The sequence below is a fragment of the Actinopolymorpha pittospori genome (assembly GCF_014873875.1).
Lineage (GTDB): Bacteria > Actinomycetota > Actinomycetes > Propionibacteriales > Actinopolymorphaceae > Actinopolymorpha > Actinopolymorpha pittospori.
In genome coordinates, this window is the sequence record NZ_JADBEM010000001.1 from 8,291,843 (window position 1) to 8,349,513 (window position 57,671).

The 57,671-nt window shown below is 70.7% G+C and carries 48 protein-coding genes and 2 pseudogenes (2 of these 50 running past the window's edge); 13 read left to right on the forward strand and 37 right to left on the reverse strand.

Annotated elements, in window-relative coordinates; all coding sequences use genetic code 11:
• A protein-coding gene (locus HEB94_RS38505; RefSeq protein WP_192754399.1) for an amino acid ABC transporter permease crosses the window boundary here: on the forward strand, positions 1-574 show its 3' portion. It extends 278 nt beyond the left edge of the window; the window shows 574 of its 852 coding nt (coding positions 279-852); the start codon falls outside the window, past its left edge; it ends in the stop codon at positions 572-574.
• Between the two features lie 141 nt (positions 575-715).
• On the opposite strand, the gene rny is transcribed toward HEB94_RS38505, so the two are convergent.
• The 19 genes and pseudogenes from rny to HEB94_RS38600 form a co-directional block, all read right to left on the reverse strand.
• On the reverse strand, positions 716-2,326 hold the full coding sequence (rny, locus tag HEB94_RS38515) for a ribonuclease Y (protein WP_192754400.1): 1,611 nt from the start codon (positions 2,324-2,326) through the stop codon (positions 716-718).
• Between the two features lie 410 nt (positions 2,327-2,736).
• Entirely contained in the window at positions 2,737-3,441 is a 705-nt protein-coding gene (locus tag HEB94_RS38520) for a methyltransferase domain-containing protein (protein WP_202896775.1), read from the reverse strand.
• Positions 3,442-3,490: 49 nt separating this feature from the next.
• The gene (locus tag HEB94_RS38525) at positions 3,491-4,690 is read right to left on the reverse strand and encodes a GNAT family N-acetyltransferase (RefSeq protein WP_192754401.1); all 1,200 of its coding nucleotides are present in this window, start codon (positions 4,688-4,690) and stop codon (positions 3,491-3,493) included.
• Positions 4,691-4,768: 78 nt separating this feature from the next.
• Positions 4,769-5,419, reverse strand: a complete 651-nt coding sequence (locus HEB94_RS38530) for a RecX family transcriptional regulator (RefSeq protein ID WP_192754402.1) — start codon at positions 5,417-5,419, stop codon at positions 4,769-4,771.
• Positions 5,420-5,439: 20 nt separating this feature from the next.
• Complete coding sequence (gene recA / locus HEB94_RS38535; RefSeq protein WP_202896776.1) at positions 5,440-6,489, reverse strand: recombinase RecA; 1,050 nt, start codon at positions 6,487-6,489, stop codon at positions 5,440-5,442.
• Between the two features lie 290 nt (positions 6,490-6,779).
• Complete coding sequence (locus tag HEB94_RS38540) at positions 6,780-6,974, reverse strand: DUF3046 domain-containing protein (protein WP_192754403.1); 195 nt, start codon at positions 6,972-6,974, stop codon at positions 6,780-6,782.
• Between the two features lie 121 nt (positions 6,975-7,095).
• Entirely contained in the window at positions 7,096-7,641 is a 546-nt protein-coding gene (locus HEB94_RS38545; protein WP_192754404.1) for a GNAT family N-acetyltransferase, read from the reverse strand.
• Between the two features lie 64 nt (positions 7,642-7,705).
• A complete protein-coding gene (locus tag HEB94_RS38550; protein WP_192754405.1) occupies positions 7,706-8,443 on the reverse strand; it encodes an ABC transporter permease in 738 nt (245 codons plus the stop codon).
• A gap of 83 nt (positions 8,444-8,526) precedes the next feature.
• Positions 8,527-9,153, reverse strand: a complete 627-nt coding sequence (locus HEB94_RS52985) for an ABC transporter ATP-binding protein (protein ID WP_337918581.1) — start codon at positions 9,151-9,153, stop codon at positions 8,527-8,529.
• Positions 9,034-9,467, reverse strand: a pseudogene (locus HEB94_RS54950) (ATP-binding cassette domain-containing protein); the annotation flags it as partial. The pseudogene HEB94_RS54950 and the gene HEB94_RS52985, both read right to left, overlap by 120 nt.
• Positions 9,464-9,793 (reverse strand): transcriptional regulator, encoded by a 330-nt coding sequence (locus tag HEB94_RS38560; RefSeq protein WP_337918218.1) that lies wholly within the window; start codon positions 9,791-9,793, stop codon positions 9,464-9,466. The gene HEB94_RS38560 and the pseudogene HEB94_RS54950, both read right to left, overlap by 4 nt.
• A 59-nt stretch (positions 9,794-9,852) precedes the next feature.
• Positions 9,853-10,533 (reverse strand): transporter, encoded by a 681-nt coding sequence (locus tag HEB94_RS38565; RefSeq protein ID WP_192754407.1) that lies wholly within the window; start codon positions 10,531-10,533, stop codon positions 9,853-9,855.
• Between the two features lie 101 nt (positions 10,534-10,634).
• A complete protein-coding gene (locus HEB94_RS38570; protein ID WP_337918220.1) occupies positions 10,635-11,432 on the reverse strand; it encodes an ABC transporter permease in 798 nt (265 codons plus the stop codon).
• A 22-nt stretch (positions 11,433-11,454) separates the two neighbouring features.
• Positions 11,455-12,237, reverse strand: a complete 783-nt coding sequence (locus tag HEB94_RS38575; RefSeq protein WP_337918221.1) for an ABC transporter permease — start codon at positions 12,235-12,237, stop codon at positions 11,455-11,457.
• Positions 12,234-13,154 (reverse strand): ATP-binding cassette domain-containing protein, encoded by a 921-nt coding sequence (locus HEB94_RS38580; RefSeq protein ID WP_192754408.1) that lies wholly within the window; start codon positions 13,152-13,154, stop codon positions 12,234-12,236. The genes HEB94_RS38575 and HEB94_RS38580 overlap by 4 nt, the downstream gene beginning before the upstream one ends.
• A gap of 18 nt (positions 13,155-13,172) precedes the next feature.
• The gene (locus tag HEB94_RS38585) at positions 13,173-15,197 is read right to left on the reverse strand and encodes a glycosyltransferase family A protein (RefSeq protein ID WP_192754409.1); all 2,025 of its coding nucleotides are present in this window, start codon (positions 15,195-15,197) and stop codon (positions 13,173-13,175) included.
• Positions 15,198-15,389: 192 nt separating this feature from the next.
• Positions 15,390-17,441 (reverse strand): glycerophosphotransferase, encoded by a 2,052-nt coding sequence (locus tag HEB94_RS38590; RefSeq protein ID WP_192754410.1) that lies wholly within the window; start codon positions 17,439-17,441, stop codon positions 15,390-15,392.
• 70 nt (positions 17,442-17,511) lie between these two features.
• Entirely contained in the window at positions 17,512-19,431 is a 1,920-nt protein-coding gene (locus HEB94_RS38595) for a CDP-glycerol glycerophosphotransferase family protein (RefSeq protein WP_192754411.1), read from the reverse strand.
• Between the two features lie 4 nt (positions 19,432-19,435).
• Positions 19,436-21,034: a bifunctional cytidylyltransferase/SDR family oxidoreductase gene (locus tag HEB94_RS38600; protein WP_337918222.1), complete on the reverse strand. Its 1,599-nt coding sequence runs from the start codon at positions 21,032-21,034 to the stop codon at positions 19,436-19,438.
• A gap of 246 nt (positions 21,035-21,280) precedes the next feature.
• Here HEB94_RS38600 and HEB94_RS38605 point away from each other — a divergent pair, with 246 nt between their 5' ends.
• Together HEB94_RS38605 and HEB94_RS38610 are read left to right on the forward strand one after the other, a co-directional pair.
• A complete protein-coding gene (locus HEB94_RS38605) occupies positions 21,281-23,350 on the forward strand; it encodes a glycosyltransferase family 2 protein (protein ID WP_192754412.1) in 2,070 nt (689 codons plus the stop codon).
• A gap of 107 nt (positions 23,351-23,457) precedes the next feature.
• Positions 23,458-24,060, forward strand: coding sequence for a dTDP-4-dehydrorhamnose 3,5-epimerase family protein (locus tag HEB94_RS38610; RefSeq protein WP_192754413.1), 603 nt, complete (start codon positions 23,458-23,460; stop codon positions 24,058-24,060).
• Between the two features lie 92 nt (positions 24,061-24,152).
• On the opposite strand, the gene HEB94_RS38615 is transcribed toward HEB94_RS38610, so the two are convergent.
• The 4 genes from HEB94_RS38615 to HEB94_RS38630 all read right to left on the reverse strand — a co-directional run bounded on the left by HEB94_RS38615 (position 24,153) and on the right by HEB94_RS38630 (position 28,253).
• Complete coding sequence (locus HEB94_RS38615) at positions 24,153-25,151, reverse strand: class I SAM-dependent methyltransferase (RefSeq protein ID WP_192754414.1); 999 nt, start codon at positions 25,149-25,151, stop codon at positions 24,153-24,155.
• A gap of 144 nt (positions 25,152-25,295) precedes the next feature.
• Positions 25,296-26,147 carry a dTDP-4-dehydrorhamnose reductase gene (gene rfbD / locus HEB94_RS38620; RefSeq protein WP_192754415.1) on the reverse strand — a complete coding sequence of 284 codons (852 nt, stop codon included), beginning with the start codon at positions 26,145-26,147 and terminating at the stop codon, positions 25,296-25,298.
• The gene (gene rfbB / locus HEB94_RS38625; protein WP_337918223.1) at positions 26,144-27,151 is read right to left on the reverse strand and encodes a dTDP-glucose 4,6-dehydratase; all 1,008 of its coding nucleotides are present in this window, start codon (positions 27,149-27,151) and stop codon (positions 26,144-26,146) included. The genes rfbD and rfbB overlap by 4 nt, the downstream gene beginning before the upstream one ends.
• 34 nt (positions 27,152-27,185) lie before the next feature.
• Entirely contained in the window at positions 27,186-28,253 is a 1,068-nt protein-coding gene (locus HEB94_RS38630; protein WP_192754417.1) for a glucose-1-phosphate thymidylyltransferase, read from the reverse strand.
• A 241-nt stretch (positions 28,254-28,494) separates the two neighbouring features.
• On the opposite strand from HEB94_RS38630, the gene HEB94_RS52990 reads away from it, so the two are divergent.
• Together HEB94_RS52990 and HEB94_RS38640 are read left to right on the forward strand one after the other, a co-directional pair.
• Positions 28,495-29,043, forward strand: coding sequence for a SigE family RNA polymerase sigma factor (locus tag HEB94_RS52990; RefSeq protein ID WP_192754418.1), 549 nt, complete (start codon positions 28,495-28,497; stop codon positions 29,041-29,043).
• Positions 29,031-30,422: a beta propeller repeat protein gene (locus HEB94_RS38640; protein ID WP_192754419.1), complete on the forward strand. Its 1,392-nt coding sequence runs from the start codon at positions 29,031-29,033 to the stop codon at positions 30,420-30,422. The genes HEB94_RS52990 and HEB94_RS38640 overlap by 13 nt, the downstream gene beginning before the upstream one ends.
• Before the next feature lie 71 nt (positions 30,423-30,493).
• On the opposite strand, the gene HEB94_RS38645 is transcribed toward HEB94_RS38640, so the two are convergent.
• A complete protein-coding gene (locus tag HEB94_RS38645; RefSeq protein WP_192754420.1) occupies positions 30,494-30,994 on the reverse strand; it encodes a hypothetical protein in 501 nt (166 codons plus the stop codon).
• Between the two features lie 464 nt (positions 30,995-31,458).
• The gene (locus HEB94_RS38650; protein WP_192754421.1) at positions 31,459-32,442 is read right to left on the reverse strand and encodes a helix-turn-helix domain-containing protein; all 984 of its coding nucleotides are present in this window, start codon (positions 32,440-32,442) and stop codon (positions 31,459-31,461) included.
• Between the two features lie 199 nt (positions 32,443-32,641).
• On the opposite strand from HEB94_RS38650, the gene HEB94_RS38655 reads away from it, so the two are divergent.
• Complete coding sequence (locus HEB94_RS38655) at positions 32,642-37,435, forward strand: ATP-dependent helicase (RefSeq protein WP_192754422.1); 4,794 nt, start codon at positions 32,642-32,644, stop codon at positions 37,433-37,435.
• 14 nt (positions 37,436-37,449) lie between these two features.
• Here the strand turns inward: HEB94_RS38655 and HEB94_RS38660 are convergent, their stop codons facing one another.
• The 3 genes from HEB94_RS38660 to HEB94_RS38670 form a co-directional block, all read right to left on the reverse strand.
• On the reverse strand, positions 37,450-38,805 hold the full coding sequence (locus HEB94_RS38660; RefSeq protein ID WP_202896781.1) for a glycosyltransferase: 1,356 nt from the start codon (positions 38,803-38,805) through the stop codon (positions 37,450-37,452).
• Between the two features lie 24 nt (positions 38,806-38,829).
• On the reverse strand, positions 38,830-39,288 hold the full coding sequence (locus HEB94_RS38665) for a GbsR/MarR family transcriptional regulator (RefSeq protein WP_192754423.1): 459 nt from the start codon (positions 39,286-39,288) through the stop codon (positions 38,830-38,832).
• Between the two features lie 169 nt (positions 39,289-39,457).
• On the reverse strand, positions 39,458-41,176 hold the full coding sequence (locus HEB94_RS38670; protein ID WP_192754424.1) for an FAD-dependent oxidoreductase: 1,719 nt from the start codon (positions 41,174-41,176) through the stop codon (positions 39,458-39,460).
• A 467-nt stretch (positions 41,177-41,643) separates the two neighbouring features.
• Between HEB94_RS38670 and glpK the strand changes: the two genes are divergently transcribed.
• Positions 41,644-43,158: a glycerol kinase GlpK gene (gene glpK, locus HEB94_RS38675; protein ID WP_192754425.1), complete on the forward strand. Its 1,515-nt coding sequence runs from the start codon at positions 41,644-41,646 to the stop codon at positions 43,156-43,158.
• Between the two features lie 77 nt (positions 43,159-43,235).
• Here the strand turns inward: glpK and HEB94_RS38680 are convergent, their stop codons facing one another.
• Positions 43,236-43,832: a nitroreductase family protein gene (locus tag HEB94_RS38680; RefSeq protein WP_192754426.1), complete on the reverse strand. Its 597-nt coding sequence runs from the start codon at positions 43,830-43,832 to the stop codon at positions 43,236-43,238.
• A 95-nt stretch (positions 43,833-43,927) separates the two neighbouring features.
• Here HEB94_RS38680 and HEB94_RS38685 point away from each other — a divergent pair, with 95 nt between their 5' ends.
• Positions 43,928-44,548: a DUF459 domain-containing protein gene (locus HEB94_RS38685; RefSeq protein ID WP_192754427.1), complete on the forward strand. Its 621-nt coding sequence runs from the start codon at positions 43,928-43,930 to the stop codon at positions 44,546-44,548.
• On the forward strand, positions 44,541-45,326 hold the full coding sequence (locus tag HEB94_RS38690) for an Fpg/Nei family DNA glycosylase (RefSeq protein ID WP_192754428.1): 786 nt from the start codon (positions 44,541-44,543) through the stop codon (positions 45,324-45,326). Before HEB94_RS38685 ends, HEB94_RS38690 begins: the two co-directional genes overlap by 8 nt.
• Positions 45,327-45,633: 307 nt before the next feature.
• Here HEB94_RS38690 and HEB94_RS55130 read toward each other — a convergent pair.
• The 4 genes and pseudogenes from HEB94_RS55130 to rimO form a co-directional block, all read right to left on the reverse strand.
• Positions 45,634-45,867, reverse strand: a pseudogene (locus HEB94_RS55130) (helix-turn-helix domain-containing protein); the annotation flags it as partial.
• A 146-nt stretch (positions 45,868-46,013) separates the two neighbouring features.
• Positions 46,014-46,514 carry a CinA family protein gene (locus HEB94_RS38700; RefSeq protein WP_337918224.1) on the reverse strand — a complete coding sequence of 167 codons (501 nt, stop codon included), beginning with the start codon at positions 46,512-46,514 and terminating at the stop codon, positions 46,014-46,016.
• 5 nt (positions 46,515-46,519) lie between these two features.
• A complete protein-coding gene (gene pgsA / locus HEB94_RS38705; protein WP_337918225.1) occupies positions 46,520-47,092 on the reverse strand; it encodes a CDP-diacylglycerol--glycerol-3-phosphate 3-phosphatidyltransferase in 573 nt (190 codons plus the stop codon).
• 29 nt (positions 47,093-47,121) lie between these two features.
• Positions 47,122-48,633 (reverse strand): 30S ribosomal protein S12 methylthiotransferase RimO, encoded by a 1,512-nt coding sequence (gene rimO / locus HEB94_RS38710; RefSeq protein ID WP_192754432.1) that lies wholly within the window; start codon positions 48,631-48,633, stop codon positions 47,122-47,124.
• Between the two features lie 139 nt (positions 48,634-48,772).
• Here rimO and HEB94_RS38715 point away from each other — a divergent pair, with 139 nt between their 5' ends.
• Together HEB94_RS38715 and HEB94_RS38720 are read left to right on the forward strand one after the other, a co-directional pair.
• Positions 48,773-49,462 (forward strand): DUF2975 domain-containing protein, encoded by a 690-nt coding sequence (locus HEB94_RS38715; RefSeq protein ID WP_192754433.1) that lies wholly within the window; start codon positions 48,773-48,775, stop codon positions 49,460-49,462.
• 55 nt (positions 49,463-49,517) lie between these two features.
• Positions 49,518-49,766, forward strand: coding sequence for a helix-turn-helix domain-containing protein (locus HEB94_RS38720; protein ID WP_192754434.1), 249 nt, complete (start codon positions 49,518-49,520; stop codon positions 49,764-49,766).
• Positions 49,767-49,789: 23 nt separating this feature from the next.
• Here HEB94_RS38720 and HEB94_RS38725 read toward each other — a convergent pair whose 3' ends face one another.
• The 3 genes from HEB94_RS38725 to HEB94_RS38735 all read right to left on the reverse strand — a co-directional run bounded on the left by HEB94_RS38725 (position 49,790) and on the right by HEB94_RS38735 (position 52,661).
• Positions 49,790-50,785, reverse strand: coding sequence for a mannonate dehydratase (locus HEB94_RS38725; RefSeq protein ID WP_192754435.1), 996 nt, complete (start codon positions 50,783-50,785; stop codon positions 49,790-49,792).
• Positions 50,786-50,866: 81 nt separating this feature from the next.
• On the reverse strand, positions 50,867-51,715 hold the full coding sequence (locus HEB94_RS38730) for an NAD-dependent epimerase/dehydratase family protein (RefSeq protein ID WP_192754436.1): 849 nt from the start codon (positions 51,713-51,715) through the stop codon (positions 50,867-50,869).
• 142 nt (positions 51,716-51,857) lie between these two features.
• Complete coding sequence (locus tag HEB94_RS38735; protein WP_192754437.1) at positions 51,858-52,661, reverse strand: helix-turn-helix transcriptional regulator; 804 nt, start codon at positions 52,659-52,661, stop codon at positions 51,858-51,860.
• 83 nt (positions 52,662-52,744) lie between these two features.
• On the opposite strand from HEB94_RS38735, the gene HEB94_RS38740 reads away from it, so the two are divergent.
• Entirely contained in the window at positions 52,745-53,452 is a 708-nt protein-coding gene (locus tag HEB94_RS38740; protein WP_192754438.1) for an SDR family oxidoreductase, read from the forward strand.
• 104 nt (positions 53,453-53,556) lie between these two features.
• Here the strand turns inward: HEB94_RS38740 and HEB94_RS38745 are convergent, their stop codons facing one another.
• Complete coding sequence (locus tag HEB94_RS38745; RefSeq protein WP_192754439.1) at positions 53,557-56,175, reverse strand: FtsK/SpoIIIE family DNA translocase; 2,619 nt, start codon at positions 56,173-56,175, stop codon at positions 53,557-53,559.
• A gap of 322 nt (positions 56,176-56,497) precedes the next feature.
• Here HEB94_RS38745 and HEB94_RS38750 point away from each other — a divergent pair, with 322 nt between their 5' ends.
• Positions 56,498-57,671, forward strand: the 5' portion of a protein-coding gene (locus HEB94_RS38750; protein WP_192754440.1) for a cytochrome P450 family protein. The gene runs 56 nt beyond the window's last position; only the first 1,174 of its 1,230 coding nucleotides appear in the window; it begins with the start codon at positions 56,498-56,500; its stop codon lies off the right edge, out of view.

The following is a 57,671-nucleotide window of genomic DNA, read 5'->3' on the forward strand; positions in this document are numbered from 1 at the left end:
CGACCACGCGATCCTGCGGTGGCCCTCCATCGCGGTCATCGAGTTCTTCCGCGCGATCCCGCTGGTGCTGCTGATCCTCGCGGTCTTCCTCGGCTTCGGCGACATCACCGGGCGCTTCTGGTCGCTGGTGCTCGCGTTGATGCTCTACAACGGCTCCGTCCTCGCCGAGGTCTTCCGGGCCGGCATCAGGTCGGTCCCTCGCGGGCAGTCCGAGGCCGCCTACGCGCTCGGCCTGCGCAAGACCAACGTGATGCTGCTGATCCTCGTCCCCCAGGCCATCACCACGATGCTGCCCGCGATCATCAGCCAGTGTGTGGTCGCGCTGAAGGACACCGCGCTCGGCTACATCATCAGCTCCCAGGAGTTGGCGTCGTTCACCAAGCAGGTCATCTCCGGCTACAACAACCCGCTCGCGGCCGGTGCGGTCGCGGCAGCCGTCTACATCGCTATCAACTACACGCTGTCCCGTATCGCGCAGTGGCTGGAGGCACGCCAGCGCCGTCGTGGTCGCGCGGTCGTCCCGTTGGCCAACACCCCCGCCGGCGACAGCACCCCGGGTGGCGGACCGGCCTGACCGGGTGGCCCGGCCCTGGTCGAGGCTGGCCTGGTCGAGGCTGGCCTGGTTGAGCCTGGCCTGGTTGAGCCTGGCCTGGTTGAGCCTGGCCTGGTCGAGGCTGGCCTAGTCTGGCCGGACACCCATGGTCGGGCCCGATGCTCAGATGGCGACCTCGGTGGCCCGCGACTCCCGGATCACGGTGATGCGGATCTGGCCCGGGTAGCTCAGCTCCTCCTCGACCTGCTTCGCGATATCCCGGGCGAGCACCTGCGCCTGGATGTCGTCGACGACGTTCGGCAGCACCATGATCCGGACCTCCCGGCCGGCGCGCATGGCGAACACCTTCTCGACACCCTCGTGCTGACGCGCGATCTCCTCGAGGCGTTCGAGCCGCTTGACGTACGCCGCCACCGACTCCCGGCGGGCACCCGGGCGCCCGCCAGAGATCGCGTCGGCGGCCTGGGTCAGCACCGCCTCGACCGTCCTCGGCTCCACCTCGCCGTGGTGGGCCTCGATCGCGTGCACCACGTCGGCGGTCTCGCCGTGGGCCCGCGCGACCTCCGCACCCACCCGGGCGTGGCTCCCCTCCGCCTGGTGGCTGAGTGCCTTCCCGACGTCGTGGAGCAGCGCGCACCTCTTCACGAGCTGGGGGTCGAGGCCGATCTCCGCGGCCAGCAGGGCGGCGATGGATGCCGACTCGACCAGGTGGCCCAAGACGTTCTGGCCGTAGGACGTCCGGTACCGCAGCGAACCGAGCAGCCGCACCAGCTCCGGGTGCAGGTCGGTCACCCCGGTCTCGACCAGGGCGTCCTCGCCGGCCCGCAGGCACGAGCTCTGGACCTCACGGCGGCTGCGGTCGTAGAGCTCCTCGATCCGGTGCGGGTGGATGCGACCGTCCAGGACGAGTTGCTCCAGGGTGATCCGGGCGACCTCACGGCGTACCGGGTCGAAGCAGGACAGCAGCACCGACTCCGGTGTCTCGTCCACGATGAGGTTGACCCCCGTGACCTGCTCGAACGCCCGGATGTTGCGGCCCTCCCGGCCGATGATCCGACCCTTCATGTCATCGCTTGGAAGATGCAGCGAGGTGACGACGGACTCCGTGGTCTGTTCGGTCGCGAGCCGCTGCACGGCCGAGGTGATGATCACGCGGGCCCGCTGCTCGCTCTCCTCCCGCGCGCGGCGTTCGACGTCACGCACCAGGATCGCCGCGCGCCGCTTGGCGTCCCGCTCGATCATCCCGACCAGCTCCACCCTGGCCTGCGCCGCGGTCAGGTTCGCGGCGTGCTCGAGGACGGAACGGCGTTCGGTCTCGACCTTGGCCAGCTCGGCTCGGCGACCGGCGAGCGCGGCGTCCTCGGCGGTCAGCTGCCTGGAGCGGGCCTCGAGCTCGCGTTCCGCCCCGTCGAGCCTGGCTTCGCGCTCGACCAACCGGCGTTCCCGACGGTCGAGGTCGAGCGCTCGCTCGCGGGCCTCGTCTCGCTGCGCCTGGATCGCGAGTTCGGCCTCCTCACGGCTCGCCTGTACCTGCGCCGTGGTGCGTGCGGCCGTCTCCTCCGCGTGGTGGGTGATCCGGGCGGCCTCGAGCTTGGCCTGGGCGAGGATCGTGTCGCCATGCCGGTTGGCCTCGTCCCGAGCGGCCTGAGCGGCGACGGTGGACTGCTGACGAATGGTGTCGTGCCAGCGGCGTACGGGACGGGCGAGCGCGCCCAGAAATCCCAGGATCGCTATGCCGATGACCAGAAGTACGACCTCGATGACCCACGACATCAGGGCACTCCCTTCCCGGACCGCCAGGCGGACCGCAGGTCCCACGGGGAGACCGCATGGTCCTGAAGGGATCGCTCCGGCCCGGAGTGTCCGGGTCAGGGCACTCGAAACGCGGTCCGGGTTGCCCTGTTGTCAGTGCTGCTCGGTGTCGCTACGTGCCGGGTCCTCGGGCTCGATGCGGGGATCCTGTCGGGTCGTCCGGGTGCGGACGCGTCGTTCGCGGTGGGAAGAGATGCGCGTGCGGGCGAGGGTCGGTCGTGCGCATGAACGAGGGGTAGACGCGGAGTGATCCCTTGTTTTCCTGGAGGCTAGGCCGCGGGTGAGAGTGGGTCAAGAAATCGTTGCGGTGAGAGTCTGCCGAGGACGACCGATCGACGTCGGCGGTCCCGCGGCGTGGTGGGAGCGAGGCGTCACGGCCCCTCGGCCGCGACGATGAGGAAGTTCGGCAGCTTCACGTACGCCTCGATGCCCTCCGGGCCGGTCGCCGCGACCTCGGGAGCAAGGCCGGGTTCGGCGACCTCCCGGAGCCGGCATCCCAGCCCGGCGAGTTCGTTGAGGTAGGCCGAGACGGGGCGGTGGAAGTCTGCGCCGGAGGGGCCGGTGATGGCGTAGTCGGCGAGGTACTCCCCCACCTGGTAGGTCCCGTGTGCGCGCCAGGTGGGCCAGAGTCGCTCGAAACACGGGTGGTTGAGTGTGAAGACGAAGAGCCCTCCGGGCGCGAGGGCGTCCACGCACGCGCGCATCGCCGGCTTCCAGTCGGGAATCGCGGGCAGCACCATGCTCGCGACCACCACCTCGAACGGTCCGCCGAGATCGGCCAGCGCGGGCAGGTCGCACAGGTCCGCACGGACGTAGCGGATTCCCTGTCGAAGCTCGGCCTCCCGCTCGACGGAGTAGTCGTACAGGGAGCGCCCGGGCTCCACGCCGACCACGCGCGCACCACGATCGGCGAGCATCCGACTGAGGTAGCCGTTTCCACAGCCGGCGTCGAGGACGCGCCGGCCGCGAAGGTCACCCAGCATCGACAACAGGACCGGGTTGACGAGGTGCCGCTTGGCGAAGTCACCGTCGACGTCCATCGCCGCCAACTGGTCGTGGGGGGCATCTCGCCCCACTGCTGGATGGCCGCCGCGTTGGTCCATTCCTGCGCGGACGACTCCGCCATCAGAAGAAGTCCCGGGACCACGGGGTGCGGCTGGAGAACGTACGGTCCAACCCGAGCAGGTCCTGCTCACCGGCGCCCGGAAGCAGACCGAGCCGCGCGAGCCGACGCGGCGCCGCCCATCCGGTGTAGAGCGAGGCCAACCGGCCGATTCCCAGGCGTACGTCACCGCGGCCGCCGGGCTCGAGGAGACCCTGGCCGTCCTTCACTCGCAGCACGTGGGGTCCGGCGTTCCACGGCGCCACCGAGTCTTCGATGTCGAGGTGGACCTCGACGTCGACCTCCGCGGCGTAACTGCGGGCGGCGACCGCGCCGGCGGCGTCCACGAGCCGCGTCATCCAGCTCCAGCCCTGACCGGCGGGACGGAGATCGCGCTCACCGAGCAGCGTCGTCAGGGCCGCATGGGGTGGTACGACGAGCGTCACCTCGCGGGCCACCGGGTAATGCGCGGCGACCAGTCGGAGGAGGGCGAGCTCGGAGTCGAGGTCGGCGGCCACCAACTGGTTGATCGAGAGGGTGTAGAAACCCTGGTCACCCTTCGGCGCGTCCGAGCGGGTGAGGATGAGCAGACCGGTGACGGCGCCGTCGGTCTCGGCGACGTATCCCTCCTGGATGCCCGCGTAGCCGAGCAGTCGTCGGGCGGCGAACACCGAGCCGTGGAAGACGTTGCCCGGCTCGTCCCTGGACACGTCCTCGTGCAGCCGGCTGACCGCGAGCAGGTCACCTTCGGCGGTGGGGCGGATATCGATCTGTCGGCTCGGCTTCGGGAGCGCGGTCAGCGCGCGAAGGTCGAGGCTCTGCTCGGGGTAGCTCCCGGCCGTCTCCCAGCCGTGGCGTCGGTAGAGCGTGTGGTTCATCGGATAGAGCGTGGACAGCACCTCGCCGCGCTCCCGCATGGCGGCCACCACCTGGTGCAGGAGAGCGGTGGCGACGCCCTTTCCGCGGAAGTCGGGAGCGACCGCGACACCGCCGATGCCGCCCATCGGGACCTGGCGGCCACCGAACCACTGTCCGAGCTCCCAGACCGCCAGCCGGCCGACGATCCGTTCGCCTTCCACGGCGACCAGACGCCGGTCGAGCGGGGTCGCGCTGCGGTCGCTCTTCTCGTCGTAGTCGGCCGGTCGGGCCGCGAAGCCCTGCTGGCCGACGTGGTGCATAGCTTCGCGGTCTTCGTCGCGTGCGGTCCTTACTTCGAGAGCCATGGATCGCACGCTAGCGCCGCCTCCTGTCGCCACGCGAACCGGTTTCGCCTCCGCGCCTCGGCGGCCGCGGATCGGGCATCAGCGGTCCTCCGGCTCCACGCCCGTCTCCATCGACTCGAGCGCCCCCGCGAACTCCTCGACCGCCGCGCGCTGATCTTCGTCGCTCTCCTCGTCGAGCGCCTCTCGGACCGCCCGGACCGACAGGCCCGGCGGGTAACCCTTGCGAGCCAGCATCGCCGCGAGCCGCCGCACGCGGGTGCGTCCATCGAGGTTGCGCGTCGCCGCGAGCTTGCGGGCAACGAGCGCGCGAGCCGTCGCGAGCTCCGTCTCGGGCGAGAGCTGATCGACGGCGTCTCCGACCTCCTGGTCTCCGACACCACGGCGGCGAAGCTCGTGCGCGAGCGCCCGTCGGGCGAGACCGCGGCCGGCGTGACGCGACTCGACCCACGACCGAGCGAAGGCGGCGTCGTCAATCAGCCCGACGTCGGTGAACCGTCCGAGAACGCCCTCGATCACATCCTCGGGTACGTCGCGCCGTCGCAGCGCCTGCTCAAGTTCGGAACGGGATCGTGGTTGGCCGGTGAGCTGCCGCAGGACGATGGTGCGGGCGAGCTGCTCGGGGTCGCCCCCCGAGGTGTCGCCCGCATCCCCCGCGGACTTCGATCGTGCTTCGCTGGAGAGCGTTCCCTTTGACGGCGCTCCCCGCGACCGCGTCGGTTTCGAACTCACGTCTTCGTCCGCTCCTCGGCCTAGAAGTCTTCTTCGACCTCCTCTTCGGCCCCCTCTTCGGCGGGGGCATCCACCCGCGGGCCGATCCCGACCTTCTCCTTGATCTTCTTCTCCAGCTCCTCGGCGAGGTCGGGGTTGTCCTTGAGGAACTTGCGGGCGTTTTCCTTGCCCTGACCGAGTTGGTCGCCCTCGTAGGTGTACCAAGCGCCCGCCTTACGGACCAGGCCGTGCTCGACGCCGAGGTCGATCAGGCTGCCCTCGCGGCTCACGCCCTCGCCGAAGAGCATGTCGAACTCCGCCTGCCGGAACGGCGGTGCCAGCTTGTTCTTCACGACCTTGACCCGGACCCGGCTGCCCACCGCGTCCTGGCCGTCCTTCAACGTCTCGATCCGGCGCACGTCGAGGCGGACGGAGGCGTAGAACTTCAGCGCCTTGCCGCCGGTCGTCGTCTCCGGCGAGCCGAACATCACTCCGACCTTCTCGCGAAGCTGGTTGATGAAGATGGCGGTGGTCTTCGAGGAGCTGATCACACCGGTCAGCTTGCGGAGCGCCTGGCTCATCAGCCGGGCCTGGAGACCGACGTGGCTGTCGCCCATCTCGCCTTCGATCTCGGCCCGCGGCACCAGCGCGGCCACCGAGTCGATCACGACGACGTCGAGCGCGCCGGAGCGGATCAGCATGTCGGCGATCTCCAACGCCTGCTCGCCGTTGTCGGGCTGCGACACGAGCAGTGCGTCGGTGTCGACCCCGAGGTTCTTGGCGTATTCGGGATCGAGCGCGTGCTCGGCGTCGATGAAGCCCGCGACGCCACCCGCCTTCTGCGCGTTGGCGACCGCGTGCAGCGCGAGGGTGGACTTGCCGGAACTCTCCGGGCCGTAGATCTCCACCACTCGCCCACGCGGCATCCCGCCGATGCCAAGGGCCACGTCGAGTGCGATCGCTCCGGTCGGGATCACCTCGATCGGTGCCCGACCCTCCTGGCCAAGGCGCATCACGGCGCCCTTGCCGAACTGGCGCTCGATCTGCGCAATCGCGGTGTCGAGCGACTTTTCGCGGTCTTGAGGTGCCATGCCCGCCATCCCGGTCAGATCGGGGGCCCGCCGCGAGCCCCGAGACTTCTTCTGTGTGGTCTTCTCAGTAATCACACCCGTGACGTTAGAGGTGACTACCGACACTCATGGATGGGGGCCGGCGAACCTGTGGACGTCACAGCCGATGGACGCAATGTGGACAAAAGCCCGCCGCCGCCTGCACGGCGTTCTCCCTACACACTCTACGACCCTAGGGCGAACACGTGTTCGAAGGGCCGCGACACGCCGAACTCGCGGCGTCGGCCCGATGGCTGTGAGGGGGGCCCGGCTCAACGCTCGGACGGGGGCAGCTCCAACGCCTGCCAGACCGCACGCCAGACGGCCTTCGCCTCGACGCCGGCGTCGAGCGCCTGCTGCGGAGTGCGGTTCCCGAGCTCGGCCAGGACCTGGTCCCGAGCCCACGATCGCGCATAGGTGGAGCCCAGATGGTGTTCCATCCGATGCCAGAATTCCGTCAGCCGCACCCGCCCAGTATCGTCCATGACGCCGCGACGGCCACCTCGGTGTGCCGACTCGTGTGTGCGCGGGGCTCCCGATGACGCCCCGCGAGCGGTGGCGGACGGCGGACGGCGAGTTGCCCTGGCCTCAGACCTCGACGACCGTTCCGGTCCCGCCCGGTGGCCGCGGATCGGTGGCCAGCCGGGCGTGCAACTCGACGTCGTAGCGCACATCGCCGTAGCGGAGCTTGGACCGTTCGAGTCCTTCGAACCGGAACCCGGCCGCGGCGGCGACCCGGCAGGAGACCTGGTTGTCACCGCGGTGGCCGAGCTCGAGCCGGAACAGGCCGAGCCGGCCGAAGGCCCACTCCGCCATCGTCGCCGCCGCCATCGTGGCGACGCCCTGCCCGCGGGCGCGGGCGGTCGTCCAGTAGGAGACCCAGCCGGTGTCGTGCCGGCGTTCGATGGCCGCGACCGCGACGTTGCCGACGACCTCGCCCCCGCGTTCGACGGCGAAGGCGAATCCGCTGCCCTCCTCCGCGGCACGATCCCACCCGGTCATCCACTGCCGCGCGTCGTCCTCGGTGTGGACGGGCCGTCCGGCCTGGCTCGCCATGCCCACGCCGGCGAACGCCGTGACCAGTGCGGCCGCGTCCTCGTCGAGCCAGGGCCGGAGCGTCAAGGTCTCACCCATCGCGGGGGACCTTACTCTCATGATCAACTTCTCCCGAGCAGCGGGCGACGCGCCATCGAAGCGGTCAGCGGAACCTGCGTCCCTCGTCCCTGCGGTAGGCCCAGGCGGCGAAGGCCCCGAACACCACCACCCAGACGACCAGCATCACCATCGAGGTGGTCTGTGGCCGGAACCCACCGATCGCCGCCCACACCAGCTCGACAGCTCCACGGGTGGGAAGGAAGGGCGCGATCACCTCGACGAAGCCCGGCAGGACGTTGGGGCCGGTCAGCAGCCCGCCGCCGAAGGCCAGCGGGAAGAAGATGATGTTGGTCACGGCCAGCGCGGCCTTCATCGGCATGGCGTAGCCGATGCCGAGACCCAGCAGGGTGAACGGCACCGCCCCCACGAGCAGCGCGCCGAGGCCGAGCAGGATCTGGCCGGGCGTCGCGGTCGCCTCGGTGAGGAAGGTCGCGACGAGCAGGACGGGGATGACGGCCGCGACGATGAACCCGAAACTCGTCGCGACCCGGCCGAAGAAGCGCGGCAGGGCGCCCGCGGGAAGCGTCCGAATGTAGGGGTCCCAGGGCTGTCCGCGGTCTTCCGCCACTCCCGCGCCGTACTGGAAGAGACAGGTGATCATCACCGCGAACGCCATCATCGAGCCGGTGGCATAGGTCGCCGCGACCGGATCCTCACCCGTGAAGGGGACGACGAAGAAGAGCATCGAGGCGGTGGGAAAGAACACGGTGCCGACCACGGCGATGGGTACGCGGATGGTCTCGAGGAACTGGTACTTCGCGTGCACCAGCAGCAGGTTCATCTGGTCCTCCGGGAAAGCGGCGTACCGACCGAGGGTCGGTACGCCGGACGACGCAGCGGGCTAGCCCGCGAGAGGGTGGGTGGTTACGCGGGGGTCGGTTGGGCGAGTTCGTCGGGCCGCTGACCCTTCGCGTGGTCGCCGGTCGTCAGCGTGAGGAAGGCGTCCTCGAGCGAGGTCGGGCGAACCTCCAACTGCGTGAACGGCGTGTCGCTGCGTACGAGGTCGCGCACCAACTGGTCGGCGTCGACGGTGAGCAGGTGCACCCGGTCGCCTTCCCGCTCGACGCTCCGCACGCCCGGCAGGTCGGGAAGCACCGGTGTCGTCAGCGACACGCGCCGCAGCCCGACCACGCCCCGGATCTCGTCGACGCCGCCGTCAGCGATGATCCGGCCGCGCCCGACCACGACGACCCGGGTGGCGAGCGCCTCCACCTCCTCGAGGTAGCGGCTCGTGAGGAGGACCGTGCCCCCGGTTTCGTGGAAGGCGCGGATGCCGTCCCACAGGGACCTTCGCGCGTCGACGTCGAGCCCGGTCGTGGGCTCGTCGAGGAAGACCAGGCGGGGTCGGCCCACGAATGCCAGCGCGACCGCGAGCCGGCGCTTCTGGCCGCCGGAGAGCCCCCCGTCTGCCGGCGCTCCAGCCCCGACAGCCCGAACCGCTCCAGCAACTCCCCCACACCGACCGGGTTCGGGTAGTGCGCGCCGACGAATCCGACGACCTCCCGCACCCGCAACGTGGGTGGCAGCCCCGTCTCCTGCGGTGTCATGCCGATGCTGCGTCGGGTGGCGGGTTCGCGCGGGTCGGCGCCGAACACCTCGACTCGTCCGGAGTTGGCTCGCCGGACGCCGACGAAGAGGTTGATCAGAGTGCTCTTGCCGGCGCCGTTCGGGCCGAGCAGCCCGAGCAGTTGTCCGGCCCGGATGTCGAGGCTCACCTGGTCGAGGGCGACCACGGGGCCGTAGCGGCGGGTGACGTCGAACGCCTGTGCCACCGGCTCCGGTCCAGCACCGGGCGTTGCGGTCATCGTTGCTCCTCGGTTGTCTCGGCGCTGTCCAGCAGCAGCCGGATCGCGGCGGTGTAGTCGTCGAAGGCCACCCGACCCCGGCGGGTCAGAGCGACGTAGGTGGCCGGCGTACGGCCGCGGTGGGTCTTGCTGATGCGGACGTAGCCGGCGTCCTCGAGTTTGCGCAGATGGACCGAGAGGTTCCCGGCGGTCATGCGCAGGACGTGTTGCAGGGACGGGAAGGTGATCTGGTCGCCCTCGCGTACGGCCGACAGGGCGGCGACCACGCGGAGTCGGGCCTGGGCGTGGATGACGGGATCGAGTTCGGGTAGGGCGTCGGGGTCCACGGCGGAGGCCCCGGACCGCCGTGGCCCTGACGAGGCCGAGGGCGATGACGGCGGGTCGGTCATGCGCACCGCCCCCGTGTCCGGGCGCTCAGGACGACGCTGGTGACGAGGAGCCCTCCGCCACCGGCGAGAGACAGCAGGAGCGCGTGCCACCCCGGTCCGGCGACGATCCCGGCGACGTTGACCGCACTGACCCACAGACCGAGGGCGAACAACGCCCGGTCCCGCCAGACCGCACCGCCGGCCGCGTAGAGGATGCCGACGAAGCCGGTCGAGGTGGCCGACCACAGCAGGAACTGCTCGCGCTCGGGGAGGTAGTGCGAGAGCCTGCTCCCGATCACGCCGAGCATGAGGAACGCCAGCATCCAGGCGAAGCCGTACATCATGCCGGCCTGGCTGGACTCCCCGACGGTGTGGCCGTACATCCGGATGCTCGCGACGATCGTGGTCACGATCCCGGCCACGAGGAGAACGCCCAGGACCAGCGGGGCGACCAGGACGGGCATCGACACGATTGGGTCGCCGTTCGGCCCCTGCGAGAGGAAGTTGACACCGAAACCGACCAGCCAGACGAGTCCCCAGGTGACGAAGAAGACCCGGGGGTCGCCGCCGATGAGCCGGCCCGTCTTGGCCTGCTCCCGCGCGATCAGGGCGGAGACCTCGGAGAAGTGTGGTGGGGCCTCGTCGGCCAGTGCCTGCCCCGGTGGATCCTGCTCGCCGGAACGCCGTTCGGTTGGCATGCCAAGTAGTTTAAGCCGCAAACCAGTTGGCGACGCAAGGGAGCGGCGACCGAAGATCGGCTGGTCGCCGCGGGCACGCGGTGGGCGACGGACCAGCGAAGTCAGCGCAGGAGTACGCGGTCGATCCGACGGGCGGCGATCCACAGCCCGAGTCCGCCCATGGCCGCGAGGTAGGCGACGCTGATCAGCAGCGGCCAGGACACCGTCCCGAGCGTCAGGCCGCGCACCAGCGCCACGCCGTGGTACAGCGGGGTCAGCCGGACCAGCACCTGCGCGAAGTCCGGGTACGCCGTGATCGGGAAGAACGTCGCGGACAGCAGGAACATCGGCAGCACCACCAGACTGACGAACTCGAAGTCCTGCCAGCTACGCATGTAGGTCGTCCCCGCCATGCCGGCGGCGGCGAACGCGAAGGCCACCAGTACGGCCGCCGGGAGTGCGAGCAGCGCCCACCAGGAGGCGACCAGGCCCAGCGTCGTCATGGCCACCACGAAGGCCGCGGCGTACATCGTGCCGCGCACCAACGCCCAGGCGACCTCGCCGACCGCGACGTCGAAGGGCCGCATCGGCGTCGCGAGCACCGCGTCGTACAGCTTGGCGTACTTCAGCTTGAAGAACAGGTTGTACGTCGTGTCGATGATCGCGCCGTTCATCGCGCTCGCCGCGAGCATGGCGGGGGCGATGAACGCCGCGTAGTCCACCAGTCGTCCACCCACCTCGAAGGGCCGGACCAGGTGGGCGATGCCGACGCCGATCGAGAACAGGTAGAACAGCGGCTCGAAGAACCCGGACACGAGCACCAGCCAGTCGTGGCGGTAGACCATCAGGTTGCGCTCGACCAGCAGCCGGGCGCCTCCGTGCATCGGGAGCGGCACGACCCGGGCCAGCAGTGTCGCCACGCGCCTCTCCCCTCGATGCCGCTCAGGTGAGCAGTCGGCGGCGGAACGCCCCGCCCGCCCACCACACCCCGAACGCGATCCACAGGACGAGGTACCCCACGTGTGCCGCGACCCACCCCCACGAGGGCACGCCCTGGGCGAACGTCCGGGCGAGCTCGACGCCGTGCCACAGCGGAGTGGCGTAGGCCACCGGCCGCGCCGCCTCGGGCAGTTCGGTGACGGGGAAGAACGCGCCCGAGAAGAGGAACATCGGCAGGATGGCGAACCGGAAGTACAGCGCGAAGACGGTGTCCCGGTCCGAGCTCACCGCGAGCGCGAACGTCGGTGCCGCGACGGCCAGCCCGGTGAGCAGGCCGGCCACCACCGCGAGGACACCCCATGGCGACACGACCGCGCCGAACACCGTGAGCACGACCAGGTAGACGAGGCAGGTCGTGGTGACCCGGAACGCCACGAACAGCAGGTGACCGGCGAGGACGTCACGTACGCCGAGCGGTGTCGCCAGCATCGCGAAGTAGACCTTGAACCACTTCCAGCCACCCATGACCGGGTAGGACGACTCGAACGCCGCCGTCTGGAGCGCGGTCGCCGCCAGCAGGCCCGGACCGATGTACTCGAGGTAGGTCAGGCCGCCGAGGGCACGCGTCCCGCCGCCCGCGTCGACGAAGGCACCGAGACCGATGCCCAGCGCTGCGAGGTAGAGGAACGGCACGAGGAAGCTCGACACGACGCTCCCCCGCCAGGTCCGACGGTAGGACGCCATCCAGTAGGCGAAGGCGCGTCGCGCGGTCTCCACGGAAATCACTCGACGAGCGTGTGACCGGTGAGCTGGAGGAAGACGTCCTCGAGCGTGCTCCGCCGGACGAGGACCACCGCCGGGGCGAGCCCGCGTCGATGGACCTCCTTCGCGGCGGCGTCACCGTCGTCGGTGTAGAGGAGTACCCGCTCGGGCCGCACCTCCACGCGGGTACCGAGGTCCGCGAACGCCTCGACCGGCGGTGCCGCGTCCGCCGCGAACCGCAACTCGACCACCTCCCGGGTGGAGTGGCCGCGGACCAGCTCCCGAGGAGACCCGGCGGCGACGATCCGACCGCCGTCCATGACCACCAGCCGGTCACACAGCTGCTCGGCCTCGTCCATGTAGTGGGTGGTGAGCACGAGGGTCACGCCCTGCTGCTTGAGCCGGAACAGCCGGTCCCACACGAGGTGCCTCGCCTGCGGGTCGAGTCCGGTGGTGGGTTCGTCCAGCAGCAGGATGTCCGGTTCGTTGACCAGCGCACGGGCGAGGGTGAGTCGGCGCTTCATGCCGCCGGAGAGGTCCGCGACCTTCGCCCTGGCCTTCTCGGTGAGCTGGGTGAACTCCAACAGCTCACCGGCGCGTTCGACGCAGCGGCGTCGCGGCAGGCCGAAGTACCGCCCGTAGATGACGAGGTTCTCCCGGGTGGTCAGCTCCTCGTCGAGCCAGTTCTCCTGCGGACAGACGCCGAGCCGGGCGCGGATGCGTGGGCCGTCGGTCGCCGGATCGAGCCCGAGCACCCGAAGGCGGCCAGAGCTGACCGGCGACACGCACCCGATCATCCGCATCGTCGAACTCTTGCCCGCGCCGTTCGGGCCCAGGAAGCCGAACGCCTCACCGCGCACGACGTCGACGTCGATGCCCGCGACCGCGACGAAGGTTCCGAACCGCTTGGTCAGCCCGCGCGCCTCGATCAGCGCGTTCACCGGGTCGCCGCGCCCGGGTCAGCCCCGGGTCCAGCGGGCCAGCCGTCGGGCCAGCTTGCGCGCCCTCCTCGCCTTGGCGTCGGGCAGGGCCTCGATCACCTTGAACGCCTGCTTGTGCAGCCAGGGGTCGGCGGTGATGCGGGCCAGCACCCGCCGCGGGATCGCGCGGTAGCTGATGCTCTGGATCGCGACGATGCGGCCGTCGCGGACCACTGCGGTTCCGATCGGGATGGCCGGCTGCCGCCCGGAGGGGTCCGTGCGCAGGGCGAGCGGGTGCCGGCCGGAGGGTAGCGAGGTGGCGTCGTCGAACGCCAGCACCGCCGACCGGGCCGGCTCGATCCGAGCGGACATCGTGCGTGCCGATCCGGCCCGGCCGACCACCACCTCGACGTCACGGGCCGCGGCACCCGGCTCGGCCTGCACCGGGATGGTGAGCTGCAGCCGCGGACCGCCCGCGTGCAGCGGGCCGACACCCCGTGCGGCGAGCGCACCGGCCAGGGCCTGGTGCCGCTCGTCCACCTCCAACATGAGCTGGCCGATGGGCATGGTCCGGTGGGGTACGACGATGCGGGCCGGGTTGCCGACCACGGCCGGGACCACCACGTCGTCCCACGCCGGGGAGCCGTCGAGGGTGACGCGAACCGGCCGGCCGAGCCCGAGGGTCTGCACCGACAGCCACACCTCGTAGCGTCCGGCCGCGACGGGCGAACCGCCGGCCAGGTCGTTCGGGTCGAGGGAGGCCGTGCCGGAGACGACCACCTGGTAGCGCGGCGCCGGCGCGGGGTCGAGGGCGACCAACGAGCCCTTCAGCTCGCCCGGCGCGAACCACCAGGTGTTGGTGTCGAGGTGGTGGACCCGGATCTCCGCCTGGGTGTGGTCACAGGGGTCTCCGACGTCCCACCCGCTGCTCAGGGTCGGTAGCCCGGCCGCGAGACGGTCGTCGAGCCAGTACCTCCCCTCCCGCTTGCTGACGACGACCGGGGATCCGTCGGGGTGTACCAAACCGGCGCGGACGCCGAGCCGGAGGACCCCCTCCTCCCAGCGGAGGGACTCGACCTCCGCGAATCCGCGCACCTTCTCGCACCGGCGGGCGAGCTCCATCAGCCCGTCCAGTCGGTCGCGTTCGAGAAGGGTGGCGCGGAGCCGCATCAACGGCGAGAGCCCGGCGATCACCTCACCGGACCAGAACCGTTCCAGGGCGAGTTCGCGGACCACCTTGTAGCCCTCGTTGCGGTAGCCGTCGGAGTAGCGCAGCAGCCGGGGCTCGCGCAGCCGGGTCATCATCTCCACCCGGAAGAAGCGCCGGAGCAGGGTGTTGCGCAGCTCGCCTGGCTCGGTGCCCTCCTCGACGGCGTCGAGCACCTCCCGCAGGTTGTCGTAGTAACCCCGCATCGACGCTGCCTTGCCGCTGTTGTTGCCACCGTCGTCTCGGCGCTGCCAGTAGTAGCAGACGTAGTCGCCGAGGATGGAGACCGTCTTCGCTCGGACGTAGGCACGGGCCATGAAGAGCTGGTCCTCGAGGCGGCGCTTCCCCTCGGGGAACCTGATGTCGTGGTCCAGCAGGAAGGCGCGGCGGAACATCTTGTGCGGGCTCACGCTCTCGATCAGCGGAGCGTCGGCCACCGTGCAGCGTTCCACCGTGCGGGCGAAGACGCTGCTCGGACCGGCCATCGAGCCACCGACCTTGCCGAGCACGATGTCGGATCCGTTGCGGACCGCCATCGCGTGGAGGCGTTCCAGTGCTTCGGGTGCGAGTTCGTCGTCCTGGTCGACGAACTGCACGTACTCGCCGCGGGCGAGGTCGACACCGACGTTGCGTGGTTTACCGGGCCAGCCGGAGTTCTCCTGGTGATGGACGCGTACGTGCGGGTGGCGTTGTGCGAGCTCGTCCAGCATCCGCGGCGCGTCGTCGGTGGAGCCGTCGTCGACGAAGACGAGTTCGCACTCTCCCGGCGGCATGCTCTGTCGGAGCAGGGAGTCGACGCAGGGCTGCAGGTAACGGCCAGGGTTGTACACGGGTACGACAACGCTGACCTTGACCATGGGAACCCCCGCAGCTGTCTGCCCAACAAAACGGCGCACGTGACGAAGGAGGTTCCCCTCATCCACTTCACCAAACCGTCGGGCGGCGCGGCGGGTTGCACGGGAGCAGAACAGACGGTGAACACTCCGCTGCGAAGGGCGGCGGCGTTGGCCCGCCTGACGACCCCCGCCTGACGACCCCTGCCTGACGACCTAGGACACCGCCTTGTCCTCGGAGGTGGGCAGCCGGCCGTCTCCGATCGCCTGGGGCACGGTGCTCGGCTCGACGAAGGCGGTGGCCTGTTCGAGCTCCGGCCCGGCGCCGTGCTGGCCGTCCCACTCCAGGTCGGCGGTCGCCATCAGCGCCTCGGTCGCGGTGTTCCAGCGCTGCTGGGCGGGCGGATGGTCGGGCCCGAGGAGGTAGGCGCGGGCGCGGATCCGGGCCTCGGCGAGTGGATCGCCGCCGAGGACCGTCGTGAGGACCTCCTCGATGTCGGCACCGGGATGGAGGAGGTACGAGGAGGACGTGCTCGGGAACGTCGCGCGGAACTCCTCCTCCGCGAGCCCCTTCGGATTGGCGACGACGCACGGCTTGCCGGTGGCGAGGAAGTCCGACACCACGCTGGACACGTCGGCGATCAGCAGGTCGGCCACGTTGTAGGCGTCGAAGAGTTGCGGGAGCCGGCCGGTCATGACCACGTGCCGGGCACCCTGGGCGGGCCAGAAGACGTCCCGCCACCGCGTCGCCAGCCGCTCGGCCTCCTCGACGTCCAGGTTGGGCTGGTCGAGCGCGGCCTCGATCTCCCTCAGCTCGGCCGCCCGCGTGGCGGGCACCGAGCCGGTCCGGCGGGCCGCGGCCCGGACCATCGCCCGGATCTGCCGGTCGGCGTCGGCGGCACGCGGGTCGCGGGTGCCCGTGAGCGGGTGCGGCTTGTAGATCAGCCGGATGGGCACGGGCGAGGCGAGCAGGCGGGTGACCAGGTCGAGGCCCATCACGGTGAGCGAGGTCTGGAAGTCGTCGTCGGTCCAGCCCTCCCAGGTGGGGAGGTACAGCACAGTGAGTGGCCGGTCCGGGGTGAACCGCGGCAGCGGTCCGTGCCAGCGTTCGATCACGTCCAGCTGCGGCCTGCCCACCTCCACGATCTCCTCGTCACGGACACCGACCTGGGCCCGGGCGTAGCGTTCCCGGCCGGCCGGACCCGCCACCCAGATCTGGTCGTAGACCTTGCTGAACGGGTTGAAGCTCGCCACCTTGTCGCTGTCACCGTGGCCGATGAAGACGTGTTTGACCCGTGGCTCCCGGAGCAGGTGGATGTTGTTGCCGACGTTGGCGACGTACATCGCGACCCGCGCGTCGGCGAGCGTGAAGTTCATCAGGTCGACCTGGTTCGGGATGCACACGATCGGCAGCCGGGTGCGGCCGAGGTTGCGGAGCGCATGTCGCTGGCGGACGAAGACGACGCTTCGATGCGGCATCTTCTCCAGGGTCCGCAGCCACATCTCGGCCTGGTAGAGGGAGTTGGGCGAGCCGCTGAAGTACAGCACCACCTCGGGATGGTGCTGCTCGCGCAGCGCGGCGCTCACGCCGTCGACGAGGTCCTGGCGGTTGGGCCGGTTGCCGAGCGCCATCAACTGGCGCAGCAACAGCAGGCAGCCGGCGCCGACGACCACGGTGTAGGCGACCATCACGATCCCGAACGGCCAGAAGTATCCGAGCCACACGCAGATCGCCCCCGCGAGGACCGGCAGCAGGCCGAGCGCGTGCATCCGCGGGTTGAGGCTCTGGACCAGGAAGCGTGGCGGGTCGACGGGCTGGAGCTCCTCGGGCAGGTCGACGTTGCGTACCTCGACCGACGGCAGCAGTCGCCTGCGGACCAGGGTGAGCATTCCGAGGTAGCCGATCCGAAAGACCGGCACGCCGAGCGCGACGATGCTGATGACCAGCAGCTCCGGGCGGCTCATCTCGCGGTTGGCGTCGGTGATGGCGACGAGGAGCAGCAGCAGGAAGATCTGCACGAACGCCCGGTGGGAGATGCCGAACTGGGCCCGACGGAGCAGAGCCACCACCGGCCGGAAGCGCCGCTCGACGAGGAGGTCCAGCGCCGAGGCGACCAGCAGGAACGCCGCGAAGGCGAGCGGGCTGGCGAGGATCGCGGTGATGACCAGGGCGGCGTAGCTCGCGGTGAGCGCGGTGAGTACGCCGATCAGGGATCCGCGGCGGGCGAGCATGTGCAGCACGTGCAGTTTCTCCCAGGGGTTCGGCATCGAGGCAGCGTAGGTACGCCACCGTCGGGCGCGGCGGGGTGGGGACGCGTTCGGTCGCACCTCCACGGTGTCAGGGCAGGTAGCTCACCGAGCCGGCCACCGCCTTCCGCATGCGTTCGAGGGCAGGGGGCTCCGGTGGGCCGAGCAGCTGTGCGCGGAGCACGGCGCGTTCGGCGGCCGCGGGATCAGCTTGCCCACGACCGGCGGCCAACAGTCGCACGAGACCGTCACTGTCTGGATCGACCAGGTAACCGCCGCGACTCGAGGGGTACCGAGCGGCGAAGTCGGCATCGGTCAGGCCGGCGGGGTTGGTGACGCCGTACGGGCGGCCGCTCGCCAGGAAATCGGTGATGACGCTCGACACGTCGGCGAGCAGGATGTCGGCCGCGGCGAAGCAGGCGTACAGGCTGAAGTGGGGGCCGGGCACGACCAGGTGCCCCGCCTGCCCGGGCGGGATCGCGAGCTGCTCTCCGGCCCACGCAGCCTGGGCGGTGACCTCCTCGATCCGGGAGGTCCGGACCGGTGCGCTCACGACGTCCAGCTCGTCGCGGTTCGGCCCGCTCATCCGGGCCGGCGACACCGGCCGGGGCACCTGCGCACCGCCCAGGGCGGCGACGATCTCGCGGTGGGCCCGGGCGACCGCCGGGTCGCGGCTGCCGAGCAGCGGATGCGGACGGTAGAGCACGCGGACGTCGGGTTCGGCGAGGAGCCGCTCGAGGAGCTCCCGGGCGCCGGCACCGACCGAGGTCTGGTGCGGCTCGTCGCCGTACCCCTCCCAGGTCGGCGCGAACAGCACGGTCAACCGGCCCTCCCCGCCCGTGCGCGAGGCGCGCACCACGTCGTCCCGACCGGCCACCTGGTCCAGTTGGGGTCGACCGATCTCCACCACCCGTGCGGGGTCGACGCCGATGCCCGCTTCCTCGAACCGCTCCCGGGCGGCCGGACCGGCGACCCAGACCTCGTCGTAGGCCTTGAGGAACGGGTTGGTGGTGACGCCCTTGTCGCTGTCCCCGTGACCGACGAAGACATGGCGGACGCCGCGGCGGCGGAGCAGGTGCAGGTTGTTCACCGCGTGCGAGACGTACAAGGCGACCCGCAGGTGCGGCAGCGGCTGCTCCATCAGGACGGTGCCGGGCTCGACGAACAGCACCGGCACGGTCGTCGGTCCGAGCAGGCGCAGCGTCTCCCGGTCACGCAGGATCAGCAGGGTCGGTACGTCCAGACGTTCGAGCGTCTCGACCCACGCCTCGAGCTGGTAGAGCGTGTCCGGCCCGGAGCCGAAGTGCACCGCCATCTCGGGTGCGAGGTCGGCCAGTGCGCGGTCGATCGCCGCCCGGAGCCGCGGGCGGCTCACCCGCCGCATCGCGACGACGGCGCAGGCCAGCGTCGCCACCCCGGCCAGGACGAGCACGACCGCGGCGGCGGCGCCCACGGTCAGTGAGTCGGGCGAGCCGACCGCGACGGCGAGGGCCGCCCCGCCCACGAACAGCAGGTCGGGCCAGCCGAGCGTCTCCTCGGCGTCCCGGCCGAGGATCACGGGCAGGGCGCGCGGGATCCGCGGCGAGCCGAGCGGGAGGCCGCGGCTCAGCACCGGCATCTTGCGGCGCTGCCGCAGGAGTTCGGCGAGCCCGCCGCCGGCGGCGCGCAGGGCGACCAGGGTGATCAGGCCCGCGAAGGCCGGGACGTACCACTCGCGCGGCACGTCGGAGCGCAGCAACAGCGCGAGCACCGCGACGCCGCGCACCAGCCCACGCCACGGGGCGCCGAGGCCGACCCGACCGGACGCCCAGACGACGAACGGCGCCCGGCGCGGGAGCACGACCTCCAGCGCGGTGAGCACCACCGCCGCCGCGAGGAATCCCCAGGCGGTGGGGACCAGGGCGGTCACGAGGAGCGCGAGGTGGGCGAGCGCCAGCATGCCGGCCAGGCCGAGTGGGACCCGGCCGGTGTCGGGCGCTGGCGCCCGCTCGGTGATCTGGATCAGGCGCACGAGCTCAGCCGCGGCGTCTCGAGTCGACCTCGCCCTCGTCCAGCCCGGGGTCGAGGCCGCGGCCGGTGCCGTTCCCGGCGGCCTCCTCCTCGACGTGCTCGAGCGCGGCCGAGATGTCGAGGGCCGGGTCTTCGTCCTCCGGGGGCGCCGTGACGGGCGAGGGCGCGGGTTCGAGGCGTACGTCGACGACGTTGCCCGTCTGGTCCGACAGCAGCACGTCGAGGGACGCCAGGCCGACGTCGCGCGCCGGCAGCAGCGTCTCCGGCGGCTCCTCCCCGAACGCGCGGCTGCGCATCGGGGTCTGGGTGCGCTCGGGGTTGATGCAGTTGACCTGGATCCCGTCGGCGGCCCACTCATCGGACAGCGCCTGGGTGAGGTTGACCACAGCCGCCTTGGCCGAGGAGTACAGGCTGTAGCCGGCCCGGCCCCTCGTGTAGGAGCTGGAGGTGAACAGCAGGAGGTGACCGCCGGACTCCGCGAGGTAGCGGTGCGCGGCGCGGGCGACGTAGACCGGGCCGAGCAGGTTGACCTGGAGGCTCTCGGTGATGAGCTCGTCGGGGCAGTCGGCCAGCGGCGCCGTGTGGAGCACGCCGGCGGTCACCGCGACGTAGTCGATCCGGCCGGACTTCTCATAGGCCTGTTCCAGCGCGGCCCTGACCTGCTCGGGATCCTCGACGTGGGTGCCGGTGGCCGAGCGGCTGAAGCAGAAGACGGTCGCTCCGAACCGCCGCGCGGCTTCGCCAATCTCGGCGCCGATGCCGTAGCTCCCGCCGAACACCACCAACGTCTTGCCGGCCAGCACCTCACTCGCCCGGTCGGTCGAGACGGGGCTCGGCGGGGTGTGCGAGCCGAGCCGGAACAGCTGGTCGGCGAGGAACACGTCGATCGGGTAGGTCACCTTCATGTTGCGCTCGGACCCCTCGACCACCGTGATGGGAACGTCGGGCAGGTAGCGCAGCACCACCGAGCAGTCGTCGGTGGCGGTGAAGTGCGGGTCCTTCGCGGCGAGCTCGTAGGCCCTGCGGATGGTCGACAGCCGGAAGGCCTGGGGCGTCTGCCCACGCCGCAGCCGGTCGCGGCTCGGGATGTCGGTGATGATCCCCTCGTCCACGACGATGATCGTGTCGGCCGAGGTGATGGCGACGTCGACGGCGGCGAAGGTGTCGAGCGCACGGACACAGTCGGTGATGATCCGCTGGTCGAGGAGTGGGCGTACGGCGTCGTGGAAGAGCACCTTCGCCTCCTCCGGGCCGACCGCCTCGAGCGCACGGTGCGTGGTGTCGTTACGCGTCGTGCCGCCTTCGAGCACCCGGGTGACCTTGCGGAATCCGGCGTTGCGGATGATCTTCTCCGCGTCACCGGTCCAGCCCGGCGCCATCATGACGATGACCTCATCGATGTCCGGAGCGTTCTCGAACACCTCCAGGGTGTGTTCGAGGAGGGGCTTGCCCGCGACTTTGAGTAGCTGTTTGGGCACACGAAGACCCACCCGGCTACCGGTTCCGCCGGCCAGGACGACCGCCACCGCCCGGAGTGGCTCACTCGGCCCGGTCCCCTGCTCCGATGGTGTGCCGGGCGTCGGTTCGGGCGTCGGGTCGGCCACGGTCGCGTCACATCCCCTCTTGTGGGTCTTGTTGGTCAACCAGGGTTTACCAGACTCTGGCCGGGTGTTCCCGGTCCTCACCTGGCTCCCTTCGGTCCAAGGATGCTAGTTGCCCCGCCTTGGTGTCGTCTCGTCGCCCGGTGTCACGAAGGGTTCACGCGCCGCCGGGCCGGGTCGGTCGCACGCCACACCCGGCCGGCTCGGATAGCCTCACGCAAGCAAGCAGAAGCCACGAGGGCGGGACACATGGCGAAGGCACTCAAGGTGAGCGTGGTCGTTCCGGTCTACAACCCCGGGCCCTACATCGAGGACTGCGTAGCGTCCCTGATGCGACAGAGCCTGCCCGACGACGAGTACGAAGCGATCTTCGTCGACGACGGGTCGACCGACGAGACGCCGGCCCGGCTGGACGCGCTCGCCGCCGAGCACCCGCACCTGCACGTGATCCACCAGGAGAACTCCGGCTGGTCGGGCAAGCCACGCAACGTCGGCATCGCCGCGGCCCGTGGCGAGTACGTCTTCTTCGTCGACAACGACGACTGGATCGGCGACGAGGCGCTGGAGCGGATGTACGCCTTCGCCAAGGCGAACGACTCCGACATCGTCATCGGCAAGATGGCGGGCAAGGGTCGTGGCGTACCCCGCGAGCTCTTCCGGCGCAGCTACCCCCGCGCGACGCTGGCCAACGCGCCGCTGATCGACAGCCTCACGCCGCACAAGATGTTCCGGAAGGCCTTCCTCGACGACCACCAGCTGCGCTTTCCGGAGGGCCGGCGCCGGCTCGAGGACCACGTCTTCGTGACCGCGGCGTTCTTCGCCGCCGAGACGATCTCGGTGCTGAGCGACTACGTCTGCTACTACCACGTACGCCGGGAGGACGCCTCCAACGCCGGCTTCCAGCGGCTGGAGCCCAAGGGCTACTTCGCCAACCTCACCGAGGCACTCGACATCGTCGAGAAGAACACCGACCCGGGCCCGCTGCGTGACCGGCTCTACCGCCGCTGGTTCCGGGTCGAGATGATCGAGCGGTTGCGTGGGCGGCGGCTGCTGCAGGTCCCGGCCGAGGACCAGCGCGCGCTGTTCGAGGAGATCCGGCGGATCTCGGGTGAGCGTTTCGGCCCGGGCGTGGCCGAGGGTCTGCCGCCGAGCCAGCGGATCGTGGCGGCGCTGATCCACGCCGACCGGTTGGACGACCTGGTCCGCCTGGCGGAGTGGGAGACCTCGATCGTCAACCACGCCGAACTCGACGACCTCGGCTGGTACGAAGGCGCGCTGCAGCTCGCGCTCACCTGTGAGCTTCGCGCCGGACGGGCACCGGTCGGCTACGTCCATGCCGACGGCCAGGACGTCCTCGTGCCTCCGCTCGCCGACGACGCGGCCGGTGCGTTGCCCGACGCCGACCTGGACGCCACCGCCCGCCTCAACCAGAGCCGGGTCGACGTCCTGCTCCGCTCCCGGGAGACGGCCGCGGAGTACTTCCTGCCGGTGACCTTCACCTCCTCCCGGCGTGCCCTCGGTGGAAGCGACGGGGACGCTGAGAGCTTCCGGTTCCTCCTGCACGGCGAGGCGAGGCTCGACCCGACGACCGCGGGCGGCGGTGTCCCGCTCGAACGCGGAATCTGGGACGTCGTCGCCAGGATCACCAGCTGTGGCTGGACCAAGGACGCCCGCCTCGGATCGGTCCGCTCGGTGCGCGCCTCGCGGCACTGCGTGCCCGCCGTTCTCGGCGATCCGGCCGTGGCGGTGACTCCGTACTGGACCGACAAGGGCAACCTCTCCGTCGACGTCGGCGAGAAGACCTCCCGGCTACGCCAGGAACTGCTGTTCCCCACCGCGCCCTCGCTGGCGACGGCCGGAAGCGACCTCGTGCTCACCCTGCCGCTCCGCGCCGTCACCGCCGCGGAGGTGGCGGGCGCCGTCCGGCTCGTCCACGAGGACTCCGGGGCCATGGTGGACGCGGCCGCGGTCCTCGCCCCCGCCGTGCACGCCGGAGTGGGTCGTTCCGACCTGTCGGCGCGGCTGTCGCGGTCCGACCTGGGGGTCGGCCGGTGGTCCGTCCAGGTCCGGCTGGTCACCCCCGACCACGGTGGTTTCACGCCGCTACCGGTGAGCGTGACCGTTCCCTCCGGACCGGGCGCTCCGGTCGTCGAGGCGCTGGATCGGTCCACCACCCGCGAGGCGCGCACCGACGAAGGACCCGAGGAACGCACCGAAGGCTTCCGATCCGAGCTCGGCGCCTGGCTCCGGACCGGTCGCCGCCTCGCCCGCCGGGCCGGCGGGAGGCTCACCCGCCAGGTCCGACGATCCCGCGGCTGACGTCCCTCTCACACAGACCCGATCTCACACGACCCCGACACCGGACCGCGCGCCCCATCCCGAACGCCCACCCGAAACCACCGCCGCCACGGACAAGGAGTGAACACGTGCAGCCCCTGAGTATCGACGGTGCCTGGGTCGCCGAACCCCCCGTCTATCCAGACGATCGCGGCCTCTTCACGCCCTGGTTCTCCGGCGAGGAGTTCCGCAAGGCGACCGGACACGACCTCGACCTGCGCCAGGCGAACTGCTCGGTCTCCCGCCGCGGCGTGCTTCGCGGCATCCACTTCGCCGACGTACCACCGAGCCAGGCGAAGTACGTCACCTGCGTACTCGGTGCGCTCCTCGACGTCGTGGTCGACATCCGCGTCGGCTCACCCACCTACCGCCAGTTCGAGGCCGTCCGGCTCGACGACGAGACCCGCCGCGCGGTCTACCTGAGTGAGGGACTCGGCCATGCCGTGATTGCCCTCACCGACGACGCGACCCTGCTCTACCTGTGTTCGGAGGGTTTCGCCCCCACCCGCGAGCACGGCGTCCATCCGCTCGACCCCGACCTCGGCATCGACTGGCCGGCCGACCTCGAGCCGGTGCTGTCGGAGAAGGACGCCGCCGCCCCGTCGCTGGCGGAGGCCGAGGCGCAGGGTCTGCTGCCGACCTACGAGGCCTGCCAGGCCTACCTCAGCCAACTCCGGTCGCGGGCGCAGTAGCCACCCGCCACTGCCCCCACATCACTCCGCCTCCGCGCCCGCACGGCGCGGAGGCGGAGGCGGAGGCGGAAGGCGTGTGGGAAGCGGTCGTCCTAGGCCTTGTGCAGGGTGCGGTAGACGCGCTTGCGGATGGCCCGGCTCCAGTGGTGGGGAAGCCGGTTGAGCACGTTCTTGCCGGCGCTTCGCAGACCGGGCTGACGCACCGCGGAGCGGACCAGCCGCTGCGGGAGGGAGCGCGGGCCAGGATCGGGCCGCGGCGCCACCGGCCGGACCTTCGCCCGCGCCGCTGGGGCGCGCCTGGGTGCCGCCGCCCTGGGCTCGGGCTGCCATCCGGCGAGCGTGAGCGGGTCGGTGGTGGTCTCCCGGAAGGTGACGTCGATGTCCGCGCAGAGCTGGCGCAGGTCGTCCCAGGAGTCGCTGTCGCGGGCGGCGACGAACGCGGGCCAGAACGCCGCCTCCAGCACCTGGTCGGGCGTCATCGCGCAGCCGCGCTGGATCAGGACGTCCGGCACCTGCTGCGGGTCGGGCTGGATGTAGGTCTTGATGATCTCGTCGTACTTGTCGGAGAGCACGGTGTTGTCGGGGTCCAGGTTGAGCACGACGAGGACGCCGGTCGGGCTGGTGTCCATCAGCGCGAGCACGAGGTCGGGCCGATAACGCTGGAGCACCGGCACGATCTTGTAGACGTCACCGGTCCAACCGCCTGTGTGCCGGTCACGCGCCGCCTCGTCGACGTTGCGCGGGAGCATGTCGTCGAAGACGACGACCGTGCCGGGGTTCGCGTGACGCTCGGCGTTGATGAAGTCGCGGAGCGCGAACTCGAACAGGTGCATCCCGTCGATGAAGGCGAGGTCGAGCTTCGCGCCCTTCAGGTGTTCGAAGGGGTCCTTGCGCGCGAAGAAGTCGTCGCTGGTCGCCCGGACCATGTGCAGGTCACAGCGGAGCTCCTTCACCACCTTGAAGGCGGGGTCGACCGCGACGGTGGGCACGCGTGACAACGCCAGACTTCGCCCGTCGTTGATGCCCACCTCGAAGTAGGTGCGCGGCTGGGCGACCTCGTGCAACGTACGGAGGAACTCGTGGCGAAGCACAGAACACACTCCTTGCGGCGGCGGTTGTTCAGCGGCGCGGAGCGGCGGCCGAACCATCGACCCTGGCCAGGCGCAGTCGGTCGCACACTTGTGAACGACCGGCGGCTTCCTGGCTACGCTCCGGTGTCGCGCTCATTGTGGCCCTCACCTTAGCGACGGAAACGCGTCTCGCAAGGCATCACGCCAGTCACGCGCAGTCGTCATCCCGAAGTCCGCCCATCGGTCGTGCCCGAGCACGCTGTAGGCCGGTCGTGGGGCGGGGCGGGGGAACTTCTCGGTCGTCGTCGGACGGACCCGGCCGGGGTCGGCGCCCAGCAGCTGGAAGACCTCTCGGGCGAGGTCACACCAGGTCGCCTCCCCCGCACTGGTGGCGTGGAAGACCCCGGCGGCGTCGGGTCGGTCGCCGAGCTCGACCAGCCTGGCGGCGACGTCGGCGGTCCAGGTAGGCTGGCCGCGTTGGTCCGCCACCACGTCGAGGGTGTCGCGCTCCTTCTCCAGCCGCATCATCGTCCGGACGAAGTTGGAGCCGTGCGCGCCGTACAGCCAGGCGGTCCGGACCACCACGCCGGTGGTGGGCAGCGTGTCGAGGACGGCCTCCTCGCCGACGAGCTTGGTGCGGCCGTACGCCGTGCGCGGCGCGGGCTTGGCGTCCTCGGCGTAGGGCTCGGTGCCGTCGCCGGCGAACACGTAGTCGGTGGAGACGTGCAGCAGCCTGCTCCCCCGCGCGGCCGCGGCCCGTGCCAGCAGGCTCGGCCCGTCGCCGTTGATCGCGAGGGCGTCCTCCTCGTGAGCCTCCGCGTCGTCGACCGCGGTGTAGGCCGCGCAGTTGACCACGACGTCGGGCCGGTGCTCGGCGAACGCCGACTCGACCGCGGCCGCGTCGGTGACGTCCAGTTCGGTGTGCGTGAGGCCGACGACCTCGGCGCGGTCGGCCTGGAGCCGGGCCAGGACGTCGTGACCCAGCATGCCGCCGGCACCCGTGACGAGCCACCTCATGCGAGGGCCGCCCGACGCTTCAGCGGCTCCCACCAGGCGCGGTTGTCGCGGTACCACGCCACCGTGTCGGCCAGCCCGGCCTCGAAGTCGTGCCGGGGCCGGTAGCCTAGCTCGGCGTTGATCTTGCGCCAGTCGACCGAGTAGCGACGGTCGTGGCCCTTGCGGTCCTCGACGTACTCCACGCTGTCCCAGGTCGCACCGCACGCGGTGAGCAGCCGGTCGGTCAGCTCCTTGTTGGTGATCTCGGTGCCACCGCCGATGTTGTAGACCTCGCCGGTGCGGCCCTTCTCCAGCACGAGGGCGATGCCCTGGCAGTGGTCGTCGACGTGCAGCCAGTCGCGGATGTTGAGCCCGTCGCCGTAGAGCGGCACCGACCGGTGGTCGAGCAGGTTGGTGATGAACAGCGGGATGACCTTCTCGGGGAACTGGTGGGGCCCGTAGTTGTTGGAGCAGCGGGTCACCCGCACGTCGAGCCCGTGGGTGCGGTGGTAGGCCAGCGCGATCAGGTCGCTCGAGGCCTTCGACGCGGAGTACGGGGAGTTGGGGGCCAGCGGGTCGGTCTCGGGCCAGGAGCCCTCGGGGATCGAGCCGTAGACCTCGTCGGTGGAGACGTGCACGAACGGGCCCACTCCGTGGCGGAGCGCGGCGTCGAGCAGGGTCTGGGTGCCGACGACGTTGGTGACCACGAAGTCGGCGGCGCCGGTGATGGAACGGTCGACGTGGGACTCGGCGGCGAAGTGGACGACGGCGTCGTGGTCGGCGAGCAACCGGTCGACGAGGCCCGCGTCGGTGATGTCACCCTGGACGAACGCGAAACCCGGCTGGTCGCGCACCGGGTCGAGGTTGGCCGGGTTGCCCGCGTACGTCAGCTTGTCGAGCACGGTGACCCGCGAGCCGGCCAGGCCGGGGTAACCGCCGCTGAGCAGCGTACGGACGAAGTGGGAGCCGATGAAGCCGGCTCCACCGGTGACGAGGATGCGCGTCGTCGCGTCGGGCTGTGGCACGGAGGGTTCCCCCTGGGCTCGTACGGACATGAACTCAGGAACTGATCTGGATCCGGCTGTGGTCGCCGAGGACCAACCGGTGCGCCTTGGGGACGCGCGGGGCGGGCGTGACCTCCACGTGGTGCCCGACGAGGGACGCCTCGATCCGGCGCACGCCGGCGATCGAGGAGTGGTGGAGCACGATGGAGAACTCGATCTCGGAGTCGGTCAGGTGGCAGTCGTGCTGGACCGAGGTGAACGGGCCGACGTAGGAGTCGACGACCTTGGAGTCGGCCCCGATGATGGCCGGTCCGACGATGCGGGATCCGACGATCTCGGCGCCGGCCTCGATCACGACCCGCCCGATGATCTCCGAGCTGTCGTCGACACTGCCCTCGATCCTCGGTTCGAGGGTCTCCAGGACGGAGCGGTTGACCTCGAGCATGTCGTCGACGTTGCCGGTGTCCTTCCAGTAGCCCGAGATCACCGTCGAGCGGACGTCGTGACCGTGGTCGATCAGCCACTGGATGGCATGGGTGATCTCGAGTTCGCCGCGCCAGGACGGCTCGATCGCATCGACCGCCTGGTGGATCGCCGGCGTGAAGAGGTAGACGCCGACGAGCGCGAGATCGCTCTTCGGCTGCCGGGGCTTCTCCTCCAGGCCGACCACCGAGCCGCCGGAGTCGAGTTCGGCGACCCCGAACGCCGTTGGGTTGGGCACCCGGGTGAGCAGGATCTGGGCCTCGGGTCGCTCGACCCGGAACGATTCGACCAGTGACGTGATGCCACCGACGATGAAGTTGTCGCCGAGGTACATGACGAAGTCGTCGTCGCCGAGGAAGTCGCGGGCGATCAGGACGGCGTGCGCCAGCCCGAGCGGCGCGTCCTGCGGGATGTAGGTGACCTGGAGCCCGAACTGCGCTCCGTCACCCACCGCTTCCTTGATCTCGGGCGCGGTGTCGCCGACGACGATCCCGACCTCGGTGATGCCGGCGTCGGCGATCGCCTCGAGGCCATAGAAGAGGACAGGTTTGTTGGCGACCGGGACCAACTGCTTGGCCGAGGTGTGCGTGATCGGTCGCAGGCGCGTTCCGGCTCCCCCTGAGAGCACCAGTGCTCGCATGTTTCGACACCCTAGCCGCAGAGTGTGCCTCCTGCGCTCTTCACCTGTTCGGGGCGTTGCGCCAAAAGTGCGAAGATTCTGCCCAACCGGGAACGGCGTGCCAGCAGAAGGCTCGGCCGCCGATCCGCCCGGCCGACACCCCGTCGGACCGGCCAGATCCCGGCCACCCGGACAGGTCGGGCAACCTACGGGTAGCGGTCGTGCGTCCGAAAGCACGACCGCCCGAGGCGAGGGGAGCCGCGTGCGGAGCGAAGAGGAGGAGGCCTTCGATGCGTTCGTTCGGGGACGAATGCCCGAGTTGTTGCGGTTCGGTCACATGTTGACGGGCAACGCCGACGCCGCCGCCGACCTGGTCCAGGACGCGCTCGAGCGCACTCTCGCCGCCTGGCCGCGGGTGCGTAACCGCGAGGATCCCGAGGGTTACGTCCGGCGGACGATGGTCAACCGCAACGTCAGCATCTGGCGACGCCGGCGTCGGGAGTACCTCATGGACGACCTCCCGGACGAGACCCAGCACGTCGACCCTCCGCTGCCCGACCAGGAACTCCACAAGGCCCTGAACTCGCTGCCCCGCCGACAGCGCGCGGTCCTCGTGCTGCGCTTCTCCGAGGACCTGTCCGAACGCCAGACCGCCGAACTGCTGGGCTGCTCCGTCGGAACGGTGAAGAGCCAGACCTTCAAGGCGCTGGCGAAACTGCGCGCCCAGTTGCCCGAAGAGGCGCGCAGGAGCGTCTCGCCGCGACCGGGTGAGCGCCGTGGAGATGGGGAGGACGCGTCATGGACCCGCTAGAGGACCGCCTCCGCGACGCGCTGCGGGACGACGCCTGGCGTCTCTCGCCGGACCCCGACGCGCTGGAGCGGATCCGTGCCGGCGCGTCGGCGCGACGTCGACGCCACCGGACAGCCGCCACCTCCGTCGTCGCCGCCCTGGTGGTGCTCGTCGGCCTCGGCGGCGTGAGCTACGTCATGCGCGACCTGGCCCCCTCCTCCCAAACGACCGCGGCCGGCGGGGCCTCCGAGGCCACCACGATGGAGGCGAGCAGGGGCCAGGCGCCCCACCCCGACGCGGCCACACAGCCACCGACGCAGCGCCAGGATCAGGCCGAGCCGAGTCCGCAACGTGGCACCGGGGCGGAGGAGCCGCAGCAGTCGCAGACGAAGGAGGCCACCCCCCGCGACGGAGTCGACCCCGTTCCGTCCGGGTTCTCTCCCGTCTCGATCACCGCGGCGAGCGAGCAGAACTTCTGGGTCCTCGGGCAGGCCGCGGGCGCACCCGACACCGCGACCGTGGCCGTCACCCGCGATGGTGGGTCGAGCTTCTCCGCACTCCCCCCGTTCGGGGCGAAGGTCGTCCGCGACGACAACCGGCTCGCCAGGGCGGAGGACAACCAACTCACCGAGAAGACGGTGCGGGAGGTGAGGTTCTCCGCCGACGCCCGCAACGGCTGGGCCTACGGCGGCGCGCTGTGGACCACCCACGAGGGCGGCCGCGCCTGGAAGCCCATCCGGTCCGTGCCCGGCCTGGTCGAACGGGTCGAGGCCTCCGCCGGCGCGGCCTACGCCCTGGTGCGCCACGACGGCTCCTGGACCCTTTGGCGTTCCCCGGTCGACGAGGACGCCTGGAAGCCACTGAACGTCGTACTCAACCAGCCCGCGAGCCTCGCGGTCACCCGCGATCTGGTCGCGGTCACCGACCGCGTCCAGGGCAAGGCCTACGTCGTGGTCTCGGCCGACGCCGGAGCGACGTTCACCCAGCGCACCACGCCCTGCGAGCCCGACCTGGAGGCAGGGAGCCTGTCCGCCAGCGCCAAGGCCCTCTGGCTCACCTGCCCGACCGGGACGGCCGCCTCGGTCAACGTCTCCGAGGACGCCGGGGCCACCTGGTCGCAGGTGCCGTCGGGCATTCCGGCGATCTCGGCCACCGCCTCCTCCCTCGGCGCGCGGAGCCCGAGGCTGGCGGTCGTGGCGGTCCCGGGCAGGGCGCTGATCCTCGGCAAGGACGGTGACGCCAAGTCGACCGCCGACGGCGCCGCGCCGGTGAAGGGGCTCGGGACGCCGACGTACGCCGGCTTCACGAGCGACCGGGTCGGCTACATCCTCGACGTGGACGGACGGCTGTTCCGGACCACCGACGGCGGAGGTACCTGGAGTCCCGTCTCCGTGCGGTGAGCTCGGACGGCATGTCGTGAGAAAGGGGACGGACCCCGGTTTCGGGATCCGTCCCCTTTCGTCGTCAGAGATCACCAATCACCGTTGATGGCCTTGGACACGACCGTGGTGGTGCAGTAGAGGTCGCCGCCGGCGGACCGGTTCTGGTAGCAGGTCTGCCAGTAGACGACGCCGTCCTCGCGCATGTCGTAGTTGCACTGGGCCCAACTGCCGGCCTGGTGGGCGTTGTAGCAGATGCCGGAACGGCCGGAGTCGGTCCACCAGTACGCGGCCGCCGAGGCGCCGTCGCTGTCGCCGTCGTAGACGTTGAACTTGTCGCCGTAGTCCTCGAAGCAGGCCTCGTTGCCGGTGGAGCCCTGCACCAGGCAGCGCTCCCAGAGTGGCTCGACGTCGGAGCCATCGTCGGGGCCGTTCGACTTGGAACCGTAGGTGATGGAATCCACGGTGGCCGGGTCGACGACCACCACACCTGAGGAGTCCTTGGTGGGCGCGGCGGACGCCGCACCCGGGATGGCGAGCACCAGCGCGGCGACCGCGGCGACCACAGCCGCCAGCAGGATACGCATTCTCACGTCTACTCCTTTGTGGGGTTCGAATGTGCAGAGCGATGGAACGGTGGAATGGCCAGAGCAGTGGAATGGCCAGTGCGCTCGAGGGAATGTCGTCACGCCGATTGGCCCGACGCGTCGTCGAGGTTTCGGGTGTCGAGCCCGGCCTATGTCCTCGCGCGGGACGCGTTTCCTGGCGAATTGACGGAGCCAGAACGCGGTGAGTTCGTCGAGCCGGAACGGCTCTCAGAGTGGGGCAGTTGGTCAACCCTCGTGGTGACCGCTGGGCGTCGACTGGCTTGTCGCCCGCGGAAGGTCGTCAGGGCCGCAACGGCCACTGCGCCCGCGAAAATGAACGACGTCGACGTCTGATTTCGAAACGCACGTCTACTTCCCCCGTGGTAGTCAACGTGTGGACCTTGTGAAGATCTTTCTTTCGAAACATCCAACAACGAAACGACCAACGGACGTTGACCTACAGCGCACTGTTATTGACCATCCGCGTGTAGATCGGCCAGGGCGCGCCGACGGTACTCCCGTGGCGAAAGTCCGTAGGCGGCTCGGAAGGCGCGGGTGAAGACGGCGGGCCTGATGAAGCCCCACCGCGCAGCCAGTTCGCTGATGGGCGTGAGTCTCAGGGCGGGGCTGGCCAGGTCGGCGTGGCATCGGTGGAGTCGCAGTTGGCGGATCGACGCGCTCACAGTGCAGCCGTGCTGGCGGAAGATCTGGTGAAGGTAGCGGATGGAGATGTGGTTGGCGGTGGCGACGACCGTGGGGGTGAGGTCGGGATCGCCCAGGTGGCGCTGGATGAAGCGCTGGACCTGAAGGAACAGCGCACGCTGGCGGGTGTCGACCGGCACCGCTTCGCCGGCCTCGAGATGGCGGGCCAGCAAAGCGGTGAGCAGGTCCACCAGGACCGCGCCCAGGTGGGGGGACTCCTCCGGTCGCCGCGCGCCGGCGTCGATGGCCAGGTGAGCGAGGAATCGGGTGAGGACGTCGCCGATTCCTTCTCGCCCGCGCAGCGGCACCGCCAGCAGGCGCTCGATCCGGTCCTGGGGCAGCGGGATCAACACCCTGGGGACATGCGCCACGACGGACGCCGCCCGGCCGTCGGCGGCCACCCGGGCCTCGAAGGGCCATGAACTGGAACACACCACGAGGTCGCCTCGACCCACGATGGCCTCGTGGGCGGCCTGGGCGATGCTTTGCTGTTCGCCCTGGGCGAGCCCGGCCGTGTTCGGTTCCGGATCGGACCCCTGGATCGGCTTCGGCGTTCGCTGTGGTCGCAAGGACGAGAACGCCACGGTGGAGATGCCCTGGGCACCCAGATCCGTCGCCCCGAGTGAAGCATGGAAGCCGACGGCGTCATCGGTGTTCACCCGTGCCGGCATGAGCATGCGAGAAGTCAGCTTCCGCCACGCCTCGAGCAGGTTGGTCGGCGCGGGTTCCCCGGTGTCCGACGGCTGCCGCATCGTCACTACCCCTCCCCGTTCGGTCGGCTCACTCCGCGAGGCCCAGGACGCGGTGCACCACGCGTGACAGCGCTCCTGGTGAGCAGACCGATCCCGACCGTCCCCGTGTGTGCCCGGCCTGCGCCTCTTTATGAGCATATGTTTCGTCTTCCTAGCGTCCCGGCCTTGCTTTGTCGGTGCTCCGGGAGACCATTGACCGGTGCCCGACGTCCTCGAACGCTTCTCACCGGCGACCAGGGAGTGGTTCCGCTCCTCCTTCGCCGCGCCTACGCCTGCCCAGCAGGGCGCCTGGGACGCCATCGGCAACGGAGCGCACAGTCTCGTCGTGGCCCCCACCGGCTCGGGCAAGACCCTCGCGGCGTTCCTGTCGGCCCTCGACCGGCTCGCCAGCCAGCCGCGGCCGACCGACCCGAAGCGCCGCTGCCGGGTCCTCTACGTCTCGCCGCTGAAGGCGCTCGCGGTCGACATCGAACGCAACCTTCGCGCACCCCTCGCGGGCATCCGCCACACCGCCGCCCGGCTGGGCCAGCCGGAGCCGCAGATCGCCGTGGCCGTCCGCTCCGGCGACACGCCGGCCGAGGAGCGCCGTAGGTTCGCGCGCACGCCGGCCGACATCCTGATCACGACCCCGGAGTCGCTGTTCCTGCTGCTGACCTCCCAGGCGCGAGACGCCCTGCGCGGGATCGAGACGGTGATCGTCGACGAGGTGCACGCGGTCGCCGGCACCAAGCGCGGCGCCCACCTCGCGCTGTCCCTGGAGCGGCTCGACGCCCTTCTCACCAGCCCCGTCGACCCCGACGGTCCCGACGGCAGAAGTGGCGACGGCGACGCCGGCAACGACGGCGGCGGGCGACCAGCCCAGCGGATCGGGCTGTCCGCGACCGTACGCCCGGTGGAGGAGGTCGCGCGGTTCCTCGGAGGATCGGCCCCGGTGACCGTGGTCAACCCGCCCTACGCCAAGGAGTTCGACCTCCGGGTGGTCGTCCCGGTCGAGGACATGGGCGAGCTCGGCCAGCCGCTGCCTCCCGAGGAACAGTTGGGTGCGGCGGCCGGTCAGGAGCGCAAGTCGTCGATCTGGCCGCACGTCGAGGAGCGGGTCACCGACCTGGTGGAGCAGCAACGGTCGACGCTGGTGTTCGCCAACTCACGCCGGCTCGCCGAGCGTCTGACCGCCCGCCTCAACGAGATCGCCGAAGAACGCCGGGAGGACGCACCCACCCGGGTGATCGGCAGCCCGGCGGCAATGATGGGCGCCTCCGGTGCCGCCGCGGGCGCCCCCGAGATCCTCGCCCGCGCCCACCACGGCTCGGTGAGCAAGGAGCAGCGGGCCCTCATCGAGGACGACCTCAAGTCGGGCCGGCTCCCCTGTGTGGTCGCGACCAGCAGCCTGGAGTTGGGCATCGACATGGGCGCGGTCGACCTGGTCGTGCAGGTCGAGGCACCACCGTCGGTCGCGAGCGGCCTGCAACGGGTCGGCCGCGCGGGTCACCAGGTCGGCGCCGTCTCCAAGGGCGTGATCTTCCCGAAGTTCCGCGGTGACCTCGTGGCCACCGCCGTGGTGGCCGACCGGATGCGATCCGGGCAGATCGAGGCGCTCCGGGTCCCGGCCAATCCGCTCGACGTCCTCGCCCAGCAGATCGTGTCCGCCGTGTGCGTCGATTCCTGGCAGGTCGACGACCTCTACGACGTCATACGCCGGGCGGCGCCGTTCCGTTCGCTGCCCCGGTCGGCCTACGACGCGGTCCTCGACATGCTCGCCGGGCGCTATCCCTCCGACGAGTTCGCCGAACTGCGCCCCCGGCTGGTGTGGGACCGTGTCGCGGGCACCCTGACCGCGCGGCCCGGAGCGCAGCGGCTCGCGGTGACGAGCGGCGGCACGATCCCCGACCGCGGACTCTTCGGCGTCTTCCTGGTCGGTGAGAAGGCCAGCCGGGTCGGTGAGCTCGACGAGGAGATGGTCTACGAGTCGCGCACCGGTGACGTGTTCACCCTCGGCGCCTCGTCCTGGCGGATCGAGGACATCACCCACGACCGGGTGCTCGTCTCGCCGGCCCCCGGCCAGCCGGGCCGGTTGCCGTTCTGGAAGGGCGACACCCTGGGCCGGCCGGCCGAGCTGGGCCAGGCCATCGGAGCGTTCGTGCGCGGCCTCGGCCGGCGCGGGCCCGAGGAGGCCCGCGAACAGGTCCGTCAATCCGGCCTTGACGAGTGGGCCGCCGACAACCTGGTCTCCTACCTCGAGGAGCAGAAACAGGCCACCCGCCATGTCCCTGACGACCGCACGATCGTCGTCGAGCGCTTCCGGGACGAGCTCGGCGACTGGCGGGTCTGTGTCCACACGCCCTTCGGTGGCGGTGTGCACGCGCCGTGGGCCCTCGCGATCGGGGCCAGGCTGCGCGAGCGTTACGGCGTCGACGTCCAGTCCGTCCACGCCGACGACGGGATCGTGCTCCGTATCCCCGACACCGAGGACGTTCCGCCCGGCGCGGAGCTCGCGGTCTTCGACGCCGAGGAGATCGAGCAGATCGTCACCGACGAACTCGGCGGGTCGGCGTTGTTCGCGTCCCGGTTCCGGGAGTGCGCGGCCCGCGCGCTGTTGCTCCCCCGTCGCGACCCGCGCCGTCGCACGCCGCTGTGGCAGCAGCGCCAGCGCTCCGCGCAGCTGCTCGCGGTCGCCGGGAAGTACGCCTCGTTCCCGATCGTGTTGGAGACCGTCCGCGAGTGCCTGCAGGACGTCTACGACCTGCCGGGCCTGGTGGAGCTGCTGCGCGGCATCGCCTCCCGGCGGATCCGGGTCGCCGAGGTCGAGACCACCGAGCCGTCACCGTTCGCGAAGTCGCTGACCTTCGGCTACATCGCCGCGTTCATGTACGAAGGCGACGCGCCACTGGCCGAACGCAAGGCCGCCGCGCTCGCGCTCGACAAGTCCCTGCTGGCCGAGCTTCTCGGCAACACCGAGTTGCGCGACCTGCTCGACCCCGAGGTCGTCGCCCGCACCGAGGCCGAGCTGCAACGCCTCGTTCCCGACCGCCGCTGCCGAAGCGTCGAGGAGGTCGCCGACCTGCTGCGCCTGCTCGGACCGCTCACCACCGCCGAGATCGAGCGACGCAGTGTCGAACCCGACCGCGTCGCGGACTGGCTCGCCGAGCTCGCGCAGGCACGCCGGGTGATCGCGTTCCGCGGCCCCGCTTCCGGCGCGGAGGAGCGCTGGGCCGCCGTGGAGGACGCCGCCCGGCTGCGGGACGCGCTCGGCATCCCGCTGCCCGTCGGTGTGCCCGACGCGTTCACCGAACCCGTCGCCGACCCGATGGGTGACCTGGTGGCGCGCTACGCCCGAACCCACGGTCCCTTCCACGCGGCCGAGGTGGCGGCGCGGTTCGGTCTCGGCGTCGCGGTGGTCATGGACACCCTGCGCCGGTTGAGCGGCGAGGGCCGGGTGGTGGAGGGGGCGTTCCGGCCCGCGGGTGAGGTCACGTCCCTACCGTCCCTCGGCGACCAGCCGGTCATCGCCGGCGGACACGGCACGGAGTGGTGTGACGCGGGCGTGCTGCGGATGCTGCGCCGGCGTTCGCTCGCGGCGCTGCGCAGCGAGGTGGAGCCGGTCGATCCCGCGGCACTCGCGCGGTTCCTGCCCGCCTGGCAGCACGTCGGGGGTCGGCTGCGCGGCACCGACGGCGTGCTCCGCGTGGTCGAGCAACTCGCGGGCTGCGCCGTACCCGCCTCGGCCCTGGAACGCCTCGTCCTCGCCACCCGGGTCCCCGACTACTCACCCGCGATGCTCGACGAGCTCACCGCCTCCGGCGAGGTCATCTGGTCCGGGCACGGATCGCTGCCCGGCACCGACGGCTGGATCTCCCTGCACCTGGCCGACACCGCCGACCTGACGCTGCCCGACCCCGACCCGGACTTCGAGGCCGGACCGGTGCACGCCGCCCTCCTCGAGATTCTCGACTCGGGCGGAGGATTCTTCTTCCGCCCGCTGGCCAACGCCGTCCAGGCGAAGCTCGGCACCCCCGACGGAGGTTCCGGAGTCGCCGTCGACGACCAACTGCTCGTCACGGCCCTGTGGGACCTCGTCTGGGCCGGCCACCTCACCGGCGACACGCTCTCGCCGCTTCGCACGCTGATCGGCAGCGGCTCCTCGGCGCACCGGGCCCGGCGCGGCCCGCCACGGGCCCGCTTCGCCTCCGGCCGCACCGGGCTGCGTGGTCGCGGACGGCCCGCCCTGCCGAGCCGGACCGGACCCCCCACCGCCGCCGGACGCTGGTCCCTGCTGCCCGAACGCGACCCCGATCCCACCCGGCGCGCCCATGCGGCCGCCGAGGCGCTGCTCGACCGGCATGGCGTGCTGACCCGGGGCGCGGTCGTCGCCGAGCGGATACCGGGCGGCTTCTCCTCCGTCTACCAGGTGCTCTCGGTCTTCGAGGAGTCCGGCCGCTGCCGGCGGGGCTACTTCGTCGCCGGTCTGGGTGCCGCGCAGTTCGGCGCACCGGGCGCGGTCGACCGGCTACGCGCCCTGGGTGATCCTGCTCGCGACCACGACTCCGCGCCCGCCAGCGCGTCCTCCCGAGACACCGCCGACACCTCCAACCGGACCCTCGTACTCGCCGCGACCGACCCAGCCAACGCCTACGGCGCGGCGCTGCCGTGGCCGACCCGGCCCGATCGTGGCGCGGAGGAGCAGCGCGGCCACCGGCCGGGCCGCAAGGCCGGTGCCCTGGTCGTCCTCGTCGACGGCGAACTCGTCCTCTACGTCGAGCGTGGTGGACGAACGCTCCTCACCTGGTCGGAGGAGCCTGACGTCCTGCAACCCGCGGTTGACGCCCTCGCGCTGGCGGTGCACGACGGCGTACTCGGCCGGCTGAGCGTCGAACGGGTCGACGGCGAGGCCATCCTGCGGCCACACGGCCACCCCGAAGGCGAGAGCCCATTGGCGGTCGCGCTCGCCGCCGCGGGCTTCCACGTGACACCACGCGGACTCCGGCTGCGCGGCTGACCGGCGGCAACCGGTCAGCGCTGGGGTCGCACCGCCTCGACGACCCGGGCGGCGCCATCCTCGGTGCGGACGCGTTCAGCGATGGCGGCGGCCCGCTCCCGGTACGACCGGTCGGTCACCGCGCGCCGGATCAGGTCGGCCAGCCGATCGGGCGACAACGTTCTCATCGGCGTCCAGCCAGGACTCACCCCCAGCTTGACCAGCCGTTCGGACCAGAACTGCTGGTCGCCCAGGATCGGCATCGGCACCGCCGGCACACCCGCCCGGACCCCCGCCCCTGTCGTCCCCGCCCCGCCGTGGTGCACGACCGCGGCCATCCTGGGGAACAGCCACTCGTGTGGCACGTCGCCGACGGTGATCACGTCGTCGCCGGCGCCGGTCAGGGTCGACCAGCCCGACTGGATCACCGCTCGCACCTTCGCCTCACGCAGCGCGGCCGAGACCGTCCCGGCCAACCGCTCACCCGTGCTGCCGGTCATGCTGCCGAACCCGATGAACACCGGCGCCGGACCGGACTCCAGGAAGTCCACCAGTTCGGCCGCGGGCTTCCAGCCACGCGGGTACGGCGGCCACCAGTTGCCGACGACCTCCACGCCTGGGCGCCAGTCCGCCGGTCGGGGCACGACGGACGGGCTGAAGCCGTGGTGGATCGGCCAGTTCTCGTCCCGGAGCATCTCCGCGCGTACCGCACCGAGGCCACTCGCCGGCAGGCCGAGCTTGCGCTGGAACTCCCGGAGTGGGCCGTCCATCTTCGTCCTGATCCGACGGGAGGCGGCGATGGCGAGTCGAGGGATGTTCCGGTTGCCCCATCGACCGAGGAACCGGACGTCGAACGACGGGAGCGGGAAGTCCGCAGTCGGCACGCTGGGGAAGAGCTCGAGCGCCATGCCCGGGATACCCAGGGCCTTGGCGGCGAGGTAACCGTGCCAGAGCGCGGTCCGCTGGAGCAGCAGGATGTCCGCGCCGTGGGCGGCGGACAGGACACCTTCGCCCATCTCCTGCAGGAGCCGCATGCCCATCTGGATGTTGGTCCGCATGGCGGCGAACCTGCCGGTCCCTCCGCGCTGCCACTGCTGCCCCTCCTCCGACCCGAGGAGCGCGCGGGTGTCCCCCGGTATCCACCGGTACTCGCATCCCACGTCGCGGACCGTCTCGGCGAACGCCTCCTGGGTGGCGATCGCGACGTCGCGGCCTGCCGCCTTCAACCGCGCTCCCAGGCCGGCGTACGGAACGACGTCGCCGCGGGAGCCGCTGGTGATGATGACAACCTTCATGTCTTCCTGTGCTTTCGCTGGATCGATGCCCGACCACGGACGTGGCGCCGCGAGGGCGCGGGTGGTCGCGGCGCGCGCGAACCGCGCGACCGGCATGAGCTCGTTACCGGAGTGAGCGTGTCACCGACGCTGCCCAGGAGGCTCCGTCAGCAGGACGATCGAGAGTTGGGCGGAGCGAATGCGTCGCGTCCGCGTCTCGTCGTCCCCGCCCAGTTTCAGGCCCTCCTCGGCGATCTCGCCGAAGGCCGCGAACGCTGCCAGCCGCCGGCGGACGACCTTCTCGAAAGCGTCGTCCTCGATGCGGTAGTAGGCGGTCCGCTCCCCGAGCCGGGTCTGTCTGCGCACCAGACCGACGGAGGTCAGCAGCCGCATGTTGGAGGTCATGGACGCGCGGCTCGCACCGATCGCGTCCGCGATCTCGCCGACCGACTGCTCGGGTGGCTCGCAGATGAGCAGCCAGCCGAGGATGCGGCCGGTGATCGGCGCCAGTCCCCAGGCCTCGCTGCAGAACGTCGCCACACTCTCGACCCAGGCGAGGAGCTGTTCCCGATCCGCGTCGTCGGGTGGCTGCGGCACCATGATCACTCCTGACGGGTCGCGGCGACGATCATCACGCAGGTCACCGGCTGGCCCTGAAGTGGGACCACGAGTGTCTGTCGTGGCTAGCAATTTCAGCTTAGACTGAAATTACTAGCCACGACAACCCCTCTGAAGGGGTGATGGTTCGGGGTCGACGCCGCCCGCTCGGTCAGCTCAGGGCACGTCCCACGGCGAGCTTGCGGGTGTCGGGGGCAAGCAGGCGTTGCGCGTCGGCACTGAGGTCGTCGGGCTTGGTCTGCGACTCGCGCTCGGCCGCGACCCTGGCCTGGTAGACCTCCACCTCGTTGGCCGTCCGCGCGTCGTCCCAACCGAGGACGTCGGACACCAGCTCTGCTGCCTGCTGGGCGCTCTCGGTGCCGCGATGTGGCGTCTCGATCGAGATGCGGGTACGCCGGGCGAGCACGTCGTCCAGGTGCACCGCTGCCTCGTGCGTCGCGGCGTACCTCGCCTCCACCCGGAGGTACTCACCCGCGCCCGGCAGGGGTTCGAGCAACGTCGGGTCCTCATCGGCGAGCTCCATGAGCTCATCGACCAGCGAGCCGTAACGGTCGAGCAGCCGCTGCATCCGCCACACCGGCAGGCCGCGCTCGGCGGCGAGCGCGTCGACCTGGTTGATCAGCGCGTGGTAGCCCTCGGCGCCGACCAGCGGAACGTGCTCGGTCACCGACGGCGACAGGCTCTGACCGAGGTCTGGTCGAGCGGCGTCAATCGCGTCTTTCGCCATCACGCGGTAGGTGGTGTACTTGCCACCCGCGATCGAGACCAGCCCCGGCAACGGGCGCGCCACCGCGTGCTCGCGGGAGAGCTGGCTCGTCTGCTCGGACTCTCCGGCGAGCAACGGTCGCAGGCCGGCGTAGACACCCTCGATGTCGTCGTGGGTCAGCGGCACCGCCAAGACCTCATTGACATGGCCGAGGATGTAGTCGAGGTCCGCCCGGCTCGCCGCGGGGTGCGCGCGGTCGAGGGTCCAGTCGGTGTCGGTCGTCCCGATGATCCAGTGGTTGCCCCACGGAATGACGAAGAGCACCGAGCGCTCGGTACGCAGGATGAGCCCCACCTCGGAGGCGATGCGGTCCCGCGGGACGAGGACGTGCACGCCCTTGGACGCGCGCACCTTGAAGCGTCCCCGGCCCCCGGTGAGCCGCTGGATGTCGTCGGTCCAGACACCGCTGGCGTTGATCACGACCTTCGCGCGGATCGTGGTGGTGGCGCCGGAGTCGACGTCGCGGACATGCGCCCCGGTCACCCGCCCGCCCTCGTGGACGAAGCCGGTCACCTCCGTGGAGTTGCGGACCGCCGCGCCGTAGCGGGCCGCCGTCCGCACCACGGTGAGGGTGTGCCGGGCGTCGTCGGCCTGACCGTCGTAGTAGGTCACCGCTCCGACCAGTGCGTCCTGACGAAGGCCGGGGCTGAGCCTGAGCGCGCCGGTGCGGCTCAGGTGGCGGTGCCCGGGTACCGAGCGGCCGCGCCCCATCGTGTCGTACAGCACGAGGCCGGTCCCGACGTAGGGGCGCTCCCACAGCCGGTGCTGGAGCGGGTACATGAAGCGCACCGGCTTGACCAGGTGCGGCGCGATCCGGGTGAGCATGAGCTCGCGTTCCCTCAGCGCTTCCGCGACCAGGCCGAAGTTCATCTGCTCGAGGTAGCGCAGCCCGCCGTGGAACAGCTTGCTGGACCGGCTCGACGTACCGCTCGCGAAGTCACGCGCCTCGACCAGCGCGGTGTCCAGGCCACGGGTCACGGCGTCCAGCGCGGAGCCCGCGCCGGTGACGCCACCTCCCACCACGAGTACGTCGAAGGACTCCTCACCGAAGCGGCGCCAAGCCTGGGCACGCTCTTCCGGACCCAGTTTCGGGGAACTTCTCACATCCCTCTCCTCGGCTGTGATTCGAGCGGTGCGCGGAAGTTGTCGACTTCCGCAGCGAATGATCGATGCAGTGGGCAGGATCGATCGAAGACGTTTCGGTCGAAAGTCGGACCGTCACCCGACTTCAGTCGATCGCCGGCACCTCTGGCCCGACGGGAGGTGAACCGATGGGGGCCATCCACGTCGGACAGTGGCCACGCCGAAGCCGACGAAATCCGCCGTACGTCGGAAACGTCGAGTGGGTGGCGATCGATGGATCCTACGGGGACGACCGCGGCTCGGCGCGCATGACCTCCGCAGCGACACGGGTCGCAGCCTCCACCTTGCTCCACGTGGCCTCCCCACCGAAGCCACCGACCGGCGCCGCCGCCCTGATCGCGCGGGTTGCTGTCTGACATGCACCCTCCCAACGCATCCCGGCGATACGTACGCTACCCCCGCACTCATCGAACCGAGTGGGAGCTCACATGACGGACTACGTCGCGGCCATCGACCAAGGAACGACCAGCACCCGGTGCATGATCTTCAACCACGCCGGTGAGGTCGTGAGCGTGCACCAGATCGAGCACGAGCAGATCTTCCCGCGGGCGGGCTGGGTCGAACACAACGCCGAAGAGATCTGGCGCAACACCCGGCAGGTCGCGGCGGGCGCACTGGCATCCGCCGACCTCACCGCGGCCAACATCGCCGCGCTGGGCATCACCAACCAGCGCGAGACAACCCTCGTCTGGGAGCGCGCGACAGGCCGGCCCGTCTACAACGCGATCGTCTGGCAGGACACCCGCACCGACCGGATCTGTGAGCAGCTGGGCACCCTCGGCGGCGGAGCCGAGCGCTACCGCTCGCGGACGGGCCTCCCCCTCGCCACGTACTTCTCCGGCCCCAAGGTGCGATGGATCCTCGAGAACGTCGAGGGCACGCGGGAGCGGGCCGAGCGCGGCGAACTCCTCTTCGGGAACATGGACACCTGGCTGTTGTGGAACATGACCGGCGGGCCCAACGGCGGGCTCCACATCACCGACGTCACGAACGCCTCCCGGACGATGCTGATGGACCTCGAACACCTGCGCTGGGACGAGGACATCGCCGCCGAGATGGGCATCCCGATGTCGATGCTGCCCGAGATCCGGCCGTCCTCGCAGATCTACGCGCAGGGACGCGAGGGGGGCACCATGCCCGGCGTCCCCATCGCGGGAGACCTCGGCGACCAGCAGGCGGCGACGTTCGGGCAGGTCTGCCTCGACGTCGGTACGGCGAAGAACACTTACGGCACGGGCAACTTCCTGCTCCTGAACACCGGCACCGAACGGGTGATGAGCGAGAACGGCCTCATCACGACCGCGTGCTACAAGATCGGCGACAACGACGTGGTCTACGCCCTGGAGGGTTCGATCGCGGTCACCGGTTCGCTCGTGCAGTGGTTCCGCGACAACCTCGGGTTGATCGGCAGCGCCGAGGAGATCGAGGGACTGGCGCGTTCGGTGGACGACAACGGCGGCGCCTACTTCGTTCCGGCGTTCTCCGGGCTCTTCGCGCCGTACTGGCGTTCGGACGCTCGTGGCGCGGTGGTCGGGCTCACGCGCTACGTCAACAAGGGCCACCTCGCCCGGGCGGTGCTCGAGGCGACGGCGTACCAGACCCGCGAGGTCGTCGACGCGATGAACGCCGACTCCGGGGTCGCGCTGAGCGAGCTCAAGGTCGATGGCGGAATGGTGCGCAACGAGCTGCTCATGCAGTTCCAGTCCGACATCCTCGACGTGCCGGTGGTCCGCCCGCAGGTGGCGGAGACGACGGCGCTCGGGGCTGCGTACGCGGCTGGGCTCGCGGTGGGGTACTGGTCCGGCGAGGCCGACCTGCGCGCGAACTGGCAGGAGGACAAGCGCTGGACGCCGCGGATGGAGGAGAGCGTCCGCGAGCGCGACTACGCCCAGTGGAAGAAGGCCGTCACCCGGACGTTCGACTGGGTGGCCGGCGACGACTGAACCCAACCCGAGCCATGATCACGGGGAAGGTGGGCCAGGTCAGCGTGCCGACGTTCCCAGGACATGGCCGCCCCGGGTCACCAGTGGCCGCGGTGCACCACCTCGTCGGCAGCACGCCGACCGCGCCGCAGGGACGGCGAACGGCGGTCCGGTGCCCGATGGCCGAGCGCGACCACACCGATCGGCAGATGATCCTCGGGGACGCCGAACTCCGCGCGGAACGCCGCGATCCGCTCCGGTGGGATCCCGAAGAAGCAGGCGCCGAGCCCTTCGTCGGTCACCGTCAAGAGCATCAGCAACGCCGCCATGCCGGTGTCGATGTGCCAGTACGGCACCGGCCAGCGCGTCTCGTCGCGGTCGGCCCACCCCTTGTCGGGCTCGGCGTAGCGGTCGAGGTAGGCGGCCTTGCTGGAGAGCGGAACGATCAGGACCGGCGCCCGGCGCAGACCCTGCGACCACGAGTCCGTGCCGGCCTCCGGCGGCGTCGTCGCGGCCCAGAACCGCTCCACGTCGGCCGGCTTGTCCAGCACCAGAAAGCCCCATCCCTGGCTGAACCCGGCGGACGGAGCGTGCAGGGCATTGTCGAGGATGCGCTCGACCACCGCCGGATCCACCGGCCGCGGGTCGAAGTTGCGCACCATCCGACGGCGGCGTACGACGTCCTGGAAGTCCATGTCGGAAAGCCTGCCCCATCGGTCCCGGCGACGCGAAACCGTGTCCGGTCGGGCGCGGGGTCGGAACGCCCGGGGAATCGGTGAGAATACGAGGCATGACGGACGTGCGGATCTGCTTCGTCGGCGACTCCTTCACCGCGGGCGTCGGCGACCCCGACAGCCTCGGCTGGGTCGGCCGAGTCGCCCAAGAGACCCATCGGGCGGGTGTCCTCCTCACGAGCTACAACCTCGGCGTCCGCCGCGACACCTCCCTCGACGTGCAGGCGAGATTCGTCCAGGAGGTCCAGCGACGCCTGGCGGCCGGCGCCGACAACCGGGTGGTCCTGTCGTTCGGCACCAACGACACCCAACTCGAGAACGGCAGCGTCCGGGTCGAGCCGTTGGCCACCCTCGCCGCTCTCGCCGACCTGCTCGAGTGGACCCGGGAGCACCGGCTCCCGACCTTCGTGGTCGGTCCCCCGCCGGTGGTCGACGACGCGCACAACCACCGGCTGCTCGAGTTGACCGCGCTGATGCGGGAGCTCACGAAACGTCGCGGCGTCCCGTTCGTTCCGATCGCGCCGGTGCTCGCGGAGAGCACGCGCTGGCGGGCCGAGCTGTCCACCGGGGACGGTGCGCACCCGCGCTCGGTCGGCTACCAACTGTTGGCACGAGCGGTTCTGGACGGCGGCTGGTGGGACTGGCTCGGTACCCGCCCGGCGGGCGGACGTGCCTGAGGGCGACACCGTTTGGCTCACCGCCCGGCGCCTACGGGTCGTCCTCGCCGGTGAGCCACTCACCCGCGCCGACCTGCGGGTACCCCAGCACGCCACCGCCGACCTCGTCGGCGCGACCGTGCGCGAGGTCGTGGCACGCGGCAAGCACCTGCTGATCCGGATCGAGCCCGACCTGACCCTGCACACCCATCTGGGCATGGACGGCTCGTGGCGCCTGCTGCCGGCGGACGCGCCGTCGCCGGGCGCTCGTGAACCCGTCCGCGTCGTTCTCGGCACCGCGCGGGCACTCGCGGTCGGGCGCCGACTCGCCGAAGTCGACCTCGTGCCCACCGCGCGCGAGGACGCCCTGGTCGGCCACCTGGGACCCGACCTGCTCGGGCCCGACTGGGACCTCCCGGAGGCGCTCCGCCGGTTGTCCGCACAGCCCGACCGCACGATTGGCGAGGCCCTGCTGGACCAGCGCAACCTCGCCGGCATCGGCAACCTCTACCGGGCCGAGGTGTTGTTCCTGCGCGGCGTGGCACCGACGACCCCGGTCGCGCGGGCCGGCGATCTCGACCGGATGGTCCGGCTGGCGCGTCAGCTGCTGTGGACCAACCGCGAGCACCCCGAACAGGCGACCACCGGCGACCTGCGCAGGGGGCGCCAGCACTGGGTCTACGGCCGCAACGGCGAGCCCTGCCGGCGCTGCCGTACGACGATCCTGCGTGGTGAGCTAGGCCCTCCCGGGCAGGAGCGGATCACCTTCTGGTGCCCGCACTGCCAGCCAGACCAGTGAGGCCAGGTGAGGCGAGGCCCGGCGAGCACCTCGAGCTCCTACTGACGGACGGCTCCGCCACGCCTCGTAACAGAAAATCTCACCCGGAGTTGACGAAAGGGGATGATCGCCGAGGGCGATCATCCCCTTGTCGCTGTGGACGGGTGGTGTCGTGGCGCTAGGCCGCGACCACGACGTCGCGGTGGGAACTGGCGGACTCGATCCTCGACGTGTCGAGACGGGGCGCCTCGATCCGCTTCGTCTCGATTCGCTTCGACGTGACCTTGCTGATCACCGGCTGGCGGCCGGTAGGCGTGAGCACGCGGGTCTGCGCCTTGTCGATCTCGTCACTGACCTCGCGCAAAACGTCCGACAACGGGACATCGAGGGCTGTGCAGATCGCGGCGAGCAGTTCGCTGGAGGCTTCCTTCTGCCCTCGCTCGATCTCGGATATGTAGCCCAGGCTGACCCGGGCATCGATGGAGACCTCGCGAAGGGTGAGCCCCCGCCGCAGACGCTGGCGGCGAAGCACGCCACCCAACAGGTGACGAACCAGGACCATCGGTGGCTCCCCTCTGTGTCTCCTCGTTGTGTCGTAGGGCGCCGCTACCGGAGCGACCCCGGACATCTGCTTGTGAGCTGAACCCACCGTACCCGCCTTCGCGCTCAGGTGACGACACCGCGCGCCGGAGGACACCACCAGCTTGATCAACTGTTGGTCACGACGGACTCGAGCGCCTCGCGTAGGAGCTCGAGCGCGGCGCTCACCGTCGCCCGCCGGATGTCGTCCCGCCCACCGGACAGCTGGAGCCGGCGGACCGTGGTCCCCGCGGGTCCGGAACAGGCCACGTCGACGGTGCCGACCGGCTGGTCGCCGTGGGGCTCGGGCCCCGCGACACCGGTGGTCGACAGGCCGTAGGTGGCGCCGAGACGCTCCCGGGCACCGGCGGCCATCGCCTCCGCGGTGCGCGGATGAACCGGACCGTGCGTACGGAGCAGTTCGGCGCTGACACCGAGCAGCTGAGCCTTGAGCTCGACGGCATAGGCCACCACCCCGCCTCGGTAGGTCGAGGAGGACCCAGGACGCTCCGTGAGCGCGGCGCCGAGCAGCCCCCCGGTCAGCGACTCCGCGGTCGCGACGGTCTCACCGCGGCCGAGGAGGAGTTCGTGGCACCGGCCGGCAAGGGACTCTCCACCCACGCCGCTCACGCCGCTCACCCCTGGGCCGGCTTCGGTCGGACGACCTTCACCACGTAGTCGATACCGGTGACCACCGTCAGCACGACCGCGAGTCCCATGACGATCATGGCCGCGATGTGCACCGGACCCTCGAAGGGCAGCAGGTAGAGGACGATGGCGAGCGTCTGCAGGACCGTCTTGGCCTTCCCGCCCGAGCTCGCCGCGATGACCTGGGTGCGGATGACGAGGAACCGCATGAGAGTGATCCCGAATTCGCGGACCAGGATCAGGGCGGTCACCCACCAGGGCAGCTCACCGAGGATGGACAGGCCGACCAGGGCCATGCCGACCAGCGCCTTGTCGGCCAGTGGGTCGGCGATCTTGCCGAAGTCGGTGACGAGGTTGTAGCGGCGGGCGAGCTCGCCGTCGAAGCGGTCGGTCGCCGCGGCGATCAGGAACACCACCAAGGCGGCGATCCGCATCGGTGTGTCGTCGCCCCCGCCCTGCAGGAGCAGCCATCCGAACACCGGCACCAGGACGACGCGCAGGACCGTGAGCACGTTGGCGCCGTTCCAGACGCTCGGCGCCGTCTTCGGTAGCTCGGTCACCGCCGGCCTCCCCACCGCCTCGGGCGCCGTCACCCGGCGCTGCCTTCCGTCTCACCCGCTGCCAGCGTCTCCGCCACCAGGTCGACACCGTCGGTGTCGACGACCCGGGCGCGTACGACGTCACCGACCGCCGCGCCCTCGGCTCCCAGAACCCGGGTGGTCCCGTCGACCTCCGGCCCCTGGTGGGCGGCACGGCCCTCGACCTCGCCGTCGTCGCCGTCCTCGAGCTTGGTGGACTCGACCAGGACGTCGACGATCTCACCGATCCGGTCCTCGGCGCGCTGGGCGGTGAGCTCCTCCGCGAGCTCGGTGACCCGGGCGACGCGGGCGGCGATCTCGTCGTCGTCGACCTTGCCGTCGTAGTCTGCCGCTTCCGTCCCGTCTTCGTCGGAATAGCCGAACACGCCCACGACGTCGAGTCGCGCCGCCTCGAGGAAGGCGCAGAGCTCGTCGACGTCGTCCTCGGTCTCGCCGGGGAACCCGACGATGACGTTGCTGCGGATGCCGGCGTTCGGGGCGGCGGCCCGGATCTGCTCGATCAGCCCGACGAACCGCTCGGTGTCGCCGAACCGGCGCATCCGGCGCAGGACGGTCGGACTGGCGTGCTGGAACGACAGGTCGAAGTACGGCACGACACCCGGGATCTGCGTCATCGCCTCGACCAGGCCGGGGCGCATCTCGGCGGGCTGGAGGTAGGACACGCGGACCCGCTCGACGCCCTCGATCCCGGCCAGCTCGGGGAGCAGCCGGGTCTCGAGCAGCCGGAGGTCGCCGAGATCCTTGCCGTAGGAGGTGGAGTTCTCACTCACCAGGAACAGCTCGCGCACACCCGAATCGGCCAGCCAGCCGGCCTCCGCGAGGATCTCCTCCGGCGACCGGGAGACGAAGGCGCCCCGGAAGCGAGGAATGGCGCAGAACGCGCATCGGCGGTCGCACCCGGAGGCGAGCTTCAGCGGCGCGAGCGGACCGGATCCGAGCCGGCGCCGGTGCACCCGCGGCCCGGAAGCGGGAGCGACACCCTCGGGCAGGTCGGGTGCCACCACGCGGTGACCTGGGATCACGGTCGCGGCCGCGGCCTCACCGCGTTGCGCGGGCGTGATCGGGAGGAGCTTGCGCCGATCACGGGGGGCGTGGGGCACGTGCGGCGTACCGGCGAGCAGGCCGCGGACCCGGTCGGCGATGTCGGGGTAGTCGTCGAAGCTCAGCACCGCGTCGGCCTCCGGCAGCGCCTCGGCGAGCTCCTCGCCGTACCGCTCCGCGAGACAACCGACCGCGACGACCGCCTGGGTCCGGCCACCGTCCTTGAGATCGGCGGCGCCGAGCAGCTGGTCGACCGAGTCCTTCTTGGCCGTCTCGATGAAGCCGCAGGTGTTCACGAGGACGGCGTCGGCGTTCTCGGCGTCCTCGACGAGGGTGAATCCGCCTTCGGCGAGGCGGCCGGCGAGTTCCTCGGAGTCGACCTCGTTGCGGGCGCAGCCGAGCGTCACGACGGCGACGGTCGTGGTGCCCGGGGTGGGAGCGGAGTCGGCGGGCTGAGTCATTGTTCGCCCATCCTCTCGTATCGGGGTCCGCACGCCCGCTCGTGGGCGGCCCTCAGGTGGGTCGCCTCCACCGTTGCCTATCGATTCTCGATGGGGTTATCGTTGCTCGATACCATCGACTTTCGATATGGAGCCTTCCATGGGGGAAACGTCTCGCTCCAACCAGTCAGCCACGACCGACCGCGGCGCCAAGGAGGCAAACCGGCCTCCGATGTCGCGCTCGGTCCGATTGTCGACCCACCTCGTCGCTCGGGCGGCCCTGCTGACAGCCGTGGGTGCGATCCTCAGCGCACTCTGGTTTCCGATTTACCAACTGACCCAATCGGGTGGCTCCGTCTGGGTCTGGACCGACGCGCCCGACCCGCGGGTCAGCGTCCCGACGGGAACGTCCCTGGAGTTCCTGCAGCCGGCCCACTCGGTCCAGTACATCGTCGATGCGCTGCCCTGGTGGTTACGCCTGCTCACCACGATGCCCTCCGCACTCGCGTACCTCAGCGTCGGCATCGGGGCGGTGATGCTGCGACGCCTGGTGTTGACCATCCGCGAGGGCCGGCCCTTCGACCGCCGGAACCCCCGCCGGATCGGCGTGATCGCGATCATGGTCGCCGTCGGCACGAGCGTGACGGCTCTCGTTGAGGGCTTCGCGGGAAGGGCCGTCGTCCACCATGTCGCCGACGTCACCGACACGCCGTCATTGGTCGACACCATCTGGAGCTACTTCCCGCGATACGAGTTCGAGCCGCTCGTGGTGGCCGCCGCGATCGCCGTCGTCGCCATCGCGTTCCGACGCGGACAACAACTGACCAAGGACGTCGAAGGACTCGTCTGATGGCCACGACGAACGACGACCGCACCAGTCACGGCCGGCAGCAGGAGCAGGAGTGATGGGAGCTGAGGACCCAGACGGTCACCGGGTCGAGTGCCGGCTCGACGAACTCCTCGCCGAGCGCGGCATGACCCTCACCGAACTGGCCGAGCGGGTCGGCGTCACCGTGGTCAATCTGTCGGTGCTGAAGAACAACCGGGCCCGGGCGATCCGGTTCTCCACCCTCACCGCGGTGTGCGACGCGCTCGGCTGCCAGCCCGGTGACCTGCTCCGGGTCGCCGAGCCGACACGTCGAGGTGGCGACTGAACGACGCCCGCTGACCGGCGGACCTACTGTTCCTTGGCCTCGCGCGCGACGCCCTCCAACATGCCGCGGATGTAGCCGAGCGCGAAGAGCCTGCCGTACAGCGAGTAGCCGGGGTGGGAGTTGCTGTCCCCCTCGACGGTCGGCACGTGGTCCGGACGCATCGGACCGTCGAAGCCGACCTCGCGGTAGGTTCGCAGGCACTCGTACAGGTCCGTCGGCCCGTCGTCGTGCCAGGTCTCCTCGAACTTCTCCACCGTGCCGCGGACGTCCCGGAAATGGACGAAGAAGATCTTCTTCTGCGCGCCGAACTGCCGGATCGCGGCCGGGATGTCGTCGGTCATCAACCGGAAGTTGCCCTGGCACAGCGTGATGCCGTTGACCGGACTCGGCACCAGGTCGATCAGCCGCTGGTAGTTCTCCACGCTGCGCATGATCCGGCCGACGCCCCGGACCGGGGAGATCGGCGGGTCGTCCGGGTGCATGGCGAGCTTGACACCCGCCTTCTCAGCGACCGGGACGACCCGGCGCAGGAAGTACTCCAGGTTGGTCCAGAGCTCCTCCTCGCTGATCGGACCGGCCTCCGCGGGCGGTGCCTGCTGCATCAGTTCGTGGTCGTAGCCGCTGACCAGCGAACCGCCGCGGGACGGGACGGAGGTGTCGGTACGCAGCCAGTTGAAGTCGCTCATCCACTCGTAGCACCACACCGGGATGCCGAGCCGGCCCATGTTCTCCAGCAGCGTGCACACGGTGTCGATCTCTTCGTCCCGCCCGGGCAGGCCGCGCTTCGCCTTCGCGAGCGGCGGCCGCGCCTCGATCACGGCGAGCCCCAGGCCGGCGTGCTCGTAGCGCTGCTTCATCGACAGCAGCGGAAGGTAGTCCCACGGCGCGTCTGTGCCGCGTCGGTCGACGCCGTTGGTCTGTGGCAGCCCGCCAACGGCCCATTCGAGCCCCGCCTGGACGACGAGTCTCGCCAGCGCGGCGGACTCCGGAGCGGACGGAACCATCTCGGCGAGCTTCATGGCATTCCTTCCCGTCGTACGTCGGTGTCGGATGCTTGTCGGGATGCTGTCCCGATGCTGCGGCGGCCGGATCGGCCGTTGTCAGGCGTCGTGGACCCAGCCGAGCAGCTTCTTCGCCTTGGCGCAGTCGTAGAAGCCGTCGTTGCCCTCGAGCGGTCGGCGTACCGGAGCGTCGGGGTAGAAGCGTTCCTGGAGTTCAGCCGAGTCGATCGCGCTGGTCGTGGTCGGCGCGACCACGAAGAACGCCTCGTGCCCCGTGTAGTCGGCGGTCAGCCCCAGCAGGCAGGCGCGGGCAGATGCCTCGAGGCTCACCCACCCCCACAGGTGCCCGGCCTCGAACGCGAGCCGCTCCTCGGTGCGCGCCTCGCGGGTCGGCGGGTGCGGGGTGATGCCGTGGAAGCGAAGGCTCGCGACCGTCATCTCCGGGTGCAGTCGGACCATCGCGTCCGCCTGCTGCTCCGCGATCCACTTCGACAGGCTGTAGGCGTCCTCCGCGTAGGTCGGATGGTCCTCGTCGACCGGGAGGTAGTCGTAGCGGACGTGCTGGCTGTAGATGCCGCCGATCGCGTTGATGCTCGACGCCGACACCACCCGGTTGATGCCGAGTTCGGCGGCGGCCAGCAGCGCGTGGTAGCTGCCCAGGACGTTGTTGGCGTGCACCACGTGGGCGCTGTTGCCGCGGGGTCCGGCGAAGGCCGCCAGGTGGACCAACGCGTCGCAGCCACGGACCTGGCCGAGGAGGTTGTCGTAGTCGGTGATCTCGACGGGCAGGACCGGAACGGGAAGCTCCTCGGGGAAGCCCGCCTGGTGCGGCCTTGGCCCCGGCTCCGTGGCCCGGTCCAGCGCGACGACCTCGTGGCCGGCCGCGATCGCCGCGGTGACCACTCCCCTGCCGAGCCGACCGTTGGCTCCTGTTACCGCAATGCGCACGCGGCACTCCTCGCGATCGTGAAGAAAGACAGTCGTGGGCAATCCGGCCCGTCACACATGATCGCGGGATTGGTCGCGCAGGGATAGGTCTTGCTGGCGGGCCGGCCGTCCACATTCGGCCTTGGAATCCGGAGAGCAGGGGTCAGGCGACCCGGGAGGCCAGGTGGTGCAGGGCGCGGGCGGTCGTCGTGTCCGGGTCAGCGGTCATGAACACGACCTGCTGGTCGTCCTCGGGGACGGTGAGGATGTCGCAGTTGACGCGGAGCCGACCGAGCTCTGGATGCGTCATGTTCTTCGTCCGGTGACCGGGTGCCCGCACGGGATTGGCCGCCCAGATCTCGTTGAACTCCTCGCTCCCCGCCCTGAGCTCGGCCAGGAGAGCGGCCAGGGCCGCGTCACGGGGATACCGGTCGGCGGCCGCGCGCAGTCGCGCCACCGCGATCTCGGCGAAGTCCTCGTGGCCCGTGGTCAGCACCTGCTCGCGAAACACGAACCGCCGGCGCGCCAGGTTGGGCTGGGTACGGATGTCGCCGAGCAGCGCCCCGGCGAGTGGGTTGAAGGCGATCACGTCGTAGCTGGCGGACGTGACGATGGCCGCGGTCCCCGGGATCCTGCGCAGGAGGCCGGCGACGTACGGGCGAACCTCTCGTGGCGGGCCGGAGGGTGATTCCGGGGCCACGCCGGCCAACCGGAACAGGTGCGTCCGCTCCGCGGGTGGGAGCCGGAGCGCGTCCGCCAGGGACGCCAGGATCCGCGGCGACGGGCGTGGACCACGTGCCTGCTCCAGCCGGGCGTAGTAGTCGACCGACATGGCGGCCAGGTCCGCGACCTCCTCGCGACGCAGGCCGGGCGTCCGGCGCCGGGGCCCCGCCGGCATGCCGGCGTCGCCCGGGCGCAACCTCTCCCTCCGGTCGCGCAGAAATCGGGCCAATTCGCCTCTCGCCATATCCGGTGTCTCCTTCTCCGTTCCGCACCCTGGTATCGATTGTCCCTGGTTCGAGGGCAGTCCCGGCAGCCACCGTGGACGTCATGAACACATCGATCGCACTGGTCACGGGCGCCAACAAGGGCATCGGCAAGGAGATCGCCCGCCAGCTCGCGGGCGCGGGCCTGACCGTCTACGTCGGATCCAGGGACGCCGCGCGCGGAGGGCGCGCCGTCGAGGAGATCGGCGGCGACGCCCGGCTGCTGGTCCTTGACGTGACCGACGCCGGGAGCGTCGCCGAAGCCGCCGGCCAGGTCGGGGCGCTGGACGTCCTGGTCAACAACGCGGGCACCTCAGGCGGGGGCGAGACGCCGGACCGGGAGGACCTCGACACCGTCCGTCACATCTACGAGACGAACGTCTTCGGGGTGGTCGCGGTGACCAATGCCTTCCTGCCGGCCCTACGACGGTCCGGGCGCCCCCGGATCGTGAACATCTCCAGCGGCACGGGATCGCTGACCTGGGCGACCGGCCCGGAGTTCCCCCACCAGGGCACCTTCGCCGCCTACCGGTCGTCCAAGGCGGCGCTGAACGCACTCACGGTGTACTACGCGCACGCCCTTGCCGGTGACGGCGCCAAGGTCAACGCGCTCGCGCCCGGTCTTCGGCGGACCGACCTCAACGCCACCGCCGCCGCCAGTGGTGGTGACCCGGCCGAGGCCGCGGCCGGCGCGGTTCGGCTGGCGCTGCTGCCCGACGACGGGCCCTCCGGCGGGTTCTTCTCCTGGGACGGAACGCCAGTTCCCTGGTGAGGCGACGCGTGAGGCGACGCGTGAGGCGACGCGTGAGGCGACGCGTGAGGCGACGCGCGGGCCGGCGAGAAGTCGTACCGGCGAGGGATGGTTCGGAGGTGCGCCTACTCGGACTCGGGCTCGGGCTCGCCGCCGCGCAGGACGATCAGGAAGCCGTCCAGCTCCTCGGGCTTGACCAGCACGTCGCGCGCCTTCGAGCCCTCGCTCGGCCCGACCACGCCACGGCTTTCCAGGATGTCCATCAGTCGTCCGGCCTTCGCGAAGCCGACCCGTAGCTTGCGCTGCAGCATCGAGGTGGATCCGAACTGCGTGGAGACGATCAGCTCGGCGGCCTGGACCACGAGGTCCATGTCGTCACCGATGTCGTCGTCCAGGTCCTTCTTGGCACCAGGGGCGGCGGTGACGTCCTCGCGGTAGGTGGGCTGGAGCTGGCTCTTGCAGTGCTCGACGACCTTGCGGATCTCGCCCTCGGTGACCCACGCGCCCTGGATCCGGATCGGCTTGCTCGCGCCCATCGGCAGGAAGAGCCCGTCGCCCTGACCGACCAGCTTCTCCGCGCCCGGCTGGTCGAGGATGACGCGGCTGTCGGCCATGCTGGACGTGGCGAAGGCCAGCCGGGACGGTACGTTGGCCTTGATCAGGCCGGTCACCACGTCGACGGAGGGTCGCTGGGTCGCCAGGACCAGGTGGATGCCGGCGGCGCGCGCGAGCTGCGTGATCCGGACGATGGAGTCCTCGACGTCGCGCGGGGCGACCATCATCAGGTCGGCGAGCTCGTCGACGATGACGAGGAGATAGGGGTACGGCGCCAGGACCCGTTCGCTGCCCGGTGGCGGGCTGACCTTGCCGGTGCGCACCGCCTTGTTGAAGTCGTCCAGGTGCCGGAAGCCGAACGCCGCGAGGTCGTCGTAGCGCCGGTCCATCTCCGACACCACCCACTGGAGGGCCTCGGCAGCCTTCTTCGGGTTGGTGATGATCGGCGTGATGAGGTGCGGGATGCCCTCGTAGACGGTCAGCTCGACGCGCTTGGGGTCGACCAGGATGGCTCGCACCTCGTCGGGCGTGGAGCGCATCAGGATGGAGCTGATCATCGAGTTGATGAAGACCGACTTACCGGAGCCGGTGGCGCCGGCGACCAGCAGGTGGGGCATCTTCGCGAGGTTGGCGACCACGAAGCCGCCCTCGACGTCCTTGCCGAGGCCGGCCACCATCGGGTGGTGGTCTCCGCGCGCGACGTTGGACCGGAGGACGTCGCCGAGGCTGACGGTCTCCTTGTCGGTGTTGGGGATCTCAACACCGATCGCGGACTTGCCCGGGATCGGAGACAGGATCCGTACGTCGGTGCTGGCCACGGCGTAGGCGATGTTCTTGCTGAGCGCGGTGACCTTCTCCACCTTGACGGCGGGTCCGAGCTCGACTTCGTACCTCGTCACCGTCGGTCCCCGCGTGTAGCCGGTGACCTGGGCGTCGATCTCGAACTGCTCCAGCACCTCGGTGAGCCGGTCGACGATCGCGTCGGAGGCCTTGGTGCGGGGCTTGTGTGTCGATCCGGGCGCGAGGACGTCGCTCGCGGGTAGCACGTAGGTGACGTCGCCGGACAGCGCGAGTTGCTCGACCCGTTGGGGCAGCGGGGTGTGCTGCGGCGGCTCCACGGCCTTGGCGTCGCCCTCGGGCTTGGCCTCGACTCCGCCCGCCGCTTCGACTCCCCCGGCCTCCTCGTGCTTACCGGACGCCGCCAGCGCCTTGGTGCGCCCGCCGCGCTTGGCGATCTCGCGGTTCTCGAGCACCGGCGAGTCGTAGGGCGCGTCGCCGTTGGACTCGGTGTCCTCCTCCGCCTTGGCCGCGGCGCCGACCCGACGCCTCGCGCGCCGGCGCAGCGGCTGGGTCTTCTCGTCGTCCGCGTCGACCTGCGTCTCGGCCGTGGCGCCGTCGGCGGTCTCGCTCTCGTCGCCGTCCTTGTCACGGACGCGGGCCCAGAAGTCCTGAAGTCGCTGCGGGACGGCGTGCAGCGGAACCCCCGCCACGACCCGGACCCCGAACAGGGTCAACAGCACGAGGAGCGGGACCGCGACGTAGACGGTCAGAAGGTCGGAAGGGAGGGACGACATCACGAACCCGATCGCGCCGCCGGCGTGCTCGAGGCTCTTGACGCCCTCGGTGGGGCGGGGCAGGCCGTTCTTGATGTGGACCAGACCGAGGACGCCGCCCAGGATGGCCACCCAACCGATCGCCTGCCGGCCACCCGGGCCGTTGCGGTCGGGATGGCGCAGCGTGCGCCAGGCGACGAGCGCGAGAAGCAGCGGGATCGCCCAGTCGAGCATGCCGACCGTGCCGGCGACGACACCGCGGATCACCTGCCCGACGTCACCCGGCATCCGCCACCAGACGGACGCGGCCACCACGATGGCCAGACCGACGAACGCCAGGCCGACGCCGTCGCGGCGCAGTTCCGGGTCGAGGTCACGCGCGCCCGATCCGATCCGGCGGACGATGCCGCCGATCAGATGGGCGATGCCGAGCCAGATCGCGGCGAGGAAGCGGGCGAGGCCGGTGAGGAACCGGCCGAACAGGTTGCCGTTGGACTTGCCACGCGCGGGCCGCCTGGCCGCGGTCTTGCGGGCCGGGGCGCGGCTGGTGGTGGTCTTGCGGGCGGTGGACTTCGCGCGTGCGGCGGTGCCCGAGCGGGGTTGCCCCCGCCGTACGGGAGAGGACGCACGGGCCATGGTCAGCGAGCCTACGGGATTCGGAGCGCTCACTCACGTCACACACGCCGGAGGTACGGTGCGAAGCGTCGGTGGCCGCCCGTAGCTTCGGGGCAGGAAGATTCGTGGCCGGACCCGGATCCTCGGCGGGGCCTGCGACGTTCAACCCTGTGGTACGACCCTTCCTTGACACCTGTCAGACACCTGTCAGACACCTGTCAGGCACCTGTCCGACGCCGGTCCGCCGCCGGCCGATGCCGATCCGAAGCCGGGTTGAGCCGGCCTGAAGTACGACGAAAGTCCCGACCACCGCCGGCCGGGCGCGAGCCGAGAGCGAGGGCGCATGGCGAGCACGGCACCGAACGCACCGGAGACACTTGACGCCTCCTTCTTCCAGGACCCCCAGCCGGTCTACGCCCAGTTGCGGAAGGAGGGACCGGTCCGCAGGGTCACCCTCCCGCACGGCTGGGAGGTCTGGATCGTGACGAAGTACGACGAGGCCCGAGCTGCGCTCGCCGACCCGCGCCTCCTCAAGGACGGCCGCAAGCTCGACCAGTACCTCGACCCCGAACTCCTCGGTGACCAGAGCGTGTTCGCGGAGGCACTGCGCGCACACATGCTGAGCTCCGACCCGCCCGACCACACGCGGCTGCGCAAGCTCGTCATGAAGGCGTTCACGTCCCGGCGTGTCGAGGCGCTCCGCCCGCGCATCGAGGCGATCACCGACGAACTCCTGGAGGAGATGGCGGCGAACGCCCCGACCGACGGCACACCCGTCGACCTGATCAACTCCTTCGCCTTCCCCCTGCCGATGACGGTGATCTGCGAACTCCTCGGCGTACCGTTCGAGGACCGCGACGACTTCCGGACCTGGTCGACGGTGGTGGTGGCCGACAACCCGACCGAGGAGGAGATCCGCTCCGCCTCCTACGCCATGGCGGGCTACCTCAGCCAGCTGATCGCCAGGAAGCGCGCCGAGCCCGAGGACGACCTGCTCACCGGCCTGGTCCAGGCCCGCGAGGACGACGACCGGTTCGACGAGAACGAACTGATCGCGATGACGTTCCTCCTCCTCGTGGCAGGGCACGAGACGACCGTCAACCTGATCGGCAACGGGGTCGTCGCCCTGCTGCGCGACCCCGACCAGCTCACGCGGCTGCGGTCCGACCTCTCCCTCGTGCCGGGTGCGGTCGAGGAGATGCTGCGCTTCGACGGGCCGGTCAACCTCGCCACCCTGCGTTTCGCCAGCGAGACCGTGCAGATCGGTGACGTCGAGATCGCACCGGGCGAGATCGTCCTGGTCTCCCTGGGGTCGGCCAACCACGACCCGGGCAGGTTCGACGACGCCGACCGGCTCGACGTCGGCCGTGCCGCCCAGGGCCACCTGGCGTTCGGGCACGGAATCCACTACTGCGTGGGTGCTCCGCTGGCCCGCCTCGAAGGTGAGATCGCCTTCCGCAAGCTGCTCACCCGCTTCCCCGGCCTCGCGCTCGGCGGCGAACCGGAGCAGTTGCGGT

Excerpts from the sequence above, each read along its gene's own strand:
- glpK (WP_192754425.1), top strand. The coding sequence starts at position 41,644 with ATGACGGACTACGTCGCGGCCATCGACCAAGGAACGACCAGCACCCGG.
- HEB94_RS38590 (WP_192754410.1), bottom strand. The coding sequence starts at position 17,441 with ATGCCGAACCCCTGGGAGAAACTGCACGTGCTGCACATGCTCGCCCGC.
- HEB94_RS38605 (WP_192754412.1), top strand. The coding sequence starts at position 21,281 with ATGGCGAAGGCACTCAAGGTGAGCGTGGTCGTTCCGGTCTACAACCCC.
- rfbD (WP_192754415.1), bottom strand. The coding sequence starts at position 26,147 with ATGAGGTGGCTCGTCACGGGTGCCGGCGGCATGCTGGGTCACGACGTC.
- HEB94_RS38640 (WP_192754419.1), top strand. The coding sequence starts at position 29,031 with ATGGACCCGCTAGAGGACCGCCTCCGCGACGCGCTGCGGGACGACGCC.
- HEB94_RS38735 (WP_192754437.1), bottom strand. The coding sequence starts at position 52,661 with ATGGCGAGAGGCGAATTGGCCCGATTTCTGCGCGACCGGAGGGAGAGG.
- HEB94_RS38550 (WP_192754405.1), bottom strand. The coding sequence starts at position 8,443 with ATGAACCTGCTGCTGGTGCACGCGAAGTACCAGTTCCTCGAGACCATC.
- HEB94_RS38665 (WP_192754423.1), bottom strand. The coding sequence starts at position 39,288 with ATGGTGCCGCAGCCACCCGACGACGCGGATCGGGAACAGCTCCTCGCC.
- HEB94_RS38685 (WP_192754427.1), top strand. The coding sequence starts at position 43,928 with ATGACGGACGTGCGGATCTGCTTCGTCGGCGACTCCTTCACCGCGGGC.
- HEB94_RS38545 (WP_192754404.1), bottom strand. The coding sequence starts at position 7,641 with ATGGGTGAGACCTTGACGCTCCGGCCCTGGCTCGACGAGGACGCGGCC.
- HEB94_RS38585 (WP_192754409.1), bottom strand. The coding sequence starts at position 15,197 with ATGGTCAAGGTCAGCGTTGTCGTACCCGTGTACAACCCTGGCCGTTAC.
- HEB94_RS38715 (WP_192754433.1), top strand. The coding sequence starts at position 48,773 with ATGGGGGAAACGTCTCGCTCCAACCAGTCAGCCACGACCGACCGCGGC.
- HEB94_RS38525 (WP_192754401.1), bottom strand. The coding sequence starts at position 4,690 with ATGGCTCTCGAAGTAAGGACCGCACGCGACGAAGACCGCGAAGCTATG.
- HEB94_RS38745 (WP_192754439.1), bottom strand. The coding sequence starts at position 56,175 with ATGGCCCGTGCGTCCTCTCCCGTACGGCGGGGGCAACCCCGCTCGGGC.
- recA (WP_202896776.1), bottom strand. The coding sequence starts at position 6,489 with ATGGCACCTCAAGACCGCGAAAAGTCGCTCGACACCGCGATTGCGCAG.
- rny (WP_192754400.1), bottom strand. The coding sequence starts at position 2,326 with ATGTCGTGGGTCATCGAGGTCGTACTTCTGGTCATCGGCATAGCGATC.
- HEB94_RS38720 (WP_192754434.1), top strand. The coding sequence starts at position 49,518 with ATGGGAGCTGAGGACCCAGACGGTCACCGGGTCGAGTGCCGGCTCGAC.
- rimO (WP_192754432.1), bottom strand. The coding sequence starts at position 48,633 with ATGACTCAGCCCGCCGACTCCGCTCCCACCCCGGGCACCACGACCGTC.
- HEB94_RS38630 (WP_192754417.1), bottom strand. The coding sequence starts at position 28,253 with ATGCGAGCACTGGTGCTCTCAGGGGGAGCCGGAACGCGCCTGCGACCG.
- HEB94_RS38740 (WP_192754438.1), top strand. The coding sequence starts at position 52,745 with ATGAACACATCGATCGCACTGGTCACGGGCGCCAACAAGGGCATCGGC.
- HEB94_RS38725 (WP_192754435.1), bottom strand. The coding sequence starts at position 50,785 with ATGAAGCTCGCCGAGATGGTTCCGTCCGCTCCGGAGTCCGCCGCGCTG.
- HEB94_RS38660 (WP_202896781.1), bottom strand. The coding sequence starts at position 38,805 with ATGCCGGTCGCGCGGTTCGCGCGCGCCGCGACCACCCGCGCCCTCGCG.
- HEB94_RS38680 (WP_192754426.1), bottom strand. The coding sequence starts at position 43,832 with ATGGACTTCCAGGACGTCGTACGCCGCCGTCGGATGGTGCGCAACTTC.
- HEB94_RS38650 (WP_192754421.1), bottom strand. The coding sequence starts at position 32,442 with ATGCGGCAGCCGTCGGACACCGGGGAACCCGCGCCGACCAACCTGCTC.
- HEB94_RS38565 (WP_192754407.1), bottom strand. The coding sequence starts at position 10,533 with ATGCCAACCGAACGGCGTTCCGGCGAGCAGGATCCACCGGGGCAGGCA.